The sequence below is a fragment of the Endothiovibrio diazotrophicus genome (genome assembly GCF_054657215.1).
This window is the reverse complement of the sequence record NZ_BAAHXB010000040.1, coordinates 1-46594: the sequence shown is the minus strand read 5'-3', so window position 1 is coordinate 46594 and position 46594 is coordinate 1. Positions and strand designations below refer to the sequence as shown.

General features: G+C 65.1%; 39 protein-coding genes and 1 tRNA gene. 16 read left to right on the top strand and 24 right to left on the bottom strand.

The features are described 5' to 3' along the window. Positions 1 to 78: 78 nt before the first annotated feature. Entirely contained in the window at positions 79 to 465 is a 387-nt protein-coding gene (locus tag ACYQ2W_RS11920) for a DUF2384 domain-containing protein (protein ID WP_459866977.1), read from the bottom strand. A gap of 252 nt (positions 466 to 717) precedes the next feature. Here ACYQ2W_RS11920 and ACYQ2W_RS11915 point away from each other — a divergent pair, with 252 nt between their 5' ends. Both ACYQ2W_RS11915 and ACYQ2W_RS11910 read left to right on the top strand, forming a co-directional pair. Next, positions 718 to 1338 (top strand): hypothetical protein, encoded by a 621-nt coding sequence (locus ACYQ2W_RS11915; RefSeq protein WP_459866974.1) that lies wholly within the window; start codon positions 718 to 720, stop codon positions 1336 to 1338. Positions 1339 to 1382: 44 nt separating this feature from the next. Then, a complete protein-coding gene (locus tag ACYQ2W_RS11910) occupies positions 1383 to 1619 on the top strand; it encodes a hypothetical protein (RefSeq protein WP_459866971.1) in 237 nt (78 codons plus the stop codon). Between the two features lie 26 nt (positions 1620 to 1645). Here the strand turns inward: ACYQ2W_RS11910 and ACYQ2W_RS11905 are convergent, their stop codons facing one another. The 8 genes from ACYQ2W_RS11905 to ACYQ2W_RS11870 form a co-directional block, all read right to left on the bottom strand. Beyond that, positions 1646 to 2002, bottom strand: coding sequence for a hypothetical protein (locus tag ACYQ2W_RS11905; protein WP_459866968.1), 357 nt, complete (start codon positions 2000 to 2002; stop codon positions 1646 to 1648). Continuing rightward, entirely contained in the window at positions 1999 to 4221 is a 2223-nt protein-coding gene (locus ACYQ2W_RS11900) for an AAA family ATPase (protein ID WP_459866965.1), read from the bottom strand. Before ACYQ2W_RS11900 ends, ACYQ2W_RS11905 begins: the two co-directional genes overlap by 4 nt. Continuing rightward, on the bottom strand, positions 4218 to 4406 hold the full coding sequence (locus ACYQ2W_RS11895) for a hypothetical protein (RefSeq protein WP_459866962.1): 189 nt from the start codon (positions 4404 to 4406) through the stop codon (positions 4218 to 4220). Before ACYQ2W_RS11895 ends, ACYQ2W_RS11900 begins: the two co-directional genes overlap by 4 nt. Positions 4407 to 4949: 543 nt before the next feature. After that, the gene (locus tag ACYQ2W_RS11890; RefSeq protein ID WP_459866959.1) at positions 4950 to 5696 is read right to left on the bottom strand and encodes a c-type cytochrome; all 747 of its coding nucleotides are present in this window, start codon (positions 5694 to 5696) and stop codon (positions 4950 to 4952) included. A gap of 117 nt (positions 5697 to 5813) precedes the next feature. After that, positions 5814 to 6110 carry a hypothetical protein gene (locus ACYQ2W_RS11885; RefSeq protein WP_459866956.1) on the bottom strand — a complete coding sequence of 99 codons (297 nt, stop codon included), beginning with the start codon at positions 6108 to 6110 and terminating at the stop codon, positions 5814 to 5816. Positions 6111 to 6185: 75 nt separating this feature from the next. Continuing rightward, positions 6186 to 7811 carry an EAL domain-containing protein gene (locus ACYQ2W_RS11880; RefSeq protein WP_459866953.1) on the bottom strand — a complete coding sequence of 542 codons (1626 nt, stop codon included), beginning with the start codon at positions 7809 to 7811 and terminating at the stop codon, positions 6186 to 6188. A 1079-nt stretch (positions 7812 to 8890) separates the two neighbouring features. Further along, on the bottom strand, positions 8891 to 10150 hold the full coding sequence (locus ACYQ2W_RS11875; RefSeq protein WP_459866950.1) for a cyclic di-GMP phosphodiesterase: 1260 nt from the start codon (positions 10148 to 10150) through the stop codon (positions 8891 to 8893). Between the two features lie 145 nt (positions 10151 to 10295). Further along, positions 10296 to 10517, bottom strand: coding sequence for a hypothetical protein (locus ACYQ2W_RS11870; protein ID WP_459866947.1), 222 nt, complete (start codon positions 10515 to 10517; stop codon positions 10296 to 10298). Between the two features lie 125 nt (positions 10518 to 10642). Between ACYQ2W_RS11870 and ACYQ2W_RS11865 the strand changes: the two genes are divergently transcribed. The 4 genes from ACYQ2W_RS11865 (at position 10643) to ACYQ2W_RS11850 (ending at position 15137) form a co-directional block, all read left to right on the top strand. Further along, entirely contained in the window at positions 10643 to 11494 is an 852-nt protein-coding gene (locus ACYQ2W_RS11865) for a LysR family transcriptional regulator (RefSeq protein WP_459866944.1), read from the top strand. A gap of 179 nt (positions 11495 to 11673) precedes the next feature. Beyond that, the gene (locus tag ACYQ2W_RS11860; protein ID WP_459866941.1) at positions 11674 to 12306 is read left to right on the top strand and encodes a 2OG-Fe(II) oxygenase; all 633 of its coding nucleotides are present in this window, start codon (positions 11674 to 11676) and stop codon (positions 12304 to 12306) included. A 7-nt stretch (positions 12307 to 12313) separates the two neighbouring features. Then, the gene (rimI, locus tag ACYQ2W_RS11855; RefSeq protein ID WP_459866938.1) at positions 12314 to 13438 is read left to right on the top strand and encodes a ribosomal protein S18-alanine N-acetyltransferase; all 1125 of its coding nucleotides are present in this window, start codon (positions 12314 to 12316) and stop codon (positions 13436 to 13438) included. A 223-nt stretch (positions 13439 to 13661) separates the two neighbouring features. Next, entirely contained in the window at positions 13662 to 15137 is a 1476-nt protein-coding gene (locus ACYQ2W_RS11850) for a RimK family ATP-grasp domain-containing protein (RefSeq protein WP_459866935.1), read from the top strand. Between the two features lie 147 nt (positions 15138 to 15284). Here ACYQ2W_RS11850 and ACYQ2W_RS11845 read toward each other — a convergent pair whose 3' ends face one another. The 3 genes from ACYQ2W_RS11845 to ACYQ2W_RS11835 form a co-directional block, all read right to left on the bottom strand. Then, the gene (locus ACYQ2W_RS11845) at positions 15285 to 17207 is read right to left on the bottom strand and encodes a hypothetical protein (protein ID WP_459866932.1); all 1923 of its coding nucleotides are present in this window, start codon (positions 17205 to 17207) and stop codon (positions 15285 to 15287) included. A gap of 228 nt (positions 17208 to 17435) precedes the next feature. Continuing rightward, positions 17436 to 18056, bottom strand: a complete 621-nt coding sequence (locus tag ACYQ2W_RS11840) for a methyltransferase family protein (protein ID WP_459866929.1) — start codon at positions 18054 to 18056, stop codon at positions 17436 to 17438. A gap of 247 nt (positions 18057 to 18303) precedes the next feature. After that, positions 18304 to 18756 carry an Hsp20/alpha crystallin family protein gene (locus tag ACYQ2W_RS11835; RefSeq protein ID WP_459866926.1) on the bottom strand — a complete coding sequence of 151 codons (453 nt, stop codon included), beginning with the start codon at positions 18754 to 18756 and terminating at the stop codon, positions 18304 to 18306. Between the two features lie 281 nt (positions 18757 to 19037). On the opposite strand from ACYQ2W_RS11835, the gene ACYQ2W_RS11830 reads away from it, so the two are divergent. The 4 genes from ACYQ2W_RS11830 (at position 19038) to ACYQ2W_RS11815 (ending at position 29613) form a co-directional block, all read left to right on the top strand. Further along, positions 19038 to 21173, top strand: a complete 2136-nt coding sequence (locus ACYQ2W_RS11830) for a type I secretion system permease/ATPase (RefSeq protein ID WP_459866923.1) — start codon at positions 19038 to 19040, stop codon at positions 21171 to 21173. A 323-nt stretch (positions 21174 to 21496) separates the two neighbouring features. Further along, entirely contained in the window at positions 21497 to 22816 is a 1320-nt protein-coding gene (locus ACYQ2W_RS11825; protein ID WP_459866920.1) for an HlyD family type I secretion periplasmic adaptor subunit, read from the top strand. Positions 22817 to 22834: 18 nt separating this feature from the next. Continuing rightward, a complete protein-coding gene (locus ACYQ2W_RS11820; protein ID WP_459866917.1) occupies positions 22835 to 23380 on the top strand; it encodes a hypothetical protein in 546 nt (181 codons plus the stop codon). Then, positions 23371 to 29613: a calcium-binding protein gene (locus tag ACYQ2W_RS11815; protein WP_459866914.1), complete on the top strand. Its 6243-nt coding sequence runs from the start codon at positions 23371 to 23373 to the stop codon at positions 29611 to 29613. Before ACYQ2W_RS11820 ends, ACYQ2W_RS11815 begins: the two co-directional genes overlap by 10 nt. Before the next feature lie 21 nt (positions 29614 to 29634). On the opposite strand, the gene ACYQ2W_RS11810 is transcribed toward ACYQ2W_RS11815, so the two are convergent. After that, the gene (locus tag ACYQ2W_RS11810; protein WP_459866911.1) at positions 29635 to 29976 is read right to left on the bottom strand and encodes a hypothetical protein; all 342 of its coding nucleotides are present in this window, start codon (positions 29974 to 29976) and stop codon (positions 29635 to 29637) included. A 523-nt stretch (positions 29977 to 30499) separates the two neighbouring features. Here ACYQ2W_RS11810 and ACYQ2W_RS11805 point away from each other — a divergent pair. Both ACYQ2W_RS11805 and feoB read left to right on the top strand, forming a co-directional pair. After that, positions 30500 to 30754, top strand: a complete 255-nt coding sequence (locus tag ACYQ2W_RS11805) for a FeoA family protein (protein ID WP_459866908.1) — start codon at positions 30500 to 30502, stop codon at positions 30752 to 30754. Further along, positions 30751 to 32535: a ferrous iron transport protein B gene (feoB, locus tag ACYQ2W_RS11800; RefSeq protein ID WP_459866905.1), complete on the top strand. Its 1785-nt coding sequence runs from the start codon at positions 30751 to 30753 to the stop codon at positions 32533 to 32535. The genes ACYQ2W_RS11805 and feoB overlap by 4 nt, the downstream gene beginning before the upstream one ends. A 206-nt stretch (positions 32536 to 32741) precedes the next feature. On the opposite strand, the gene ACYQ2W_RS11795 is transcribed toward feoB, so the two are convergent. The 6 genes from ACYQ2W_RS11795 to rnr all read right to left on the bottom strand — a co-directional run bounded on the left by ACYQ2W_RS11795 (position 32742) and on the right by rnr (position 40783). Next, positions 32742 to 33506: a ketopantoate reductase family protein gene (locus ACYQ2W_RS11795; RefSeq protein WP_459866902.1), complete on the bottom strand. Its 765-nt coding sequence runs from the start codon at positions 33504 to 33506 to the stop codon at positions 32742 to 32744. 85 nt (positions 33507 to 33591) lie between these two features. Further along, the gene (locus ACYQ2W_RS11790; RefSeq protein WP_459866899.1) at positions 33592 to 34212 is read right to left on the bottom strand and encodes a hypothetical protein; all 621 of its coding nucleotides are present in this window, start codon (positions 34210 to 34212) and stop codon (positions 33592 to 33594) included. Further along, positions 34209 to 36140: a YHYH protein gene (locus ACYQ2W_RS11785; RefSeq protein WP_459866896.1), complete on the bottom strand. Its 1932-nt coding sequence runs from the start codon at positions 36138 to 36140 to the stop codon at positions 34209 to 34211. Before ACYQ2W_RS11785 ends, ACYQ2W_RS11790 begins: the two co-directional genes overlap by 4 nt. Positions 36141 to 36294: 154 nt before the next feature. Next, positions 36295 to 36510: a DUF3820 family protein gene (locus tag ACYQ2W_RS11780; protein ID WP_459866893.1), complete on the bottom strand. Its 216-nt coding sequence runs from the start codon at positions 36508 to 36510 to the stop codon at positions 36295 to 36297. 13 nt (positions 36511 to 36523) lie between these two features. After that, a complete protein-coding gene (gene rlmB, locus ACYQ2W_RS11775) occupies positions 36524 to 37258 on the bottom strand; it encodes a 23S rRNA (guanosine(2251)-2'-O)-methyltransferase RlmB (protein WP_459866890.1) in 735 nt (244 codons plus the stop codon). A gap of 75 nt (positions 37259 to 37333) precedes the next feature. Further along, entirely contained in the window at positions 37334 to 40783 is a 3450-nt protein-coding gene (gene rnr / locus ACYQ2W_RS11770; RefSeq protein WP_459866887.1) for a ribonuclease R, read from the bottom strand. Positions 40784 to 41022: 239 nt separating this feature from the next. Between rnr and ACYQ2W_RS11765 the strand changes: the two genes are divergently transcribed. Next, positions 41023 to 41109: transfer RNA gene (locus ACYQ2W_RS11765), tRNA-Leu, on the top strand. Between the two features lie 202 nt (positions 41110 to 41311). Here the strand turns inward: ACYQ2W_RS11765 and ACYQ2W_RS11760 are convergent. The 3 genes from ACYQ2W_RS11760 to ACYQ2W_RS11750 all read right to left on the bottom strand — a co-directional run bounded on the left by ACYQ2W_RS11760 (position 41312) and on the right by ACYQ2W_RS11750 (position 43939). Beyond that, positions 41312 to 42529, bottom strand: coding sequence for a tetratricopeptide repeat protein (locus ACYQ2W_RS11760; protein WP_459866884.1), 1218 nt, complete (start codon positions 42527 to 42529; stop codon positions 41312 to 41314). Continuing rightward, positions 42526 to 43353, bottom strand: a complete 828-nt coding sequence (locus ACYQ2W_RS11755) for a hypothetical protein (protein ID WP_459866881.1) — start codon at positions 43351 to 43353, stop codon at positions 42526 to 42528. Before ACYQ2W_RS11755 ends, ACYQ2W_RS11760 begins: the two co-directional genes overlap by 4 nt. Positions 43354 to 43744: 391 nt before the next feature. Next, entirely contained in the window at positions 43745 to 43939 is a 195-nt protein-coding gene (locus ACYQ2W_RS11750) for an AbrB/MazE/SpoVT family DNA-binding domain-containing protein (RefSeq protein ID WP_459866878.1), read from the bottom strand. 483 nt (positions 43940 to 44422) lie between these two features. Here ACYQ2W_RS11750 and ACYQ2W_RS11745 point away from each other — a divergent pair, with 483 nt between their 5' ends. Both ACYQ2W_RS11745 and ACYQ2W_RS11740 read left to right on the top strand, forming a co-directional pair. Beyond that, positions 44423 to 44677 (top strand): type II toxin-antitoxin system RelE family toxin, encoded by a 255-nt coding sequence (locus ACYQ2W_RS11745; protein WP_459866875.1) that lies wholly within the window; start codon positions 44423 to 44425, stop codon positions 44675 to 44677. Continuing rightward, positions 44674 to 45054: a helix-turn-helix domain-containing protein gene (locus ACYQ2W_RS11740; protein ID WP_459866872.1), complete on the top strand. Its 381-nt coding sequence runs from the start codon at positions 44674 to 44676 to the stop codon at positions 45052 to 45054. The genes ACYQ2W_RS11745 and ACYQ2W_RS11740 overlap by 4 nt, the downstream gene beginning before the upstream one ends. 136 nt (positions 45055 to 45190) lie before the next feature. On the opposite strand, the gene ACYQ2W_RS11735 is transcribed toward ACYQ2W_RS11740, so the two are convergent. Together ACYQ2W_RS11735 and ACYQ2W_RS11730 are read right to left on the bottom strand one after the other, a co-directional pair. Then, on the bottom strand, positions 45191 to 45349 hold the full coding sequence (locus ACYQ2W_RS11735) for a hypothetical protein (RefSeq protein ID WP_459866869.1): 159 nt from the start codon (positions 45347 to 45349) through the stop codon (positions 45191 to 45193). After that, positions 45342 to 45656: a nucleotidyltransferase family protein gene (locus ACYQ2W_RS11730; protein WP_459866866.1), complete on the bottom strand. Its 315-nt coding sequence runs from the start codon at positions 45654 to 45656 to the stop codon at positions 45342 to 45344. Before ACYQ2W_RS11730 ends, ACYQ2W_RS11735 begins: the two co-directional genes overlap by 8 nt. A 348-nt stretch (positions 45657 to 46004) precedes the next feature. Here ACYQ2W_RS11730 and ACYQ2W_RS11725 point away from each other — a divergent pair, with 348 nt between their 5' ends. Beyond that, on the top strand, positions 46005 to 46259 hold the full coding sequence (locus ACYQ2W_RS11725; protein WP_459866980.1) for a hypothetical protein: 255 nt from the start codon (positions 46005 to 46007) through the stop codon (positions 46257 to 46259). Positions 46260 to 46594 lie beyond the last annotated feature (335 nt).

Sequence of the window (46594 nt, the reverse complement as noted above, 5' to 3'; positions counted from 1 at the left end):
GGCCGCTCCTACAAAGGGGGGGCATAAGCCCCCCCCGCCTGCCCAAGATGCAAGAAGGAGAGGCCTTCGCCTGAAGCCTCAATCCCACCCCTGTGTGCAATCGAGATTGGTCCACACCTGCTTCAACCCGGGAAAACCGTCCTCCAGCATCACCTGCAGCGGCGGTCGCTTGACGAACTTGGTGCTGGTGTTGCGCAGCCAGAGATAACCGGCGCCGGGGTTGAGCGGGTTGAGCAACATCAGCGACTCGCGGATGCCGAGGATGTGGCGCACCCGCTCCATCACCAGCGGGTCCTCGGGCAGCGGGGTGCCGTGCTTGTAGCGGCTGAGATGACGCGCCTTGGTGGTCGCCGGCAACCCCAGCAGGGTGATCATCTGCTCCTCGGTCAATCGCCATTCGGCGAAGATCTGCATCACCAGTTCGGCGAGCTGCTTGCGCTCCTCTTCGGTGAACTCGATACTCATTCGATTGACTCCCTCCCCGACCCGGTCGGGGATCTTGCAGGGCGCGGCGGGCGGATCGCGGGGCTTCGAAACGAACCCCGAAGGGAGGAACGGAACGAGGGAGACGAAACCGCGAGCCGTCGCGGTGTGGATTTCAGGAGCCTGTCGGACGATGGGTGAATCGGCCGCGAAAGCGGCATGCCCCCCATCGCCCGACAGGCTCCAGGTCAGTTGGCAATATTCTACTAAAACCGTCGGAAAATATCGCCCCCCATGCAGAGCGCGCCCCCCGTCGACGAACTCTCCCCCTTCTACCGGCGGGAGGGCGAGCACTACCTGATCGAGATCAAGCTGAGCGACCTCCAGCGGCTGTTCAACTCCCTCGACCCCTCCCCCTTCATCGAGAAGGACCTCAACGACGATGCCGAGGCGTACATCGTCGAGGTGGCCCGGGAGCTGCCGTCCCGGGCCAAGCTGAAGCTGGTGATCTACCTGCCGGAGGCGCAAACGGCGGAACGGCAGGACGAGCCGGCCATGGCCGTGCGCCACTACTTCGACTACCGCTACCAGGCGCTCGGGCGCGACCTGCGCCACAAATTGCGCAACGGACGCAAGAGCCTGGTGGTGGGCGTGGTGGTGCTCTTCTTCGGCATCGCCGGCTACCAGGCGGTGGGCCGCTTCGGCGGCGACGGGGTGTGGTGGGAGATCCTTGCCGAGGGGCTGATGATCGGCGGCTGGGTGGCGATGTGGCGACCGCTGGAGACCTTCCTCTACGACTGGTGGCCGATCGATCAGAACCGCAAGCTCTACAACCGGCTGCGCACCATGGTGGTGGAGATCCGGGACACGAAACGGTCATCGCCCGTTCACGGCGGCGTCACACCGCAGCCCTAGGTTTCAGGGTCATCGATCACAGATCCAACCGAAGGAGCCGCGTGATGAAGCACACGCACAACGAGGGCGTATGGGACGCCCCTGAAGTCGGTACCCGCTACCGCGACGGCGACGGCCGTCAGTTCCTGGTCTTCTCGCTCACCACCGACTACATCTACGTCGAGTACGGCAGCGGCGAGATCAACGTCCTGTGCCGCCCCGAGTGGCCGCGCATCGAGCCCTACCGGTTACCTGAACCCGCCTGGAACAACGGGCCGGCGATGAGCTACGCACCGGCCTGAGCGGAGCGCGCCGGGCCGACGGCGGTTCAGTCGCCGCCCCCTCCGTCCCCTCCCCCATCGAAACCACCGCCGTCGCCACCCGCCATGCCGTCTCCCGGGACCACCAACCCGGCCCGCCACAACTGATAATACACGTAGAGGCCGGCGACAACGCTGACCAGCGGCAGCACGACACTGTCATAGGCCGACAGGCTGGTCAGGTCGGCGTGGTAGCCGGCGGCCAGCGCCACCGCCATCCCGATCGCCGCCCGTATCCCCGCCACGCCGAAGAAACCCAACACGATCAGCAGCGGCCCGCCCAGCCCGGCCGGTGGCCCGCCCCCCTCCACCAGCGACAGGTAGCCGCCGTAGAGGATCAACGCGGTGGCGACCAGCCGGATCAAGGGAGCCGCAGGGTCGTGATTCCGCGGGCACAGTGGACGTGGAGATCGAACGCTACCTCTTCAGGGAACTCCTGGGAGATCACCCAGATCTGGCTCAGCTCGTCGCTCAGCTCCGGCAACACCCCCAGCGAGCTGCGCATCCGTGCCATGTCGAAGAAGGCGAAGGGTTCGTCGAGGAACAGGAACTGGCGCGCCAGGCCGGCGGTCTCCACCAGCTCCTGGGAGAGCGCCAGACGCACCGCCAGCATGATCTGGCGCTGGGTGCCGCTGGAGATCTCGTCGAGCTCCAGGAAGTCCTGTTTCTCGGTGGAGAAGACCCGCACCTTCAGTTCGTCGTCGATCTGCAGGTGCTCGTAGCGCCCCTCGGTAAGCCGCGGCAGGGTCTCCGCCACCAGCTTGCGGGTCTCCCGATTGAAGCGCTGGGTGGTGTGACGGAAGGAGCCGGCGAGTAGATCGCGGGCGAGTTCGCGCCGATCGATCGCCTCGCGATGGCGCTCGATCCGCGTCGGCATGTGGGCAAGCAGCGTGCGCAGCTCATCGGCCTGGCGCCGCCGTTCCCGCTCCTCCGCGATGCGGCTCTCCACCTCGGCCAGCGCCTCGCGGATGGTGGCCATGCCCTGCTCGATCGCCGCCACCTCGTCCACCGCCGAGACCGCCAGCTGACGCATCGCCGCATCGAAACCGGCGACGTCGCTCGCCAGCCGTTCACGCAGTCCGCCGAGCCACTCCTCGTCAAGCAGCTCCGCGCCGGGACCGTCGAGGAATCCCTGTAGCGCCTCGGCGATCCCCTCGTCCTCCAGTTCCTTCAAGTAGGCCACCGCTTCGGGCAGCGGACGGCGATCGATGCCGTCGAGGCTCTCCGCCTCCACCTGCACCGCCGCCAGCCGCGCCTCCAGCGCCGCCAGGTCGGCCGCCTCGCGCCGCATCCGTCCGCCCAGCGCGAGCGAACGCAGCCAGGCGAGCAGGAACAGCACCACCAGCACGCCGAAGGCGTGAGGCAGCCAGGGCAGGTAGTCGGTCTCCCAGCCAGGCACGAAGGTGTGCAGATACCCGCGCAGGACTCCACTCTCCGCCCGCTCCGGCTCCAGCACCAGCAGCCACCAAGCGGCGCCGGCGGCTCCACCGAGAAGGAAGGTGAGCAGGGCGAGGAAGCGGTCCAACCCGCGGCGCCGGCCGAGGGAGCGGAGGCGACGGCCGGCGTCGGCGATCCGCGTCCCCAGCGTCTTCCCCTCCTCCGCTTCATCCTCGCCGAGCAACGCCCCAAGCTCGCCGCGGTAGACGGCGATCCGCTCACGCAGCGGCTCGAAGGCGGTGCGGCGCTCGGCGACCCCGTCGGCCAGCCCCTGCAACGCGGCGATCGCCTCATCCACCCCTTCGGTGTCGGCATACTGCTCGCGCTGCCCATCGAGCCAGCCGCCCAGCGCCTCGGCGTGCTCCTCCCAGCGACGGCAGGAGGTGCCGCGATCGGCGCCCAGCAGCAGCTGGGCGACCTTCGCCAACTCCTCCGAACTCTCCCGGGTAAGACCGGGCACCGCCAGCCACTCCTCGCGTGCCTCCTCCTGCTCCCGCTCCTCCGCGAGGCGTCCATCCCGCTCCTGCTCCAGCCGCTCCAGGCCGTCCTCCTGCACCCCCAGTGCCTCGATCCGGGATTCGATCTCGGCGATCTCCTGCTCGATGCCGATGATCCGCTCCTGCTCGCCGAGGATCTCGCCGGCCAGCGCCTCGGAGACCGCCTCCAGCGGCGCCACCCCGGCGATCACCTTGACGGCATGGCTGTGGGGGTGGGGCGCGGTGATCTCCCGTTGGGCGAGATAGAAGGATTCGACGAACTCGTCGAAGCCGAAACCGATCCGCTCCATCACGGCTTCGAGCACCGCCTCGCTTCCCTTGGCCACCTCCTCGCCGGCGACACTCAGCAGCGCCCCGTGGTTGCCCTCCACGTCGATGTGACGTTCCAACCGGCAGCGCACGCCGTCGCGGCCGGTGAACTCGATCTCCACCCGGCCCCGGCTCTGGTTCCAACGGATCACCTTGGCGATGCGCCCGGGCCCGAGGGAGAAGGTGCGGCCGAACAGCGCGAAGCAGATGGTCTCGCCGATGGTGCTCTTGCCCGACTCGTTCTCCCCGCTGATCGCGAACAGCCCGCGCTCCGGCAGGTCATCGATGGCGAGGCTCTCGTACTTGAGGATGTTCTCGGCGCGTAGCGCGTGGATGATCATGCCGCATCCCCCCCATCGCCGCGCAGCTTGCCGAGGACCAGCTGGATCGCCGCGTCATAGCGTCCCTGGTCGAAATCGGCCTCCGAGTAGCGGCGCCGCTGCAGCTCCTGCTCGCAGTAGGCGAGGAAGTCTTCGACGGCGCCTTCGCGCTCCTTTTCCGTCAGGTGGATTTTGCTCTCGGGCATGATGCGGCCTCGGCGGGGATGGGTGGCCGACTATTCTCCCCTCTGTGGGGTGGGGGGTTCAAGGCGTGGAGAGACCGGGGGGGGACACCACCCTCCGCAAGGGCGGGCGGTATGAAGAGGTGCCCCTTCCGTGGGGCGGAGGCATCCCTGCCTGTTTCATCCATGCACGCCGGGCGTCCCTGCCCGGCGTGGACTGCGCACCGTCGTGTGACGACGGGTCTCCCTCCGTGGAGCGCGCCGTCCACCCTCCCTTCAACGGTCGACGAGCGGGGTTTGTGAACCGGGAACGGCATGCGCGCCGGCACAAAAAAAAAGACCGCCCGAGAGCGCAAAAAGGGGAAAACGCCCTGGACGGCCTCCTGGCACGACCAGGAAAAAACGCACCAATCAGACCTCATTTGCCAAGCGGCGGGGCGTTGTTGCCAATACCCCGCGAACCGGCTCCTAATCAGACGAGCGGGCCGGGAGCGGTGTGAATCCGCCGAAAACAAAAGAGGGCGCCGTACGGCGCCCCCCTGGCTGGCAAAGAGTGAACGCGGCCACTCACATTCCCGGCGGCGGCTCCATCAGCGGCTCCATCTCCGCAGGCCGGGCGTAGTGGGGAAAATCGGGATTGAGCCAGCCACGCGGCGCGATGCGCTCCGGCGGCGGCCGCAGGCGGGAGACGTAGTCCATCACCGCACGGGTATCCCGGACGGAGAAGTCACGCACCTGGCGCACCATCTTCGCATCGGCGTTGCGCCGCTTGCCCAGGCGAATCCACTCGAACTGGCGCAGCAGGTAATTGAAATGCTGGCCGCGAAGGGCCGGGATCGCGTCCTGCTCATCCCCTTCGCCCTCCTTGCCGTGGCAGTCCACGCAGTGCTCCTGGTAGATCTTGCGACCGTGTTCCAGATCGTTGCCGGGACCGACGCCATTGAACGGCGCCATCGGCAGTTGCTCCACATAGCCGGTAACGTCGGCGATGTCCTGCGCCCCGCCGAGGATGTTGGGCAGGGTGAAGGGGTACATGGTGGGGTTGTCGCGGTGACGGTTGCGGATGTCCTCCAACTGCTTGATCAGCACCTTGTGGCGCTGACCGGCGATCTGTGGATAGTAGCCGTCCACCGTCCCCCACCCCTCCGGGCGGTGACAGACCGCGCAGGTGTGGTAGATCCGTTTCCCGTTCTCCAGGTCGGGCTGGAGCGAGAGCGCCTCCTCCATCTCATTGGCTCGGGCGACCCCATCGATCAACGGCAGGACCAACAGGCCCAACAGCAGGGCGCGACAGTTGCGAAACGTTCTGCACATGGCTCCATCCTCTGTCCGGCAATGAAACGACTCCCAGTCTACCCGTCCCGGCAGACGGCAAAAAGGGCGCCGCGGCGCCCTTTCCAAACTTTTGAAAGCGGGCCCCCCCGTCGGCGCTCAGCGCTCGACGGTGGGGCTCTCCCAATGTTTGTTCATGGTGAAGGGGCAGGTGGGGCAGAAGAACATCTCGATCACCCCCGCCCCCGCCAGCATCAGCCCGAGCAGTCCGACGAAGCCGCCCATGCCGGCGAACAGCTCCTCGGTGGGGATCGGCAGGAGCCCGCCCAGGTTCTGCAGATACCAGTGATAACCCTCAAAGCCGGAGTGGATGATGGTCCCCCCGAGCGCCATCAACAGGACCGCGCCGGTGAAGTAGATGAGGACCATGACGGCACGGGATCGTTTTTCGGACATCGAGGGCTCTCCATTGGGTCTGGTGTTGTAGTCTGGTGCTGCAAATATCGGCATGAAAGATTTTTATTACCATAATCAGAAATGTTTTCCAAGCACCGCCGGTACCGGCTGGCCGAAGAGATAGCCCTGGGAGTAGTCGATGCCGAGGCGTTTGACCGCCTCGAACACCGCCTGGTTGTGGACATGCTCGGCCACCACCCGGGCACCGATCTCGTGGGCCAGCTGGGTGATCGCGCGGCAGATGGCGTAGCCGCGGGGGTTGTGGTCGAGGCCCTGGACGAAGCGGCCGTCGATCTTGATGAAGTCGGCCTCCAGGTCGAGCAGGCGGGCGAAGTTGGAGTGCTCGGCGCCGAAGTCGTCGATGGCGATGCGAAAACCCAGCTCGCGCAGCCGGGTGATCTGCTCGGGAACGCTGCCGTCGCGCTCCACGCTCGCCTCCTCCAGCACCTCGAAGATCACCCGGCGGGGCTGGATGTCGAAGCGGGCGGCGTGACCGAGCATCCGCTCGGCGAAACGGCGGTCGTGGAGATCCTCCTCGCTGAGGTTGAGGGAGAACGAATAGGGGGTACCGGAGAAGGCGGCCATGCTGCGTTCGACCATCACCCGGGTGAGGTCGGGGATCAGCCCGCCGAGGCGGGCCGGGGCGATGAAGCGCGCGGGATCGAACACCCGCCCCTCCTCCACCACCCGGGCCAGGCACTCGTACTTGGTCACGCCGCTGCCGTCGTTACGCACGATCGGCTGGAACCACGGAACCACCCGGCCGGCGGCAAGCGCCTCGCGCAACCGGCCGATCCAGGCGACGGTATCGTCCTGATCGCTGGTCACCGGGCAGTCGCCGCCCGCCATGCGCACCCCATCACCCCGCTCGTGGGCGGCCATCAGGGCGTTGCGCGCCAGGTTGACCCCTTCCGGCCCCTGCGCCTCGACCACCGCGAGGGTGACCTTGGGACGGGCGGCCAGTCCCTCCCCCAGCGCCAGCTCGGTGGTGCTGAACAGACCGTGGAGGTGGTGGGCAAAACGTTCCACCCAGGTCAGCCCCGCCCCCGGAAAGGCCAGCGCGAACTCGCCGGCGGAGAGGCGGTAGAGATCGCATTCGCCGGGGCACTCGCGGCGCAGCAGGCGGGCGGTCTCGCGTAGCGCCTCGCTCCCCCGCTCGAAGCCCAGGGCGCGGTTGATGGCTGGCAGGTTGTCGAGATTGAGGAGGACCACCGGCTGCCGGCCGACGCGACCGAGCCGCTCCTCGAAGCGGCGCCGGTTGTAGAGGCCGGTGAGCGGATCGACCGCCAGCGCGCGGCGTTCGCGGACCCGCTCCGCCCCCTGGTAGAGGGCGGCGGCGAGCTGCTCGCGGGCGACCGGCTTGAAGACGAAACCGGCCACCCCGCTCTTCGACACCTCCCCGAGCAACTGGGGGTCGTGGGGCGGGGTGATCAGCACCACCACCTGCTCTGGGCGCCGGTCGAGCAGTTCACGGGCCAGCGCCAGGCCGTCCATACCGGGCAGGGCGACGTCGGCGAGCACCAGATCGGCGGGCCGCTCGCGCAGCAACGCGAGTGCCTCCGGCCCGTCGGCCGCCTCGCGCAGACCGCCGAACAGGTCGGCAACCATCCCGCCGATCCGCTCCCGCTCGCCCGGCTCCGCCGTCACCAGCACCACCGACAGGTCGTGGGTCAGCAGCCGCAGGCTCTCCCGGTCGATCATTTCACCCCCACCCCCCCGCCATCGCCTGGATTCGAGTATATGGGCCGCCGGGAAAGCTGTCGCGGCATAAGGGCTCGCGAAAGAATAACTTCCTGTTTTGGAACGCCGATCTGCCCTCCGCCCGGCGGCGTTGCGCAAAGGGTTGCATACAACGAGTATGCGCCCCTTTGCGCGCCTTGCCGGACGGGCGTCTCGACGTTCCAAAACAAGAAGTTATTCTTTCGCGAGACTAAGGATTCAACGTGGAATGGTTCCCGGGCCGCCGACGAAGAACCAATCAGGCAGGCAGCGAACCGCTTGCTCCTGAGCTTTCGATCCGCATTTCATTTCTAACACGAAGGCCACGAAGAGAGGGGTACGAGGGACACAGAGGCGAAAAATATGTCAGGTACCGGGTGCACCGACGACAGGCAGGGGGATTGCCGTTCCTTTCTCGTTTCCAAGCTCTTTCTCCCTCGTTTCCACGCTCTGCGTGGAAACGCAGCTCTTCGACGCTCCGCGTCGTGTCGAACGAAGGCACGGCGATTCGGTTTCCTGCCCACCTTCCGGACGCAGAGCGTCCAAGGTAGCCGGTTGCGACGCGGAGCGTCGCAACCAGAACAACCAGAACAAACCTTCTCGCTTCCAAGCTCTTCCTCCCTCGTTTCCACGCTCTGCGTGGAAACGCAGCTCTTCGACGCTCTGCGTCGCGCTGAACGAAGGCACGGCGATTCGGTTTCCTACCCACCTTCCGGACGCCGAGCGTCCAAGGTAGCCGGTTGCGACGCGGAGCGTCGCAACCAGAACAAACCTTCTCGCTTCCAAGCTCTTCCTCCCTCGTTTCCACGCTCTGCGTGGAAACGCAGCTCTTCGACGCTCCGCGTCGCGCCGAACGAAGGCACGGCGATTCGATTTCCTGCCCGCCTTCCAGACGCAGAGCGTCCAAGGTAGCCGGTTGCGACGCGGAGCGTCGCAACCAGAACAGCACCGTTCCTTCGTGGCCTTCGTGTTAAAAAAACGCCGAACAACGCCCCCGAACGTTCCGCCGGCGCCGCCCCGCACCGGGCGGCACGAACCGAGCGACAAAACCCTCTTCGTGTTCAGCCCACCCCTTCGACGAAGTAGCCGATGCGCCCCTCGGCGCCGAGGTATTCGTTGATCCGCGACGGGTACTCGCCCGGCTTCAGCACCTCCTCGATGGCCAGTTCGTCGTGTTCGCGCAGCTTCAGGATCAGCGCCTGCTCCTTGGGAATATCGGTGCTGTAGATGAGCAGCTCCGGCTTCAGCAGATCGCGCGAGTCGGCCGCCACCACCATGCCGATCTTGCCGTCGTTGAGTTGCACCACGGTCCCCGGCGGATAGATCCCCATGGTGCGGATGAAACGCTCCACCAGCCGCTTGTCCAGCTTCGTCTGGTACTTGGTGTACATCAGCGCCAGGGCGTTCTTCGGCGTCATCGCCCGGGCCGGATTGCGCGGATTGCAGAGGTTGTCGTAGATGTTGCAGATGGTCACCACACGGGTGGCGGTGGAGAGCTGGTCTTCACCGAGCCGGGCGGGGTAACCGAGACCGTCGAGCAGTTCGTGGTGGCGCTCGATGATCTCGAGCACCTGCGGCGCCGTCCCCCGCGAACGTTCGGTGAGGCGCCGCCCGAACAGCGGGTGCTGGCGCAGCATCGACCGCTCGGCCTTGTTCAACGGCCCCTTGTTGATCAGGATCCGGCTCGGCACCTCCACCTTGCCGACGTCGTGCAGCAGCGCCCCCATGCCGACGTGGCGCAGCTCCTCGCCGCGGACCCCTTCGGCCGCGGCGAGGATCAGGCTGAGCACGGTGACGTTGACCGAATGGTTGGGGAAGCCGTGATCGCCCGAACCGAGGTTGATCAGGTTGGTGAGGAACTCGCTGGAGTTCTCGAAGTCGGCAGCGAACCCCTCGACGATGCGGTCGGCGTGGTGGATGGCGTTGGCCGGCCGGGCCTTCAGGTCGGCGGCGACGGAGCGCACCAACTGCGCCCGCTCGTGGTACTTCTGGGCGATTTGGTTGCGTTGGGCACGGTACTGCTGGGCCCGCTTCAGACGCTGGGCCTTCTCCTGCCAGGCCTCGTGGAGCGAGGCGGAATTGTCGGCGATCGGTGTGGCCGGGGCCTGGCTGGGAATCTCCACGTCACTGCGCGCGGGGATTACGCTCACCTCGCTTATGCCCAGCTCGCGGATCGCCGCCACATCCGCCGCGGCGCGGATCTTGAAGCGCGAAAAGAGGAATGGATGCTTGTTCCAGGGCAGCTCCAGATCCACATAGAGCCCCACCGCCAGGCGCTCCACCGGGACCTTCACCACCACCTCTTTGGAAATTCCGAGCATCTGCCGCCCCGCCCCCCGGCCCCCTTGGCCGGGAGCGGATTATAGCCCCTTGCGTATGACGGAGGTTCGGGAATATCTTCGCTGCGCCGGAACGGGAACGGGGCGCCGAAGCGCCCCGTCACACCCTGCCGCGAAGGGAGAGCGATTACTCGGCCGGGGTTTGCGCCGCCTTGGCATCCTCGGCGGCGGAGGCCTTGGCGTCCTCGATGCAGCGGGCCAGGTACTCCTGGAGCTGGTCGGCCGGCACCTCGTCCTCCTGCGCCCACTTGCGGCACTGGGCCTCGTAATCGGCCTGCTCGGCGGCCAGAGCGAGGGAAGCATTGGAGAACAGGGCCAGCAGGGAGGCGGCGATCACGAGCTTGCGCATGGGCGGAATCCTCGAAAAAGGTAACGGTTGGTGACGTCTCCCGGACGTCTGCGGCGCTTTATAAACCCACCTCGCGAGGGTGGAAAACGAAACCTTTTGCAGCTCAACGGAAACAATTTTCGTCCATGGACACCGACCTGCTGAAGACCTTCCTGGAGGTCAACCGGACCCGCCACTTCGGCCGCGCCGCGGAGAATCTCTTCCTCACCCCCTCGGCGGTCAGCGCGCGGGTCCGCCTGCTCGAAGAGCAGTTGGCGGTGGCGCTGTTCATCCGCGAACGCAACAACCTGCGCCTCACCCCCTCCGGCGAGCGGCTGCTCGGCCACGCCCGCCAGTTGCTCGCCACCTGGGAACGGGCGCGCCAGGACGTCGCCCTCGGCGAAGGGCAGCTCGACCCGCTCACCGTGGCCGCCATCCCCGGCCTGTGGGACAGCCTGCTCGGCCACTGGCTGGCGGCCCTGCGCCGGGCGGTGCCGCGGCTCGCCCTGCGCGCCGAATCCCTCGGCACCGACGCGCTGCTGCTCGCCCTGCGCCGCGGCCGCATCGACCTCGGCCTGCTCTTCGAGCCGCCGCTGGTGCCGGGCCTCGCCCTACGCGAGGTCGCCACCCTGGAACTGATCCTGGTCGCCGACCGCCCCCTGGAGCGAACCGCCGAGGCACTCGCCCACGACTACGTGCTGATCGACTGGGGGGTGGCCTTCAACGAGCGCCACGCCGCCCTGTTCCCCGACTGCCCCGCCGCCGCCGCCCGCCTCTCCACCGCGCGGCTCGCCCTTGGCCTGCTGGAACAGGGGGGCGGCGCCGCCTACCTGGCGCGGCCGATGGTCGAGGAGGCGCTGGCCGCGGGACGCCTCTTCGCGGTGACCGACGCCCCCGCCATCACCCTGCCGGTGTTCGCCGTCCACCCCGGCGACGGTGACAAGCAGCACCACATCGACGCCGCCCTGGCCCTCGTCCACGGCACCCCGCGCACATAGGGCCCGCGGGCGCGGTGCCGAACGAAAGCGCCTCCCGTCCGGACACGCCTATTTCGAACACGGAGTACACAGCGGGAGTCGTGCAAATTTTCTGCACGACTCCACCATTTTTTTTCGCTTTCCGCCCCACCCGCATCCGCGTACACCGTGCGCCCGGTCCCCGCCCCGAGGCCACGCCGATGCCCCACACCGCCGATTCCGCCGCTCTCGCCCACGAGTTCGCCCCGCTGCTCGACGACCTCCTGCGCCAGGGCTGGTCCTACCTGCCCGAGTTCCTCGCCCCCGAGCCCACCACCGCCCTGCGCGAGGAGGCCCTGGACCAATGGCAGACGGGCTGTTTCCGCCACGCCGCGGTAGGCCGGGACGACGCACGCCAGGTACTCCCCGAGGTGCGCGGCGACTCCATCCACTGGCTCGACACGCAGAGCGCCGCCCCCGCCCAGCGCGACTATCTGGCGCGCATGGAGAGGCTGCGCCTGGCGGTCAACCGCACCCTCTATCTCGGCTTGGAGCGCTTCGAGGTCCACGCCGCCCGCTACCCCGCGGGGCGCGGCTACCAGCGCCACCTCGACCGTTTCAAGGGAAGCGAGGAGCGACGCCTCACCTGCGTGCTCTACCTCAACGACGACTGGCGCGAGGAGCACGGCGGCCAGCTACGCCTCTCCACCGCAACGGGCGCGCAGGATCTGCTCCCCCGGGGCGGAGCGCTGGCCGCCTTCATCACCGAGGGAATGTGGCACGAAGTGCTCCCCGCCAAGCGCCCGCGGCTGGCGATGACCGGCTGGTTCCGCCGCGACGAACGGATTCTATAATCGTTCGATGAACCACACCGCCCCCGTCGCCGGCATCCGCCCGGCGCGCCTCGAAGACCTCAAGGTGCTGCTGCGCCTGGAGAACGCCTGTTTCGACAGCGACCGCCTCTCCGCCCGCTCCTTCCGCCACCTGCTGACCAAGGGCAAGGCCGCCACCCTGGTCGCCGAAGAGGAAGGGGCACTCGCCGGCTACATCCTCACCCTGTTCCACGCCGGCACCTCGCTGGCGCGCATCTATTCGCTCGCGGTGGACCCCGCCGCCCGCGGCCGCGGCCTCGGCCGCGCCCTGGTGGAGGCGGCCGAGCACGACGCCCGCCAGCGCGGCTGCGCCTACCTGCGCCTCGAAGTGCGCCGTGACAACCCGCCCGCCCAGGCGCTGTACCGGTCGATGGGCTACCGCCCCTTCGCGGTGGTCGCCGACTACTACGAGGACCACACCGACGCCCTGCGCCTGGAGAAGGTGCTCACCCCGCGTCTCGACACCGAACTGGCCGCCGTCCCCTACTACCGCCAGACCCTCGATTTCACCTGCGGCCCCGCCTCGCTGATCATGGCGATGCAGGCGCTCGACCCCAACCTCACCGCCGACCGCAACCTGGAGCTGCGCATCTGGCGCGAGGCCACCACCATCTTCATGACCTCCGGCCACGGCGGCTGCGGCCCCTACGGCCTGGCGCTCTCCGCCCACGCCCGCGGCTTCGAGGTGGAGGTCTACGTCAACCACGAGGAGCCGCTGCTGCTCGACTCGGTGAGGAGCGAGGAGAAGCGCGAGGTGATGCGTCTGGTGCAGGAGGAGATGATCGAGGAGCTGCGCGAAGCGGGCGTTGCGATCTACCCGGAACGGATCGGCGTCGACCACCTGCAGCGCTGCTTCGACCTCGGCTCGATCGCGCTGGTGCTGATCAGCTCCTACCGCATCTACCACGAGAAGTTCCCCCACTGGGTGGTGGTGAGCGGCTTCGACGAGCGCTTCATCTACGTCCACGACCCCTTCGTCGACGACGAGAAGGGCAAGACCGAGACCGACTGCGTCAACCTGCCGATCCCGCGCGACGCCTTCGAGCAGATGGCCCGCTACGGCAAGGCCGCGCAACGCGCCGCGCTGATCCTGTGGCCCAAGGCGAAAGCGTGACCGACCGGCATCCCCCGGTAGGAGCGGCCCCCAGGCCGCGATGGGCGGGGGCACGGCGGGTGTTTGCGGGAGGAGGCGGTGAGGGCGCCATCGCGGCCTTGGGGCCGCTCCTACAGGGATCGCCGCGCCCGACACACCGGATGATGTGCTACAAACCCTCACCTGGCCCTGCGCGGCCCCCTGTCAGCCGTATCGCCCCCTGCCCAACGAAGGATTTGAACCCATGGCCCGTCCACTGATCGTCATCGACAACCCGTCCGACCTGGGCGAACTGGCCGAACGCTACCCGGTGGTGGCGGTACGCGACTACCTCACCGGCGACGACTACCAGAACGAGCGCAAGCTGCTGGTGGTCAACCTGTGCGCCAACCACCGCTACCTGGGCACCGCCTACTACTGCTCGCTGCTCGCCGAGGCGCGCCGCCAGCGGGTGCTCCCCTCGGTGAAGACGATGCTCGAACTGGACCGCCCGCGGGCCTACGGCCTCGACACCGGCGAACTCAACCAGCTGGCCCAGCGGGTGCTGCGCCGGCGCACCACGAGCGCCCCGGAGATCACCGGCTTCGCCATGGAGGTCTACTTCGGCGAGTGCGAAAACGAGGCGCTGCGCGAGCTGGCCCGCGCGCTGTTCGAGGCCTTCCCCGCGCCGCTGCTGCGGGTGGAGTTCAGCAAACAGGACGCGTGGCGCATCGCCTCGGTCAAGCCCCTGCCGCTGGCACGCCTCGACGAGCGCCAACGCGAGGCCTTCGCCGCCGCCCTCGAAGGGCACCTGCGCCGCCGCCCGCGCAGCGGCCGCGGCCGCCCCGCCAAGCGCTACGACCTGGCGATCCTCCACGACCCCGAGGAGAAGCTCGCCCCCTCCTCCCCCCGCGCCCTCAAGTACTTCGTCGAGGCGGCCAAGGGCGTCGGCATCGAGGCCGAGCTGATCACCCGCAAGGAGCTGCACCGGCTGGCCGAATACGACGCGCTGTTCATCCGCACCACCACCCGCATCGACCACTACACCTACCGCGCCGCCAAGCGGGCCCACAAGGAGGGGATGGTGGTGATCGACGACCCCGACTCGATCCTCAAGTGCACCAACAAGGTGTTCCTCGCCGAACTGCTGCGCGGCGCACGGGTACCGACGCCGAAGACCGCCGTGGTCAGCCGCCGCACCCTCGCCGAGGCGGAGCGCGAGATCGGCTTCCCGGTGGTGCTGAAGATCCCCGACGGCTCCTTCTCCCGCGGCGTGCACAAGGCCGAGGACGGCCAACAGATGCGCGAGATCGCGGCGAAGCTGTTCAAGGAATCCGACCTGATCCTCGCCCAGGAGTACATGTACACCGACTTCGACTGGCGGGTCGGTCTCCTCGACGGCCAGCCGCTCTACGTCTCCCAGTACTTCATGTCGAAGGCCCACTGGCAGATCGTCCAGCACGGCGAGAACGGCAAGTTCGAGGAGGGGGGGTTCCGTACCCTGGCGGTGGAGGAGGCGCCGCCGCAGGTGGTGAAGACCGCCCTGCGCGCCGCCAAGCTGATCGGCAACGGCCTCTACGGGGTGGATCTCAAGCAGGTGGGCAACAAGGTCTACGTCATCGAGGTCAACGACAACCCCAACATCGACGCCGGGGTCGAGGACGTGGTGCTGAAGAAGGGGCTCTACCGCACCATCATGGACTCCTTCGTCCGCCGCCTGGATGCGCGCTTCGCGCCCTGACCGGCGGCGATTTGCCGGCATGCCCTCCACGCGCGTGCCGACCCACCTGCAAAGCTCCTTCGCCGGACGACGTCACCCTCCGATCTGTGCCCCCGTCAAGTGGGTGGCAGCGGCACCCTCGTTACGGAAGTCGATGAAAAATGCGGGCTAATCATTGGCTGGCTTGATAAAGGAAACCAGCCTCCCAAAATAGTACCTGCCACTCTCCCCTTTTCCTGTAAGAAAAATCTCCAACGCCAACACGGAGATTGTAAAAAGTATGGAAAAAACAAACAATCCATCGATAACAACAAACTGCTCAATGTCTATTATCACAGAAAAAATAAAATATATAGAAATTATCCCCAGCAACCCGCTCACCATTATACTATTCTTCTCGGAAAAGTGATCGCGCCGCAAACCAAACGAAGAGATCAATACCAATGACAATATCAACAAAACAGGACCCATAAACTTCAACAACGTGGAAATACCATGTTTTCTCTCGATATTTACGTCGAAACCAACCTGAGGAACAGACACGATCTCCCCCTTCTTTCTCACAGAGCGGCTTGGAGTAACCGATATGTTATTCGACAGCGATATCCCCTCAACACCAACGATCCGCCAATTGGGATCCTGAACAGGAACCGGGGAAGTCACTCCAGCCATAGGCTGAATAAAGAACGGCTTCTTGGAAAAATTCGCGGGCTCAAACACAATCCTCAAAATCTGCGAGTCGAAAGGAAACATAAACAAATCACTATCAATACCGAGCACCACACTCAGCTTATACATCTTATTATAAAAACGAACACCGTCATTCATATACGATTCAGACTTAACCAGAGAGAACACCATATCATCCTTAGATATCATCGGCAACGCAAAGTCATCAATCCCCACATCATCATCAATGGAATACATACTGAAGTACATCTCCAGAGAAGCCCGCTTCGACTGAATCCCGTCGATATCGTATTGCTTAATCTTAATATCAATAAAAACCGTAGGTATCTTATCCAATGAAACATTTTGCGTCGGCATCTGCGACTCAAACAACAGATACTGATTATCCAATCTCGTTATATATTTTTTGAAGTAACCAAGATCAACGTATCGATTATAGTAAGCATGCGACGACCCTATCCGCCCATAGGCGATAGAATATTTACCTATATATGGATCGCCCTCATCCATTTTCTCCAGAGATGAAATAACATCACGAGCCAACAATGGGGACACAAGCAAGTCATCGATATCACGAAACGAAGACACAACCCTCTCGACAATCGAATTATATGAGGAGGAATAATACGAACTCTTACCGATCGACCTGACACCAGGAATTCTACTTGAACTCGAAAATATCTTGTTCTTGGCTCGCAAGGAATAATCCACGCCTCTATACGAATAGGCGTCACATCCAACCGATTTCATATTCACCAAGTACGATGGGCTGTCGGTGATCACCAGAACCCCTGAGCAATCCCCAACCCCACCACCGGAATAATTAACGACATCCACCTTACCCCTCAATAACGATACAATTTCTTCACCATACGGGTTCTTATTCTCGTATATATGAACAATCTTCCCGTACCCGTTCAGCCCGGCAAGCCACAACACCTGCTTGGCCTTCTCGATAGTGGTGCTGGACGTCGTAAACACATGCAATCCGGACTTCACCAGCAGGTCAATCGTACCGACCATCGAGATAACAGGAACGTTTCTCGGATACACCTTTCCCAACTCAGCAAATACGGAGCTATTATCGGACCCCAAAACCAGGACAATATTCCCTCTCTCAACAATTCGTTTCACCTTATCTCGAACCGAGCGTAAGTCATCTCCCTTTCCGATAACCACCGACACAAACTCAATTTCCTTGTATTTACCAGACAAAAAGGAGATTGCGTCCGACAGGCCAGCGCTCTTCTCGCCAAGGATCTTCCCCGAAAATCGGGATAAATCGGTAACCACCAGCACCTTGTTCGGAACCGCCCCCCACGCCTTCCCGCACGCCAGAAACAGAACCAGCACAAGCAATAGCCGCCTTACCATAACAATCACTTCCATCTTTAATAACATCCGCGCAATCCTCACCTACACCAGGAGCCAGCGCGCGCTGGACTTATATGCGATATCTAAAAGTTATCGATTTGTTCGACACCCCGAAAAACGGCGGGGGAAGGCCGTTGCTCCCCGAATGTACCCCGTATTTTTTCGATCTGTTTGCTCGGACTCTCGAACACCCTCGACCCGATTTTGGCGCGACCAACCGTTCGCTCTCCCACCTTAGGGCACCCTCAATGTCGCTCACCTCGGAGAGCGCCAAAGAGACCTTCCCGGGGACGGGACAAGAAACGGCACCCGCGCCACGTAGTGGGCGTAGGCCTCCCCGTAGCGGGCGAGCAGCTCGCGTTCCTCGAAGAAACACAGGTTGAAGGCGTGGACCGGGATCACCACCAGCAAGGCACCGAGCAGCAGGTAGCTGGAGCCGGCGATCAGGGCAATCCCCAGATAGGCGAGGTAGGTGCCGAGGGACATCGGATTGCGCACCTGTTGATAGACGCTGAGCGAGACCACCCGCCGGGTCAGTTTGAAGGCGGCGAAACCGGCGCCCTTCGCCTTGAGGGCGACGTTGGAGGCCGCCAGATAGTAAAGCCCGGCGACGAACAGCGGCCAGCCGAGAACCGCGGCCAGCTCGGGATAGGGCAGTGGCGGCAGACCGAGCAGGGGATCGAACGCACGCAGCCCCGGATGGACCAGCCCCACCGCCTCCGGCAACACCAGACCACCCCAGAAAAGGGCGTGGCTCACCCGGCTCAATCGCTCGGCGCTCGCCCGGCTGGCGTCCCGGCGGATGCGGGCACCGGCCCACAGGGTACCGAGGAGGAAGGTCAATGCGCCGAGGCCTTGCAAGATCATCGTCTCCATGATGCGCTCCACGAAGGGGTGGTGCCGACCATTGGAGCGCGCGGTGGCGGGAAACACAACCTGCCGTATTCCCTGTAGGAGCGGCCCCTGGGCCGCGATGGCGCCCTCTCACCACCTGCCGCGCTCGGGAACCGAAGCGCCTCACCCTGTCCCATCGCGGCCTCGGGAAAGACCGCCGGGTCAGGCAAAAAAACGGGGTGTCCGAAGACACCCCGATGCTGGACAGGAGAGGATCGTCAGCCGCCGATCAGTGCGTGGTCTTCACCTCGATGCGCCGCGGCTGGGCGGTCTCGCGCTTGCCGACGGTGACCTCCAGCACGCCGTTGGCGTAGTGGGCCTCCACCTTCTCCGGATCGGCCGCCTCGGGCAGGCTGAAACGGCGGTGGAAGCTGCCGGAGGCGCGCTCGACGCGCCGATAGCCCTCATGCTCCTCGCGACGCTCCAGCTCACGCTTGCCCTGGATGGACAGCAGGCTGTTCTCCAGGGTCACCTCCACGTCCTTGGCCTCGACACCGGGCAGATCCGCGGTGATCAGGTAACGCCCCTCCTCCTCGCGGATATCCACGGCCGGCGCCCAGTCACTGACGGCCAGACGGCTGTCGTCGCCCTCGTAGCGGCCAAGATGGTTGTCGAACAGGGTGTTCATCTCGCTCTGCAGCTGATTGAACAGACGGAATGGATCGTAACGGACCAGGGTCATGGCTCTCACCTCCTTGGGTTGCTCGGTTGGACCAGTCTCTATACCGGCACATAAGGGGGGGGGAGGGGATTTCAAGAGGCGGGATACAAGGGCGTCGACGTCGAATCCGCATCCGGCTCCCGTCGAGCCAACTTCTCGATAAGTAAGAAAAATCGGACACAATTTTCCGGATTCTCCCGATACTCGGAGCCATTTTATTTTTTTATGATGGGCCACCGTGATTTTACGGATGATCTGCCCCCTCCACCTGCGCAGAAGGGTCATCACCACAGGGAAAACACGTGCCCCACGCCACCAGCGCCGAAGAACGTATCGACAGCGGCCTCTCCGCCCTGCTCCTCGCCGCCCGCTTCCACGGCCTGCCCGCCGACGGCCCACAACTGAGCCACCAGTTCGCGCCGCCCGGCCAACCCTTCGACCAGCGCGCGATCCTCCACGCCGCCCGCCACCTCGGCCTCAAGGCGCGCGCCGTCGAGAGCCGCTGGGAGCGCCTCGCCGACACCCCGCTGCCCGCCCTCGGCCGCCACCGCGACGGCCACTGGTTCCTGATCGCCCGCGGCGACGGCGACCGGGTGCTGATCCACGATCCGCTGGAAAAACGCCCCCTCACCCTCCCCCGCGAAATATTCGACCAGGCGTGGAGCGGCGAGCTGATCCTCCTCACCCGCCGCGCCGCGCAGCCTGGCGACCCCGGCAAATTCGGCCTGCGCTGGTTCATCCCCGCCCTGGTCAAACACCGCAAGCTGTTCGGCGAGGTGCTGCTCGCCTCCTTTTTCCTCCAGCTCTTCGCCCTGGTCACCCCGCTCTTCTTCCAGGTGGTGATCGACAAGGTGCTGGTACACAAGGGCCTCTCCACCCTCGACGTCCTCGCCTTCGGCCTGATCGCCATCGCGCTGTTCGACGCGGTGCTGGGAGGGCTGCGCACCTACCTCTTCTCCCACACCACCAACCGGGTCGACGTCACCCTCGGCGCCCGCCTGTTCAAACACCTGCTGGCGCTGCCCATCGCCTACTTCGAGAGCCGCCGGGTCGGCGACACCGTCGCCCGGGTGCGCGAACTGGAGAGCATCCGCAACTTCATCACCGGCTCCGCCCTCACGTTGGTAATCGACCTCGGCTTCACCATCGTCTTTCTGGCGGTGATGTACTACTACAGCCCCACGCTCTGCTTCATCGTCCTCGGCGCCATCCCGGCCTACGTGCTTCTCTCCGTCCTGGTCACCCCGGTGCTGCGCGCCCGGCTCAACGAAAAGTTCAGCCGCGGCGCCGAGAACCAGGCCTTCCTGGTGGAATCGGTCACCGGCATCGAGACCCTCAAGGCGCTCGCCGTCGAGCCGCAGATGCAGCGCCGCTGGGAGGAGCAACTGGCCGGCTACGTCCACGCCGCTTTCCGCGCCGCCAACCTCGGCAACATCGCCAACCAGAGCGCCGGACTGATCAACAAGGTGGTCACCGTGCTGATCCTGTGGGTCGGCGCCCGGCTGGTGATCGAGGGCGACCTCAGCGTCGGCCAGCTGATCGCCTTCAACATGCTCGCCGGGCGGGTGAGCAGCCCACTGCTGCGCATCGTCCAGCTGTGGCAGGACTTCCAACAGGCCGGCATCTCCCTGCAACGGCTCGGCGATGTCCTCAACGTGCCCACCGAACCGGGCTACAACCCCAACCGCGCCACCCTGCCCGACCTGCGCGGCCACATCCGCTTCGAACGCACCACCTTCCGCTACCGCTCCGACCTCCCCGAAGTGCTGCGCGAGCTGGAGCTGGAGATCCGGCCGGGCCAGGTGATCGGCATCGTCGGCCGCTCCGGCTCCGGCAAGAGCACCCTGACCAAGCTGGTCCAGCGGCTCCACGTCCCCACCGCCGGGCGGGTGCTGATCGACGGCACCGACCTCGCGCTTGTCGAGCCCGCCTGGCTGCGCCGGCGCATCGGCGTCGTGCTGCAGGAGAACTTCCTGCTCAACCGCAGCGTGCGCGACAACATCGCGCTGGCCGACCCGGGGCTACCGATGGAGCGGGTAATCCACGCCGCCCGCCTCTCCGGCGCCCACGACTTCATCCTCGAACTGCCCGAAGGCTACGACACCGTGGTCGGCGAGCGCGGTGCCAACCTCTCCGGCGGCCAACGCCAGCGCATCGCCATCGCCCGCGCCCTGATCAGCGACCCGCGCATCCTCATTTTCGACGAGGCGACCAGCGCCCTGGACTACGAATCGGAACGGATCATCCAACAGAACCTGCCCGCCATCGCCCAGGGGCGCACCGTACTGATCATCGCCCACCGCCTCGCCACCGTGCGCCGCGCCGACCGCATCCTGGTGATCGACCACGGCCGGCTGATCGAAGACGGCGACCACGGCGAACTGATCGCACGCGGCGGACAGTACGCACGGCTGCACGCCTTTCAGAGCGGGGAATAGGAGAAACCGATGGCACACCATTCGACGGAACGTAGGTCGCCGCTACCGCGGCGACGCAAACGAAGGCACCCCCGGCAAACCCCGTGTCAGCCCCGCCGGGCAAGACGAAGCCCCCGGCAAGCGATCACCAACCCCAACCCCCGCTGCGTCCGTTCGACGGAACGTAGGTCGCCGCTACCGCGGCGACGCAAACGAAGGCCCCCCCAGCAAACCCCGTGTCATCCCCGCCGGGCGAGACGAAGCCCTCGGCAAGCGATCACCAACCCCACCCCCGCTGCGTCCGTTCACGTCGCCGCGGTAGCGATGACCTACGCCTGACTCCCATGCCCACCGCCGAACACCAATTCCTCCCCGCCGCCCTGGAAATCCAGGAGACCCCGCCCTCCCCCATCGGCCGGGCGATCCTCTGGACCCTGATGGCGCTGTTCACCCTCACCGTCCTGTGGGCCGCCCTCGGCGAGGTCGACATCGTCGCCAGCGCCCCCGGCCGGATCATCCCCAGCGGCCGGGTGAAGGTGATCCAGCCCGCCGAGACCGGCATCGTCCAGGAGATCCACGTCGAAGAGGGGCAACGGGTCGCCGCCGGCGACCCGCTGATCGACCTCGACCCCACCCTCGACCGCGCCGACCAGCAGCGGCTGGAAAACGACCTCTCCGCCGCCACCCTGGAACGCGCCACCCTCCAGGCCCTGGCCGACACCGACGACGAGACCCCGCCCCGGCTCCAGCTCGCCGACACGCTCCCGGCAGACCAACGCGCCCTCCACCGGCGCATCGCCGAACAGCGCTGGCGCGAACAGCGCACCCGCCTGCAGGCCATCGACGCCGAAATCGCCCGCCTCGACGCCCAGCGCGAAGTGATCCGCCGCACCACCGCCAAGCTCCGCGCCACCCTGCCGCTGATCACCGAGCGGGCCGAAGCGCTCGCCCGTCTCACCGCCAAGGAGCTCTCCCCCCGCCACGACTGGCTCGAACTGGAACAGCAGCGCATCGAGGCCGAAGCCGACCTCGCCACCCAGCGCCACCGCCTCGCCGAGACCGAAGCGGCCATCGAAGAGGCCCGCGATCGCCAGGCCACCCAGGCCGCCGGCTACCGCCGCGAACTGCTCGACCAGTTGCGCGAGGCCCGCCGCAACGAGACCGCCCTGGTCCAGGAGCTGGTCAAGGCGCGCCGCCTCACCGAACGGCGCCGCCTCACCGCCCCCATCGACGGCACCGTGCAGCAGCTCGCCGTACACACCGTCGGCGGCGTGGTCACCCCCGCCCAGCAGCTGATGGTGGTGGTCCCGGTCAGCGCCCATCTGGAGGTGGAGGCGATGGTCGAGAACCGCGACATCGGCTTCGTCCACCCCGGCGAGCGCGCCGAGGTGAAGGTCGACACCTTCCCCTTCACCAAATACGGCACCCTCGACGCCACCGTCACCACCCTCTCCGGCGACGCCGTCGCCGACGAGACCCGCGGCCTCATCTACCCCGCCCGCGTGCTGCTCGAACGCACCACCATCCGGGTCGGCGAAAAGCTCGTCGAGCTGGCGCCGGGGATGACCGTGGTGGTGGAGATCAAGACCGGAAAACGGCGGTTGATTGAATACTTTCTCGCACCGCTGCTCAAGTATCGCGACGAGAGCGTTCGGGAACGATAGCACCACAAACACGACAGCATGAAAGACATGAACAATACAATTGCAAAAAAAATATTATCGACAATGCGGAGAATCCACCCCGCACACATCATCTTCGCATTGACATACTTGTCTTTTTTTCTGACCCCGGGGATATATTTAATAAAATACACCCCCCCTGAAACAAAAAATCTACAAAAGACAACGGGCACCTTTGGCATAGATTACAAAGGAAGGGGAATCAGTTACTACTCAATAACAAATAGCGAAGGAAAGATACATTTCAGATGCAACGGATCATATATAGTAACATCCACATGCGAAACCAGACACAGACTCAAGAAATATATTGGAAAAACAGTTACCGCTCACTGGGACAAGCGAAAAGTTTACCCATTCGTAACCCAGAGCCATTTCTTTGGTCTGTCGCTTAACAAAAAAATAATAGATAACCCAAGAGAGGAAATAACCAGAATTCAATCATCAAAAAAAATTGAATTTGTGATGTTACCTCTACTTCTATTGCTATACATAGCAATCTTTACACACATCAGAAACAAGCAGAGGACAAAACAATGCCACTAGCATCAAACGGCGCATCTATCGCGCTATCCTACATCAATACACCAACAAACGTGAGTATCACAGCCAGCAACTTCGATAACAATGACTATATAAATGCCGCCATAGGATCCGCACAAACCATTAGCGACATAGCCACGCTATTTGGCAGAGAGATCCCCACAATGGCATCTCCAATTCTCGTCGGCGCCAGCGTTGGATCGGAAGCGTATTCAATAATTGATGAATACATAAACAACCCAAACAACGATATCAACACGAGCCACCTGGAATCGATTGCGAGCACGCTCAGCAGCTACGCAGGATCCGTTCTCTTAACAGGCGAAGGAGTAGCATTCGGAGTCGCACTAGGATCACCTGTCGGCATTGTTCTTGGAGGAGCATTTATTGTCGCAGGCATATATTTTGCCATATCAGCATACCAAAACGATTCTACTCTCGACTTGGACAGCATGCTTGATCAATGGCGAGAGTTCGACAGACAATTTACCGAGGCATACGGAGAATCCGCATTAGGAGCCGCCCAACAGATCATCGACAACACCGACCCCAATACATGTCAATTTGCAGGGGAAGTCTGTACTGAAAACTCAGGCCGAATGGAATTCCTGTCCGATGGAGCTGTCGAAGTGTGGGGACCTAACGGCGACCACACCCGGATCGAACCTACCGGCGAGGTGTTATACGAAGGAGGAGACGGAGAGGATTCCATCGTCGGAACCGACGAAATGGATTTCCTATATGGAAACGACGGATTAGACGAACTCGACGGTTCCGACGGCGACGACTATCTCCAAGGTGGCGAAGGCAACGACTCCCTTACCGGCGGAGACGGCTGGGACATCCTCGTCGGAGGCAATGGTTTCGACACTTACTACGCCAACGACGGCGACGTCATCATGGACACCGACGGCGATGGAAAGATCATCTTCAACGGCGTGGACCTGACCGGCATCTTCTCCCAATACTGCGGCGAAGACGGCTTCTCGAGCGAATTTGATCCACGTTTCCAGTTCATTCCCGAAGGCGACTCGCTGCGCGTGGTGGACACCCTTGACGGCAGCTCGATCACCATCGAGAAGTTCAAGAACAACCAACTCGGCATCGGCCTCTCCGGACTGGATCCCGACTCGCCCCTTCTCGACGACGGAACAATCCCCGGCGACGACGGTGGATCTGCCTCGGAGAACCCCGACAACTCGGGAGATGGAACACAGAATCCCGGCAGCGACCCAACTGACGGAAGCGACTCCGACACTCCGAGCGGCGGCGGCACCCCCACCAGTGGAGGCGGTAGCTCCGGCGACAATCCCAGCGGCAACGGCTCCAGCTCCCCCCGCACGCCAAACAACTACATGGACGACGTGCGCAACCAAATGGATCGCTCCGAACAACAAATCTCCCCACTGGTCCTCGACCTGGACGGCGACGGCCTCGAACTCTCGACCCTCGATGGTTCACAGATATTCTTCGACGTAGACGCCCGCGAGCTGGCTGAGAACACCGCCTGGATCCTCCCCGACGACGGTCTGCTCGCCCTCGACCGCGACGGCGACGGCGACGGCCAGATCACCAGCGGCGCGGAACTCTTCGGCGACCACACCACCCGCGCCGACGGCACCCTCGCCGCCGACGGTTTCGACGCCTTGGCCGAGCTGGATGACAACGGCGACGGGGTGGTCGACGCCACCGACACCCGCTTCCAGGAGCTGCAGGTGTGGCGCGACCTCAACCAGGACGGCCGCTCCCAATCCACGGAGCTGTTCACCCTCGAACAGCTCGGCATCACCGCCCTGGCCACCGACGCGATTGCCTCCGACCTCACCGTCGCCGGCAACGCGGTTCCGCTCACCTCGACCTTTACCCGTGCCGACGGCACCACCGGCGCCGTGGGAGATGCCTATTTCGCCGTCGATCTGGTCAACACCGACTACCGCGGCCCGATCACCGTCAGCGACGAGATCGCGGCGCTGCCCAATCTGCGCGGCTACGGCCGTCTGGCCGACCTGCGCATCGCCATGGCCGAAGATCCGGAGTTACGTCAGTTGGTGGAGACCTTTACCAACAGCGATCCATCCGATGCCGAGGCGCGCCACGAGGCGCTGGACCAGATCCTGTTTCGCTGGTCGGGAGCCGACACGATTTCTCCGACCAGTCGCGGCTTGTACGTCGATGCCCGCCACCTCCATTTCGTGGAATCGATTCTCGACCACAACGTCCTTACCAGATACGGTCTGCCGGACCCCGCCATTGACGCCGGTGCAGACCTTGAAAACGCCTGGGACAAAGTGCGGGAACAGATGCTGGCCCGTCTCTCCCTCCAATCTCCCGGCCTCATCCAGCAGGAGAACACGGACTACGATGTTGCCGGCGACCGCTACTCCACCGGTTATACACTGACATGGCTGTTCTCTTCACTGGAGGCCGGGGAACCCGACGCGACCGACGAACAGGCCTCCTTCACTTATTGGCGAACGGCGATCGGCAAACTGGAACGCATCGCCGACGAGCTGCAGATCGACCGCGCGGTCGTCAACACCACTCTGGGCGAGATTCTGCGGGAGCGATCGATGGAATTCATCGCGCCCTACCTCCGGTCATCGGCTCAGTTCGGTTCGAGTGGCGCTGATCAACTTGTCGCCGGGGAAAACGACTCGGTGCTGCTGGGAGGCGCCGGAGAAGATACTGTCACAGGAAACGAAGGAGACAATCTTCTCTATGGCGGAGAAGGCGACGACGCCCTCAGCGGAGCCGGCGGGAACGACTATCTGTTCGGCGGGGCGGGAAACGACTCGCTCGCCGGAGTCCGCGGCGACAACCACCTCTACGGCGGTTTCGGCGACGATACCCTCACCGGCGGAACGGGTAACGACATCCTTGATGGAGGTGAAGGCAACGACGCCCTCACCGGAAACCTCTACGCCTACTCCGACTTCCACGGCGGCACCGGCGACGACACCATGACCGGCGGCTGCTACGCCGATACCTACCGCTTCAATCTCGGAGATGGACACGACACCATTATCGACCGCAACGGCTACAACAACACGAACGATCTCATTCTCCTCGGTGAGGGACTGACCACCGACATGGTCCGCGTCGGTCATGACGACGATCACCTTACCATCGACTTCGAGGGCACCGACGACCGGCTGACCCTCCAGGATTGGTTCTCTGCCACCAACGGCTCCCGGAACAACCGTATAGAAATGTTGCAATTCTCCGACGGCGCGGTGTGGGACGACGCGACGATCGACGAGACCGCTCGCACCCTCGCCGGCACCGAGGGCAACGACACCCTCACCGGCTGGAGCAACGCCGGCCACCCGATCCGCGGCGAGGGCGGCAACGACATCCTCACCGGCGCTTCCGGTAGCGATGCCCTCTACGGTGGAGAAGGCGACGACACCCTCGACGGTCGCTCCGGCAACGATACGCTCGACGGCGGTGACGGCAACGACACCCTGACCGACACATCCGGCACCAACACCTTCATCGGCGGTGCCGGCAACGACACCCTCTCCGGCGGCCTCTACGCCTACTCCGACTTCCACGGCGGCACCGGCGACGACACCATGACCGGCGGCTGCTACACCGATACCTACCGCTTCAATCTCGGAGATGGACACGACACCATCATCGACCGCAGCGGCTACAACAACACGAACGATCGCATTCTCCTCGGTGAGGGACTGACCACCGACATGGTCCGCGTCGGTCATGACGGCGATCACCTGACCATCGACTTCGAGGGCACCGACGACCGGCTGACCCTCCAGGATTGGTTCGCCCCCCCCACCAACGGCTACCGAAACAATCGTATCGAGGCACTGCAATTCTCCGATGGCGCGGTGTGGGACGACACCACGCTTGACGAAATCGCCCGTTCCCTCGTCGGCACGGAGGGCGACGACATCCTCACCGCCTGGGACACCACCGGCCAGCGGGTCGATGGCGAGGGCGGCAACGACACCCTTGTCGGCGCCACGGGAAGCGACTCCATATACGGCGGCACCGGAGACGATACCCTCTCTGGTGCTTCGGGCAACGACGCACTCTATGGCGGCGAGGGCAACGACACCCTCGCCGGAGATGGAGGAAACGACACGCTAGACGGCGGTGAGGGCGACGACATCCTCACCGACACCTCCGGCACCAATACCCTCATCGGCGGTGCCGGCAACGACACCCTCTCCGGGGGGCCGTACGCATACTCCGACCTCCACGGCGGTATCGGCGACGACACCATGACCGGCGGACTTTACGCAGACACCTACCGCTTCGACCTCGGCGACGGAAATGACGTCATCTCCGACATCGGCGGATACGCCGGATACAACTACAACGACGTCCTGTTCCTCGGCGACGGCATCGCTGTCGACGACGTCAGGGTTACCCGGAACGGCCAGAACCTGGTACTTGATATCGGTAGCGACGGCACCGACCGCGTCACGATAGACCGCTGGTTCGAAAACGACCGCAACCGCATCGAACAGGTGCGTTTCACCGACGGCACCACCTGGTACTACAGCACCTTGGAGGAGAAGAGCCGCGAGATCCACGGCACCGAAGGCGACGACACCCTCACCCCCCCGTCCCCCTCCGGGCGTTATCAACTCTACGGCGAGGGCGGCAACGACCTTCTCACCGGCAGCAGCGGCGACGACCTGCTGGACGGTGGCGACGGCGACGACATCCTGAACGGCGTCGGCGGACGCGACACCCTCATCGGCGGGGCGGGTAACGACCGGCTCACCGGGGGCTCCACGTCCACTTCCGATCTCCACGGCGGCACCGGCAACGACGCCATGACCGGCGGCTGCTACGCCGATACCTACCGCTTCAATCTCGGCGACGGCCACGACATCCTGATCGACCACGACGGCTACAGCAGCTATGCCGACCGCTTGATCCTCGGTGACGGGATCGATCCCGATGACCTGCGGATCCACCGCGACGGCGAGAGTCTTGTAATCGACGTGGGGGAAGACGGAAGCGACCGCATCACGGTGAACGACTGGTTCGCGGCAGGATCCAACAGCGGGCGTAGCCACCGCATCGAACAGTTGCAGTTCGCCGACGGCACCAACTGGCACTACAGCATCGTGGAGGAGAAGAGCCGCGAGATCCACGGTACCGCAGGGGACGATACCCTCGACGGCTGGGACGGCGCCGGGCACCGGATCTACGGCGAGGGCGGCAACGACCTCCTCACCGGCGCCGCCGGCAACGATACGCTCGACGGCGGCGATGGTGACGACACCCTCATCGACACCTCCGGAGCCAACACCCTCATCGGCGGTGCCGGTAACGACACGCTGACCGGAGGCCTCTACGCCCAATCCGACTTCCATGGCGGCATCGGCGACGACATCATGACCGGCGGCTGCTACGGCGACACCTACCGTTTCGATCTCGGCGACGGCCATGACCGGGTCCGCGACGGCTACGGCAGTACCGGTTTCACCGACCGCATCCTCCTCGGCGAGGGCCTTACCGCGGAAATGGGGCGGGTCAGCCGCGACGGTGACGACTTGGTCATCGACTTCGACGGCACCGACGACCAACTGATCATCGAGAGGTGGTTCACCACCGGCGACAGCCGGAACTACCGCATCGAGCAGGTGGTCTTCGCCGACGGCACGGTGTGGGACCCGAATACTCTGGAGACCCTGGCCACCGCTCCACCGCCCGCCCCCGAGGAGGCGCTGCCCGCGAACGAGACGGTGGAAAGAGGCGACACCACGACCGCCACCGACGACGCGGCGGGACCAGATGCCGCGGCGACGGAGACTTCGGAGACGACCGACCCCGCGATCGATGCCGCGACCGGTGACGGTGGCTCGGCGACGGAGGCGGCCGAACCCGACGACAGCGTCGCGGAAGGCGCCGACAACGCGGACGGTGATGCCGCGGATGATGCGCCCTCCATGGACGACGGAGCGACAACCGACGTCGACAATACCGCCGAATCCACCGGTGCCCCCCTCTCCGCATCGACGGAAGAGTCGCCCACCGACGGAAACGAAACCTCGGGGACGGAAGCGACCCCCTCGGACTCCGTGGCGGGAACGGAATCGGCGATACCCACCGAGGAGGAGCTGAACGCCCAATCCGATCAGCTGATCGCGGAGATCGCCACCTTCGACGCCGGGAGCGGGGGGGAGATCGTGTTGCCGCCGGAGGAGCAGGCCGGTTCCGGGGCGGTGATCGCGGTGATGGATCAGGCGGCCTGATCGGGGACGGAGCGCCCTCTGTCAACGGACCTTCGGCTGCTTGCGGTGCGCCGTGGAAACCCTGTCGCCGGTTCCCGATTCCAACGCGGGTGCCGGCGGGGAGGTCACGGCATCTTGGGCGCCACCGTCACCACCCTCTCCGGCGACGCCGCCACCGACGAAACCCGCGGACTGATGACCGAAGCAGAAATGGAGAACGACGATGGGCCACAACGCACTCATACCGACGCTGGAGGTCGTATCAATACTTGCATGGCTATCATTGCAGACGTACTCGGAAAAAACGGGAAAACTAACGAAGACAACGCTCGTCACCAACCTCATTGTCATCGCCTGGATCGCTTTTATCCTGGCATCCGCCATCTACAACAACATCAGGCGAATATGGTGAGACGCCTCCCTCCCCTATCGCCGGAGTCCTGCTCATCCCGCGGGCCAATCCACCCCACCCTCATGCCGCCCGAACACGCCAACGATGCCACCGGAAAGGCCGAGGCGCGCGCAGCGCGCCCTATAGGGCGGGCCGCGCCCGCCGCAGCGCCGAACCCCGGCACCGCGGTGAATTCCAGCAATCCCCCCCGCACATCAAACCAATCGGTAAGAAAAATCGGACACCATTTTCCGGATTCTCCTGATTTTCGGAATCCTTTGAAGCGGATGGACCGGCCGAGGCGCCGTCTTGATCGAGGAATCGCCCGAAGCCCTTTCCGGAAACCACCGTAGGAAATATCCTTGATCAGGCTGCATCTTTTCCTATGTCCGTCACCCGACGAGCCGACCGGCAGATGGGGCGGTCGGCCGTTTTATCCCTTGCGATGTCACGGAAATCGTATTACGATTCACTTAATTGCAAACAATTCTCATTTTCCTGGCTAATCAACGGATTATGGAAATCGTCTCGCTCACCACTCTCCGCCCCGGCCAGCGTGCGCGGATCCACGCGGTCCACGCCGAGGACGGTTTCCGTCAGCGGCTGACCGCCCTGGGCTTTCGCTCCGGTCGGGTGGTGGAGCTGGTGCGCAGCGCCGCCTTCCGCGGCCCGGTGCAACTGCGGGTGGGCAGTGCCGCCGTGGTGCTGCGCCGCGCCGAGGCCAACCGCATCGAGGTGATCCTCGACGAGCGGGACCCGATCGCCCGATGAAGCGCATCGTCCTCCTCGGCATGCCCAACTGCGGCAAGTCGACGCTGTTCAACCGCCTCACCGGCGCCAGCGCCCACGTCGGCAACTGGCCCGGCGTCACCGTCGACCTGCTCTCCGCCAAACTGCTGCTCGGTGACGAGATGGTGGAGCTGGTCGATCTCCCCGGCATCTACGACCTGCACGGCTTCTCCGAGGACGAGCAGGTGGTGCGCCACTTCCTCGAAAACAACCCGGTGGATCTGGTGCTGGTGGTGGTCAACGCCACCCAGCTCGACCATCAGCTGGGCATCGCCCTGCAGATGCGCTGCCTCCACCTGCCGGCGGTGGTCGCCTTCAACATGGCCGACGAGGCGGAGAAGCTGGGGGTGCGTATCGACTTGGGGAAGATGGAGGGGATCCTCCAGGAGCCGGTGGTCTCGCTCAGCGCCAAATTCAACCGCGGCGTCCACGAGTCCCGCGAGGTGCTGACCCGCGCGTTGCGCGAGGCCGTCCCGGTACCCACCGAGGAGATCCGCAAGTGCTTCGAGGAGGATGACCGGGTCGGCCACGAGATCGAGAAGATCATGGCCTCGGCGGTGGAGAGCCCGAGCAGGCTGGAGTACGCGGTGAGCGAACAGGTGGACCGCTGGGCGCTCCACCCGCTCCTCGGCATCCCGCTTTTTCTCGCCACCATGTTTCTGGTCTTCCAGGCGGTCTACACCCTGGGCACGCCCCTCCAGGACGCCACCGCGTGGCTGCTCGGCGGGGTCAAGGCGCTGGTCATCGCGCCGCTGCAGGGGCTGCTCCCGCCACTCCTCTACGCCTTCCTCGCCGACGGCCTCTACGACGGCATCGGCACGGTCGCCTCGTTCGTGCCGATCATCGTGCTGTTCTTCGTGCTGATGGCCTTCGTCGAGGACAGCGGCTACCTGACCCGTGCCGCCTATCTGCTCGACGCGCTGATGAGCCGGCTGGGGCTCGACGGGCGCAGCTTCGTCATGCTGCTGATGGGTTTCGGCTGCAACGTGCCCGCCCTGATGGGCACCCGGGTGATGCGCTCACGAGTGCAGCGGCTGCTCTCCATGCTGATCATCCCCTTCTCGCTCTGTTCGGCGCGGCTGCAGGTGTTCCTGTTCATCGCCACCGCGCTGTTCACCCCGCAACAGGCACCGCTGGTGCTGTTCAGCCTCTACCTGGTGAGTTTCGCCGCCGCCTTCCTCAGCGCCTGGCTGATGCGCGGGCGCTTCCGCGGCGACGAGCCGTTCGTGCTGGTGATGCCCCCCTACCGGGTGCCCACCCTGAGCCACGTGGTGCTGCGCGCCTGGCGCGAGGTACACCACTTCCTGCGGCGCGCCACCACCTTCATCGTCGGCGGCGTGGTGCTGGTGTGGCTGCTCACCCACTTCCCGCAGGACGCCGCGACCATGGGAGAGACCTGGGCTGGCGCCCTCGGCGAGTGGTTCCAGCCGCTGATGGCGCCGCTCGGCATCAGCGCGGCGATGACCATCGCATTGATCTTCGGATTCGTCGCCAAAGAGGTGGTGGTGGGGGCGTTGGCGGTGATCTTCGCCGCCGATGGCGATGCCCTCTCCGGCGCCATCGCCGGCCAAATGGATGCGGTGCAGGCCTACAGCTTCATGCTCTTCACCCTGCTTTACACCCCCTGCCTGTCGACCATCGCCACCCTGCGTGCCGAATCGAAGAGTCTCCCCTACACCCTCTTCGCCATCGGCTGGGCGCTTGGCTTGGCGTGGGTGGTCAGTTTCGCCTTCTATCAGGGGGCTCGGGCGCTTGGGTTCTGATTCAGGCGCCCGGCGAAGCGTAGGTCGTCGCTACCGCGGCGACGCGAACGAAGGCACTCCCGAGAAATCTCGTGCCAACCTCACCGAACGGGATGAAGCCGTCGGAAAGAGACTACCGCCCCAAACCCCGCTGCTTCCGCTCGCGTCGCCGCGGTAGCGACGACCTACGCCAGAGAGGTTTCCCGAGGCCTCCCCTCTCCTCGCCACTACCTTGCCGCAGCGATCTCCCGCAACGTCGGCACCGCCAAACCGTTCTCCTCGGCCAGGGCGATCGCCCGCTCCAGCCGCGCGGGGGCCGAACGCCCCATACAGCCGTGGGCGGGATCCCCCTCAAAGGCCGTCACCATCCCCTGGATCAACGCCTCACGATCGAACACTTGGCCGGTGAGCACCTCCTGGAGGTCGACCACATCGGCAGCCACCGCGCGCGCCAGCGGCTGATGATCGGCCCACAGCTCCGCCACGTTGCCGCCGACCTTCAGCCCCGCAATGTTGCTGGTGAGGATGTAAAGGTTCTTCAACACCAGCTCGAAGAGCAGCGCCCCCTCATCCGTTACCTGGCGGGCGGGGATGTCGAGCGCGGCCAACCCGTCGACCAGCAGCCCGGCCTGCGGTCCGAAGCAGGGCGAGGGGATGATCACCTTGGCATCCATCCCCCTCTTCTTCTCGAACCAGACCGAGATCACCGTCGGCCCGGCCAACCCGTGCCGCTCCCAATCGCGGGGCAGCAATTCGTTCTGCAACAGCGCCAGCCACGACCTCCACGCCTCGGGCAACGCCTCCAGGGCCGGGTGGAGGTCCTTCTCCGCCACCGCCAGCAGCACCATCGCCGGCTCCGGCACCTCGGCGGCCACCGCCGCCATCTCCATGTCGCGGGTTACCGGCACCACCGGCCAACCGGCGCGCAGCAGACCGCGGGCGAACACGCCGCCCATCTCGCCGACCCCGATGAGGACCACGGGCTCTTTCATGGTTTCGCTCCCCCTGACTCGAAAAGGGGGCATTCTAACGAAAAAGCCCGCCGGCCCGGCGGGCTTTCGAACGGCCGTCGAGGACCTACTTCCCCGGCGGGGCGACGGCGAAGCGCAGGCGGATGCCCCCCTCGTCGGGCCGCAAGGTCCAGCTGCGCGGCCGGCTGTAGGTGACCATCACCTCGCCCAGGGCCGGGGGAAAGTGAAGCTCCAGCTCCCCGCTTTCACTCCCCTCCGGAAGGAAGCCGTCGAGCCAGGCGCTCTGGTAGTCGTGGCGGGCATCCTCGTGGAAATGGCCGCCCCCCTGCTTGGCCGCCAGTACTCGACGCATGAACCCCTCGCGCACCACCCGCCGGAACTCCGCGGCCGGTGGGAAACGGAATTGGGGGGAGGTCAGCGGACGGTCGGCGGCGCGCACGGTCAACCCCTCCCGCAGATAGGCCTGGATCGCCCGGTAGCCCGCCTCGAACTCCGCATCCGGCAGGCTGGCCAGCCGGCCCAGATCGATCGGCGCCCCCCCCGCCCCGTCGTTGACCTTGTGCCACATACGCAACGGGTCGTACTGGAGGTGGAGCATCAGGTGGTTGCCGTTGCGCAGGGTCACCCCGGCGGTGGTGATGGTCAGACCATGGCCACTGGCGATGGAGCAGACCCCGATCGCCAGCCACAGCGCGAACCCGAGTCCAGCGTAGCGTCGTAGTCTCACCGACAGACGCTCTCAACGGTGTCGTTGGCCCCCGCGGTATCGCTCTTGTCCAGCCGATAGCGGAAGATCCAGCAGTCGGAACCGGCGACGTAGCCGGACTCCCCCTCGGTCAGCGGGCGATAGAGCACCGCCGCGGTGTTGCCGGCGGCGATCTGATGGTTATCACTGCCCGGCTGGATCTCCATGAAGGTCCAGGTGGTGCCCTGGAACTCGGCGGTGTAGTAGTCGCTCAACAGCACGTCGGAGCCGCTCCAGGAGATGTCGCGCTCGGTGTCCCAGCGCGGCAGCGCATTACTCGAGGAGGTCTGATCGGCGACGCCGCGGTAGCAGCCGATGGTGTAGGGCGGCGTCTTGGTGGTGTAGTAAACCCAGCCGGAGACCGCGCCGTCGCCGTTGATGTCGTAGGCGTTGCACGCATCCAGCGAGGCGGCACCGGTCTTCACCGCGGTAGGACGGTAATCCAGATTGTCGTAACGGCCTCCGCCATAGTTGACCGCGGTGATGCCGCCGCGGTCGGTGACCGTGCCGCCGGCAGTGCCGAAGTAGAGCGGGATGCCGTCGAACATGTAGGCGAGCGGCTTGGACGGGTCGTGGGCGTCCATCATGCACAGCGGCGCGTAGTGGTAGTGGTAGTCCTCGCCGTTGCCGGCGTGGGCGCCGCACTGGTCCAACTCGCCGAGCAGCACGGTGTCGCGGGCGCTGTAGTCGGTGTTGATGTCGGCAATCTCGCCGTTGTAGTCCTCCTTGGCGTAGTGGAGCATCGGGATGCCGTCGACGGTGACGCCGATCGGGTCGTGGATCGAGACGTTGCTGGTCGGCTCCTCGATGTAGCTGGGCACCACCGGGAAGCTCCAGGTGCGGGTGCGGGTCAGGGGTACCCGGCCGATCCACGCCTCGGTGCCGACGTTGGGCTTGTCCTCGTCGAGGCTGGAGCGCGAGGGCAGACCGGTGTAGCTGGTCACCGTCATGGTGGTGCCATCGCACGCGACGCTCACCTCGCCGGTGCCGCTCTCCACCGAGTAGTCGGCGAACGCCGCCGCCTTCTCCTCGCAGGTAGACGGCACCGCGGTGGGAACCTGGAGGTCCTCGTCGCTGTCGGGGTTGTAGCGGATGCGACTGAGCACCAGGGTCGCCTTGGCCAGGGCGCTCGCCTGGGCGGCGGCGGTCACCGTGGCGTAGTCGGCGCCGTCGGCGCTGAGCCCGAGGGCCGCGGGCAGGGCGTAGGCGGTGAGGGTGTATTCGTTGTTGACCGGCTCGTGGGAACAGGGCGGGAAGTAGGCGTTCTCACCCTGCTCGGTCACCCCGAGGGTGCCACCACCGGTTCCGTCGGCGGCGAGCGAGGTGGTGCTGGCGGGAATGTCGTAGAGCACCCACAACGACTCGGTGGTGATCCGATCCCCCTCCCCCTTGTCGATGTGCATGGTCACCGCGAGGCTCCCGGTCCCCTCCGGCAGATGGCTGAAGGCGAGCGCCGGGGACTGTCCGCCGCGCTCGCCGCCGGCGTCGAGGCCGTCGCAGGTGTAGGTGAAGGGGAGGATGCCGTTGCCCTTCACCGCCGGGCTGCTGAGGGTGAAGCCGTCGACCGCGCTCACCTCAAGCGCGTTCCAGGTACCGTCTAGGCCGAGGGCGATGATGGCGTCGTAGAAGCCGCCGCCGTAGGTGATCCCGCTGAAGGTGAGCTGATCGGCCCCACTCACCGTGACGTGGCCGGTGGAGAGGTCGAGCAGGCCGTCCTCCTCCCCGGGCGGCGCCAGCGACCAGGAGCCATCGAGATTGAGATAGAGGTCCGCGCTCAGCAACCCGCCGTCGTAGGTGAGATCGCTCAGCCGGACGCCGTGGGTCGCGATGACCGCCCCCGTCCCGGTGGTGAGATCGACCGATTGGGCGTTTGCGGCAACCGCCGACGCGGCACACACTGCGAATAGCACGGATTTCCTGACACGCATGGGACCCCCTCCACAATTAATTGCTCTTGCTTGGTTGGATGAAATACCCGCCCAAACTAGCGGCCATCCCTCGGGCGAGTCAAATCGCGATTTGTCATAGAACGTCAGGAAATGTAATGAGTTAGGCCCTTAAGTCTCAACGCTCCCTCAACGGATCAACCAACCCGCTCAACCCGTTGTGCTTCACCTCCAGCGCCAGTGCCAACAGCCGCCCCAACCGCCCATCGGGAAATCCCTTCGCCTGAAACCACACGAGATAGGCCTGCGGCAGGTCGATCAACACCCGGCCGCGATACTTGCCGAAGGGCATCGGCATGCGCGCCAGGTCGATCAGGTCCTCGGGGCGGAACATCGGGAGGGGAGACTCAACGGCGCTGGCGCAACGCCTCGAAAAGGAAAATTCCGGTGGCCACCGAGACATTGAGGCTCTCCACCGCGCCCGCCATCGGGATCTTCGCCAGGGTATCGCAGTGCTCGCGGGTGAGCCGTCGCAACCCCTTCCCCTCGGCCCCCATCACCACGGCCAGCGGCCCCTTCAGGTCCACTGCGTAGAGGTCCGCCTCGGCCTCCCCCGCCGCACCCACCAGCCAGATGCCGCGATCCTGGAGTTCACGCAGGGTGCGGGCGAGGTTGGTCACCTGGAAGAACGGGGTGGTCTCGGCGGCGCCGCTCGCCACCTTGCGCACGGTGGCGTTGAGCCCCGCCGCCTTGTCGCGGGGGGCGACCACGCCGTGAACCCCGGCGGCATCGGCGGAACGCAGGCAGGCGCCGAGGTTGTGGGGGTCGGTGACGCCATCGAGGATCAACAGGAAGGGGGGGCCCTCGACCCGGTCGAGCAGTTCGTGAAGCTCCCCCTCGCCGCGCACCTTGGCGGCACGGGCGTAGGCGATCACCCCCTGGTGACGCTGGCCACGGGCCAACTCGTCGAGCTCACGACGGGAGACCTCGCGCACCGTCACCGACCGCTCGCCCGCCTGGTGAAGCAGCCCCTGCATGCGGCCGTCGTGGCGGCCGCCGGCCACCACCACCTCGGTGACCGAGTCGCTCTTCAACGCGGCCTCCACGGCGTGGATGCCGAACAGCAGTTCATCGGAAGACATCCGTCACCTCATCGTCGGATATGCCGCTGGGGCGGCACCTTGCCGGAAAGGGCGGCGCGTCGGGCGCGGCCCGCCCTATGCCTTCTTCGTGGCGACTGCCTTTTTCTTGGTAGCGCTCTTTTTCTTGGCAGCGACCTTCTTTTTGGTCGTCGCCTTCTTCTTCGGCGCCGCCGTGGCTGGGGCCGCCTTCACTGCGCTCTTCTTGGTCGCCGCCTTTTTCTTGGTGGCGACCTTCTTCTTCGTCACCGCCTCCTGCGGCGCCTCCGCGGCAACGGACGCCTTCTCCACCGCGGCCTTCTTCTTGGTCGCCGCTTTCTTCGGCGCCACCTCGGCGACCGCCTTCTTCACCGCCGTCTTCTTCTTGGCTGCCGCCGTCTTCTTCGGCGCCGCCTCGGTCACGCTCTTCTTCACCGCGGCCTTCTTTTTGGTGGCGACCTTCTTCTTCGGCGCCGCCGCGGCGGCAACCTTCTTCTTCGCGACGCTCTTCTTGGCCGCTGCCTTCTTCTTGGTGGCGGTCTTTTTCTTCACCACGGGTCTTTCATCGACCACCGGCGTTGCCATGGTGGGCGTTTCCGCCGAGGACGTTTCCGCGGCCTCCCTTACCGGTTGAGGCTCAGCCGGCCGGGACTCAACCACGCGTGGCGCAGCCACTTGAGACTCAGGCGGCTTCGGCGTGGACGAAGAATCCGGGCTGGGCGGGCTGGAGGGTTCGGGCGCCGCCACCGGCGCAGTGGTGTCCTCCGCAGCCGCCTGTCCGTCGGCGTCGACCGCCAAAGCAGCCTCCCCGCCCTTGCGTCCCCGGCGACGGGGACGGCGACGGCGGCGGCGCTTGGACTTGCCCCCGTCGTCGCGGGGCGCCCCATCGGCGACCACCGCCGGCGAGGCATCGTCCGCCGGCCATGCCTCGTCCTCCGCCATCGCCTCCTCACGCAACCGCAACGCCGCCTCGCGCCGCTGCAGCTCCGCCTCCTCCTCGGGGGTGAGGGGCTGGCGGAACTCCAGCTCGATTCCCCCCTCGGAACGCACCTCGCCGGGACGCGCCTCGCCGCGACGACCACGACGACGGCGTTTGTCCTTGCGGCGGCGCTTGCGGGCCGTCCCGTCGCCCTCATCGTGGGACGGTGCGGACGTCGGATCGGCGGGCGCCGCAGGCGCGGCCTCAACCTCAGGCACCGCGTCCGTCTCGGGCACCACGTCCTCGTTCGGCACCACGTCCGCCTCGTGCGGCACCTCCACCTCGGGGGTCATCGGCGTCGCCGCCTCCCGATCGGGCTTGCGCCGCTCCTTGCGGGACGACCTGCGGTCGGCGCGCGCCGGCCGCTCCACCGACCGCTCCCCGCTCACCAGGTCGAAGTCCACCTTGCGATCATCCAGGTTGACCCGCGTCACCTGCACCTCCACCTCGTCGCCGAGGCGGAACATCCTGCCGGTGCGCTCGCCCACCAGGCGATGGTGGGCCTGATCGAAATGGAAGTAGTCATTGGGCAGCGAGGTGACGTGGACCAGCCCCTCCACGTAGATGTCCTTCAGCTCGACGAAGATGCCGAAGCCGGTCACCGCGGTGATGATGCCGGGGAAGCGCTCCCCCACCTTGTCCATCATGTACTCGCACTTGAGCCAGTTGGTGGCCTCGCGGGTCGCCTCGTCGGCGCGCCGCTCGTTGGCCGAGCAGTGTTCGCCGATGGTCACCAGATCGCCGTGGCTGTAGCGGAAGGTGGCGGGTTTGCCGCCGCGGATGATGTGACGGATGGCCCGGTGGGTGAGCAGATCGGGGTAACGGCGGATCGGCGAGGTGAAGTGCGCGTATTGGTCGTGCGCCAATCCGAAATGGCCGCGATTGTCGGGGCTGTAGACCGCTTGCGAGAGCGAGCGCAGCATCACCGTCTGGATCAGATGGGCATCCGGGCGGCGCTCCACCTGGCCGAGCATTTGCGCATAGTCCATCGGGCTCGGCTTGCCCTCCTCGCCGTTGGCCCCCAGCTCCAGCCCGAGCTCCTTGAGGAACTCGCGCAGGTCGGCGATCTTCTCCTCCTTGGGCCCCTGGTGGACGCGGTAGAGGCCGGGGATCTTGTTCTTTTCGAGGAACTTGGCCGCCGCCACGTTGGCCAGGATCATGCACTCCTCGATCAGCTTGTGGGCGTCGTTGCGCACCAGCGGCACGATGCGCTCGATCTTGCGCGCCTCGCCGAAGACGATGCGCGTCTCGGTGGTATCGAAGTCGATGGCGCCGCGGGCGGTGCGCAGGATACGCAGCTGCTTGTAGAGAAGGTGCAGCTCCTCCACGTGAGGCAGGACGTCCTTGAAGCGCTCGCGCAGCTCCTGGTCCTGCTCCTCGCCGATCATCGCCCACACCTGGTTGTAGGTAAGCCGCGCATGGGAGTGCATCACCGCTTCATAGAAGCGCGAGCGGGTCATGTTGCCGCCGCGGTCGATGGTCATCTCGCAGACCATGCACAGGCGATCCACCTGCGGGTTGATCGAACAGAGCCCGTTGGAGAGCACCTCCGGCAGCATCGGGATCACCCGCTCCGGGAAGTAGACCGAGGTGGCGCGGTTGTGCGCCTCCTCGTCGAGGGGCGACTTGGGTTCCACGTAGTGGGAGACGTCGGCGATCGCCACCAGCAGCTTCCAGCCGGTCTTGGTGCGTTTGCAGTAGACCGCGTCGTCGAAGTCGCGGGCATCCTCGCCGTCGATGGTCACCAGCGGCGTCGAGCGCAGGTCGACCCGCCCCTCCTTGGCCTCCTCCAGCACCTCCTCGGCGAGCCCGGCGATCTGCGCCTCCACCGCCTCCGGCCACTGCTGCGGCAGGCTGTGGGCGCGGATCGCGATGTCGATCTCCATCCCCGGCGCCATGTGGTCGCCCATCACCTCGCGCACCCGGCCCAGCGGCGGGGTGCGCTTGGTGGGCTGTTCGATCAGCGCCACCACCACGATCTGGCCGTTCTCGGCGCCATGGTTCTCGCCACGGGGGATGATGATGTCGCGGCGCATCCGCTTGTCGTCGGGGACCACCACGCCGACCCCGCCCTCGTCCAGATAGCGCCCGACCACCTCCGCAGTATTGCGCTCCAGCACCTCGACCAGCGCCCCTTCGGGGCGACCGCGGCGATCCTCGCCGGCGATCCGCACCAGGGCGCGATCGCCGTGGAACAGCGCCGACATCTGGCGGCCATGGAGGAAGATGTCGTCGCCCCCCTCGTCGGGGACGAGGAAACCGAAACCGTCGGGGTGGGCGATGACGCGCCCCGCCTTGAGGTCCATCTTTTCCACCAGGCCGTAGCCGCCGCGCCGATTGAGCACCAGCTGACCATCCCGCTCCATCGCCCGCAACCGCCGCCGCAGCGCCTCCACCTGCTCCTCCGAGCGGAGCCCCAGCTCCGCCTCCAGCTCCTCGCGGCTCATCAGCACGCCGCGGTCGGCCAGCAGGTCCATGATGTATTCGCGGCTCGGGATGGGATTTTCGTACTTCTGCGCTTCGCGCTCGGCGTGAGGGTCACGGCGACGGGGTCTTCTGCTTCTTGCCATAGGTGGGAATTCAGCTCGGGAAAGGTTTCGGTTGATGGACGGCGGCGGATTATCTCACGGATCGCCCCTCTCTGCTTGTATTAGGTGCCGATCCGGGCCGCAATCCCTGCTCTCCACCCGCACCGGTCAGGCGCGGTTCGGCGCTGTAGGATTTTTTTCGCCAAGGGTGTTGACACCCCTCGCGACCGCCCGCATAATTCGCACCCTCTTCGACGGCAACCCGTCGATCACCATGCTCCGCCGAGGTGGTGAAATTGGTAGACACGCTAGCTTCAGGTGCTAGTGGGGGCAACCCCGTGGAGGTTCAAGTCCTCTCCTCGGCACCATTCCAAAGGGAAACCCATCGGGTTTCCCTTTTTTGTTTTTCGAAAACAAATCCCGTCCGGCCCCGCTCGACTTCCGAGGCCCGCCCTTTTCGACGCCAGCGCGAAAGATGCTGGTAGTCTGTCAACGAAGTATTGACCGACTACTGGCGGTCAACAAAGGGAGACGCAATGCCCCCCGTCGCGACGTAGATCGCCCCAAACCTCACCTTGCCCCCTCCTTCCACGACTCCTCGGCGCGCACCGCCGCAAGCAAGGATCGAACGCCCTGACGATCGACGGGATCCAACCACAGGATCCGTTCGAAGAGCGCCGAGGCCTCTGCGGCTCGCCCGAGCCGCCAGAGGCAAAGTCCGTAGCCATGGAGACAGCGAAGGAACGGGCGGTTGCCGAGACGTCCCCACGGGAGCACTCCGTCGAATCCTTCACCCAGTGAAAGCTCACCAATGCGGATCCCCATTTCGTAATGGCGGATCGCCATCTCAGGGTGAAGGTCGAAGAGGAAGTTTCCCAAGTGGGCATGTGCGTCAAGGCGGCGCAGGTCCGCCGTCAGCAACTCGATCAACCGATCGCGTGCGCCATCGGGATCCCCTTCGGCGTACAACGCGCTCGCTTCGAGGATCGGATCCTCTTCCCAATCCTCGGGATCCGTTCCGGGCACTAGCTGTTCCATTTCGAAGGAGGGACGGGGACCATGCTCGATGACGGCACGGGCCCACTCGTCGAGCGGCTCCCCTTCCTCACCCCAATACTCCTCCGCCGGATCCCACAACCGCTCGTCCAGGAGCCTCAGCGGCACGACCCCGAGCGCCTTGCCGTCCAGTCGTCGCGCCTCCGTCTCACCGGACAGGTAGGGATGACCCGCGAAACTCCACTGTTTGCGGACCCGAACAGTGACGATTTCGCCGGGCACCATCCCCCACGCATCGCCGGTACGTAGAGTGATCTCACGTGGGGTACTGAGGATGCGGCAGCGAACGGCCCGCTCCCTGGGGATGAGGACCACCAACTCGACGACGGATCCGGGAAGGACGTCGTCCGCGATCGCCTTATGCCGCTTCCGACGATTTTCCCCTTCTAACACCGACACGGACGGAGGTCCAAGGCCGAGCCACTTGCGGTAGGCGGAGCTCAAGCGCTCCCCTTCCGAGGCCTCGGTGAAAAAGACGTCCGCCGCCGCCACCACGTACTCGCCGCCATCCCGGCGTCGGCATCGAGCCGTCAATCCGCGCCGGATGTTTCCGTCATAATCGAAGGCGACCAGCGAGACCGGCTCCCCGATGACGAAGGCGTCCGCCGGCACCGGGACACCGTCTTCGAGGGCCTGCCGGAATGCCCACAGCGCCTCGTCATCGCCGTAGGCGTCGACCAGGATCTCGTCGAAAAGCTCGTCGACGCCCTCCGGCCACTCGTCGCTACTCATACGCCCCCCTTTGGCAGACCCGCCCGATCCAATCTGGCGATGAAGCTGGGTTTGCGCGCATGACGTTCACGGAGGGCGGCCAATCTCCCGACGAAGTCCTGCTCGTCGCCCTCCCGCACGGCAAGGTCGCGGAGGTCGACCAGCAGCGCCACGGCCTGATCGTAGGCCTTGGACTTCTTGGACGAGACCAACGGTTCCATTTCCTTCCACGCCTGCGCCTTTCTCGTCGCCAGCTTGTCGAGATGCCCGGCCCGTGCGGCCGCCTCCGCCGCCTCACGTCGACGCCGCGACTCCTCGGCCCGACGCGCCTGTTCGCGGACATACGCGTCCCGTAGTTCGTCGGCACGCTCCAGCAACTCGGCAACGCGGCGTCCGCCTTGGACGTCCGTCGGCCGTCGTGCCTCTGCCCTATGGCGACGGACGAGCGCGGCGGCAACCGAGGCCTCCTCGCCCTGAACAACCCGATAGAGCAGATCGTCTTTCTCCTTGGCCGGCAAGGCGGCAACCCACGCCGCCAACCCTCCCGGATCCGGGGTCTCCGCCGGACTGCGCTCGGCGGCCGCGGCGATCAGATGGGGGTCGATGCGGAGAAACTCGACCACGGTCTGGAGAGAGGCCGGCAGCGACCCGAGGCCGGCCGGCACCGGCGGCTCGATCGCCGAATCATCGACCTCGCCACCCTCCGCGCAGAACAGCCATGCGAGATAGAGAAGACGAAGGTCGCCCCGAAGCAGCTCGTTGCGTGCCGCCGCGAGCGACGCCATCCAGCCGCGCCCCTCGACCCACTCCTCGTACTCCTCTGCCTCGCCCTGCAGATGGATCACCGTGTAGGCACCCGCGCTTCGGACGCTCGCTCGGTGACCCACACCCACACAGTAGGGAGCCACCTCTTCGAGGGGTACCACGTCGGCGGGCAGACGCAGGGAAAGCTGCCGCCCCCCCCCCCCAGTCGCTCAGATAGAGGTAGAGATCGAAGTACCGCCTCAGAAGCTCAGCGGGATCCGCCTTCAGACCACTGAAGTGGTACTCGTTGGAGAAGTGGGTCGGCGTGATCTCCGCGCGCGTGGAGATGGCGCGAAGCTCGCGCATCTCCTGCTCAGTGAGCGGACGGTCGACAGCCAAGAACTCGTAGTATTGGTATTCGCTCATGGTTCACTCTTCCAACGACGGAGATCCGCAACAGGGTAGGTGGCGCGCCTGCGACGCGTTGGCCGTTCAACGGAAATCATGAGGGACCTCACCGTAATCACCGACGACGACATCCGCGCGTCCTTCTGGAATCGGCACCAGGGAGATGACGTCCCCCTTGGTGATGACGGCGAACTTCTGCCCGGCCCTGAGATGCAGCTCCTCGCGGACCACCTTGGGAATGGAGAGCTGAAACTTACTGGAGAGTGTGGCGGATAGCATTTTTCCATCCTTGAGGTTCTGCTTGAAACGCGGCGCCCGGACGCAACCGGAGAAAACGAGCGGCGCCGACTCCGTTTTGGTGGGTTCTGGCGAAGATTGCCGCGGGGAAAACGCTCTAACCGATTGCCATCTTCACCAAAGCCATCAGGATCGCCTTCCACCCTCCACTTCATCACTGTAGGGGAACCGACTCCGTTCAAGCACCGTCTAGGAACCTGTCGGACTATGGATGAATCGGCCGCGAAAGCGGGATGGCGGCCCCACTTTCTCGAAAATCCTCGTCAAATAGCTCACTATTCCCCTCGAATTTTCGAAAAATTGGGGCCGCCCTCCCACTCCCGCGACTCGATCCCCCATAGTCCGACAGGCTCCTAGATCGGCGCGATGATCGTGGAACTATTCTGACCACTAGACGCACGTACGAATCGCCCAAATATTGCCATTTGGAATTGACAAAATATTGCCAAATGAAATAATGATTGCATGTACGCCATCCGCTACACCAAGAACGCCATCAAAACGCTTCGGAAAATCCCCCGTAATACTCGGAAGTTAATCGAAACGAAATTGCTGGAGTACGCGGAACACCCGGAGGGTGGCCGCAATGTGATCCAACTGGAGGGACGCGAGGGCTTCCGAATGCGGGTTGGTGACTGGCGGGTGCTGTTCGACATCGACGATGGCGAGGTGGTGATCGTGGTCCTGAAGGTCGCGCCACGCGGAGGGGTATACAGATGAGTATCCAGGTCATTCGAACGGAGAGTGGGGAACCGGAGTACGCCGTTGTCCCGTACGCGGAGTACGAACGGCTTCGCGAGGCCGCGGAGATCCACGACGATATCCGCGATTACGACCGTATCAAGGCGCGGCTGGCGAGCGGCGAGGAGGAGTTGATCCCGGCCGAGGTCGCCCACCGACTGGCCGACGGTGAAAACCCCATTCGGGTGTGGCGGGAGTATCGCGGCCTGACCGGCTCGGCGTTGGCCGAGAGGGCCTCGATCTCACAGGGCTATCTATCGCAGATCGAGACGGGGGAACGAGAGGGAAAGGTGAGCGTCATTCGCTCATTGGCCGTGGCCCTCGGCGTCGACATGGAGGATCTGCTGAGAGATTAATGGGAATCCTCAGCCTCACCGCACGCCCTCCAGCCAACCGGCTATCAATCAAACGGACCCTCGACACTCCGCACGGTGCCCACCCATACGAAGGGGATCCTTGGCACCAAGCGTGGAATGGATATGCGTCAACGCCTTACAACCCGTCCTCGATCTTCCGCCGCAGTTCCGGGAGCTTCTCCCGGCAGATCAACTCCGCCAAGGCGGCGACAACGTCCCCGTGCCGCTCCACGACCGTCTCGATATTGGCGATACAGTGCAGGGCGAACTCCAACCGTGGTAGGTCGCTAGACATGCAGCACTTCCGGGAGGATGTACTTCCCGCCGATGGCGCTCAAACCCGCTCGATCCGCCAGATCCACATTCCGCCCGAAATGTTCCCGAAGCGCCGTTTTCAGGTCCGCCAGACGATTGAAGGCCCCATAGGGTCCATATTTCTCCGCCAACCGTGGCGTGGTCTCCACCAACACGTCGATATCACTGGAATCATCCGCGTCCCCGCGAGCATACGATACAAATACCCCGATCACCTCGATCCCCTCCTCGTGGAGTGAGGGTTTGATCTGGCGCAGGTATGTCCGAATCTCTTCTACGGTCGGCACGAAAAACTCCGTTGAGTCATTCTGGAAACATCGAAAATCCAACTGGTTGCAACCGAGTATCCTAGCCGATGCCGGCGCCGTCAAGACGCCGGCAAACGGGTCGTTTGGAGGGAATCAAGACCGTTCATAGGACGCGCTTTCCACCGTCCCGATACGGACGTCGAAGACGAAATCGAGAGGGACGCGGGGATTCTGGATAGAGGTGCCGGTGAAGTGAAGCTGGCGCGAAGCTCTCCCATCTCCCGCTCGATGAGCGGCCGGTCGACGGCCAAAAACTCGTAATACTGGCCTAGCGGAAGCTTCGCGATCATCGGCCCGCTGCTGGCCGCGCCCCCGGACAACGGCGAGTTGGCGAGCGCGCTCAAGACACTGGCCGCCGGGCAGTGGCGGCATCCGCTGCACGGGCACGCGATCCAGTTCAGCGTGCCGACCCTGGAGCGCTGGTACTACCGGTCGCGCCACGCGGCCGACCCGGAGGCCGCCCTGCGCCCCCGGCGGCGCGAGGATGCCGGGCGCCTGCAATGGTATCTCCACGAGCGTGCCGAGCCCCTCGTCCACGGTCTCTCCCAGGCGCCGCAAAAGCACGACAGCCGCGCGCCCTGATGACCGACAACGGGGCGGCGATGCAGGCCGAGGAGCTCTCCGATCAGGCCACCATCGAACTGCCCCTCGACATCGGCCGCGACGACGGCACCCTGCCGCCCGTCGAGACCCGCCCGTAGGTTGCCGCTACCGCGGCGACGCGAACGGAGGCAGCGGGGGCGGGGCGGCGATGGCCTTGCCGATTGTGACCTCCCGTTCGGATCGGTTCGGCGGTGAATCGGGCAAGGGTGCCTCCGTTTGCGTCGCCGCGGTAGCGACGACCTGCGGGGCGCCTACCTTCCTCTGCTTGTTGCACGGCGTGGAGCGCCGAGGGCGGTTGATGTAGGAGCGGCCCC

Bases quoted from the DNA above. Each gene is read 5' to 3' on its own strand.
- ACYQ2W_RS11920 (WP_459866977.1), bottom strand. From the start codon at position 465: ATGAGTATCGAGTTCACCGAAGAGGAGCGCAAGCAGCTCGCCGAACTG.
- ACYQ2W_RS11915 (WP_459866974.1), top strand. From the start codon at position 718: ATGCAGAGCGCGCCCCCCGTCGACGAACTCTCCCCCTTCTACCGGCGG.
- ACYQ2W_RS11910 (WP_459866971.1), top strand. From the start codon at position 1,383: ATGAAGCACACGCACAACGAGGGCGTATGGGACGCCCCTGAAGTCGGT.
- ACYQ2W_RS11900 (WP_459866965.1), bottom strand. From the start codon at position 4,221: ATGATCATCCACGCGCTACGCGCCGAGAACATCCTCAAGTACGAGAGC.
- ACYQ2W_RS11895 (WP_459866962.1), bottom strand. From the start codon at position 4,406: ATGCCCGAGAGCAAAATCCACCTGACGGAAAAGGAGCGCGAAGGCGCC.
- ACYQ2W_RS11890 (WP_459866959.1), bottom strand. From the start codon at position 5,696: ATGTGCAGAACGTTTCGCAACTGTCGCGCCCTGCTGTTGGGCCTGTTG.
- ACYQ2W_RS11885 (WP_459866956.1), bottom strand. From the start codon at position 6,110: ATGTCCGAAAAACGATCCCGTGCCGTCATGGTCCTCATCTACTTCACC.
- ACYQ2W_RS11880 (WP_459866953.1), bottom strand. From the start codon at position 7,811: ATGATCGACCGGGAGAGCCTGCGGCTGCTGACCCACGACCTGTCGGTG.
- ACYQ2W_RS11875 (WP_459866950.1), bottom strand. From the start codon at position 10,150: ATGCTCGGAATTTCCAAAGAGGTGGTGGTGAAGGTCCCGGTGGAGCGC.
- ACYQ2W_RS11870 (WP_459866947.1), bottom strand. From the start codon at position 10,517: ATGCGCAAGCTCGTGATCGCCGCCTCCCTGCTGGCCCTGTTCTCCAAT.
- ACYQ2W_RS11865 (WP_459866944.1), top strand. From the start codon at position 10,643: ATGGACACCGACCTGCTGAAGACCTTCCTGGAGGTCAACCGGACCCGC.
- ACYQ2W_RS11860 (WP_459866941.1), top strand. From the start codon at position 11,674: ATGCCCCACACCGCCGATTCCGCCGCTCTCGCCCACGAGTTCGCCCCG.
- rimI (WP_459866938.1), top strand. From the start codon at position 12,314: ATGAACCACACCGCCCCCGTCGCCGGCATCCGCCCGGCGCGCCTCGAA.
- ACYQ2W_RS11850 (WP_459866935.1), top strand. From the start codon at position 13,662: ATGGCCCGTCCACTGATCGTCATCGACAACCCGTCCGACCTGGGCGAA.
- ACYQ2W_RS11845 (WP_459866932.1), bottom strand. From the start codon at position 17,207: ATGTTATTAAAGATGGAAGTGATTGTTATGGTAAGGCGGCTATTGCTT.
- ACYQ2W_RS11840 (WP_459866929.1), bottom strand. From the start codon at position 18,056: ATGGAGACGATGATCTTGCAAGGCCTCGGCGCATTGACCTTCCTCCTC.
- ACYQ2W_RS11835 (WP_459866926.1), bottom strand. From the start codon at position 18,756: ATGACCCTGGTCCGTTACGATCCATTCCGTCTGTTCAATCAGCTGCAG.
- ACYQ2W_RS11825 (WP_459866920.1), top strand. From the start codon at position 21,497: ATGCCCACCGCCGAACACCAATTCCTCCCCGCCGCCCTGGAAATCCAG.
- ACYQ2W_RS11820 (WP_459866917.1), top strand. From the start codon at position 22,835: ATGAAAGACATGAACAATACAATTGCAAAAAAAATATTATCGACAATG.
- ACYQ2W_RS11815 (WP_459866914.1), top strand. From the start codon at position 23,371: ATGCCACTAGCATCAAACGGCGCATCTATCGCGCTATCCTACATCAAT.
- ACYQ2W_RS11810 (WP_459866911.1), bottom strand. From the start codon at position 29,976: ATGGCGGATGCCAGGATAAAAGCGATCCAGGCGATGACAATGAGGTTG.
- ACYQ2W_RS11805 (WP_459866908.1), top strand. From the start codon at position 30,500: ATGGAAATCGTCTCGCTCACCACTCTCCGCCCCGGCCAGCGTGCGCGG.
- feoB (WP_459866905.1), top strand. From the start codon at position 30,751: ATGAAGCGCATCGTCCTCCTCGGCATGCCCAACTGCGGCAAGTCGACG.
- ACYQ2W_RS11795 (WP_459866902.1), bottom strand. From the start codon at position 33,506: ATGAAAGAGCCCGTGGTCCTCATCGGGGTCGGCGAGATGGGCGGCGTG.
- ACYQ2W_RS11780 (WP_459866893.1), bottom strand. From the start codon at position 36,510: ATGTTCCGCCCCGAGGACCTGATCGACCTGGCGCGCATGCCGATGCCC.
- rlmB (WP_459866890.1), bottom strand. From the start codon at position 37,258: ATGTCTTCCGATGAACTGCTGTTCGGCATCCACGCCGTGGAGGCCGCG.
- rnr (WP_459866887.1), bottom strand. From the start codon at position 40,783: ATGGCAAGAAGCAGAAGACCCCGTCGCCGTGACCCTCACGCCGAGCGC.
- ACYQ2W_RS11760 (WP_459866884.1), bottom strand. From the start codon at position 42,529: ATGAGTAGCGACGAGTGGCCGGAGGGCGTCGACGAGCTTTTCGACGAG.
- ACYQ2W_RS11750 (WP_459866878.1), bottom strand. From the start codon at position 43,939: ATGCTATCCGCCACACTCTCCAGTAAGTTTCAGCTCTCCATTCCCAAG.
- ACYQ2W_RS11745 (WP_459866875.1), top strand. From the start codon at position 44,423: ATGTACGCCATCCGCTACACCAAGAACGCCATCAAAACGCTTCGGAAA.
- ACYQ2W_RS11740 (WP_459866872.1), top strand. From the start codon at position 44,674: ATGAGTATCCAGGTCATTCGAACGGAGAGTGGGGAACCGGAGTACGCC.
- ACYQ2W_RS11735 (WP_459866869.1), bottom strand. From the start codon at position 45,349: ATGTCTAGCGACCTACCACGGTTGGAGTTCGCCCTGCACTGTATCGCC.